Genomic DNA, 57671 nt, shown 5'->3' with positions numbered 1-57671 from the left:
ATGTCGGATGCCGCCAGCGCGTTCCAGTCCACCACGCTGAGGTTGACCGTGGTGCCGGGCAGCAGCGCCTGGAACAGCACGTTGAGCACGGGCCCCTGCGAGCTGTCCACGGACACCAGACGCGGTCCTGCGGACAGGCAGGCGCCGGTACTGCAGCCGGTCTGTGCGAAGGAGGGCTGCCCCCAGGACAAGGCGAGCACGCTCATGCCCGCCAGCATCCACGCACGCCACCTTGCTGCCCGCTCCGCTCTTCCTAGCATCCACCTACCCCTGAGTAGTCGATGTGCGGTCGTTTGCCGTTACGTTTTCAGATCCCGCGGTCCCGTTACGTAAATCGAGATACCTCGATGGGGGTTGCGTGATGCTGGAGAGCTTACTAATGTGATTCGACAGGGGGCTGCAATGACGCAATGCGGCGAAACGCGTTAGTAGTCCTGACACCAGCGAAGGCGGCATCGAAGAAGCATCGATGCCTGATCCACCCGTTAGAGATAGCGGACAAGCTGGGGTTAGATTCGCTTCGTCGTAAGAAGCGCTTACGCCAAGGGATGGAAGAAGGCCGGATGACGACGATTGCCATGCGTATTCGACGGGCGCGCGTGCTCGCCAAGCTCTCGCAGAGCCAACTTGCGAAGGAAGTGGGCGTCAACCGCAGTGCCGTGGCGCAGTGGGAGCGGGATGGCGGAACGCATCCCAGCGTCGAGCACCTGGCGACCGTCTCGGTCGCCACGCGCGTGCCCTTCGAGTGGCTCGCGACCGGTCGCGGCAACGCGGCCGAATGTCCCCAGATCGAAGTGCCCGCGGTCGCGATCGAGTACGCCGTCGACGACATCGAGGTCCGCGTGCTGGAGGCCGTCCGCAACCTGCCCGCGAAGAAGCGCGCGACGGTCTGCAAGCTGATCGAGGAACTGGCATCGCGGAACTGAGGCGACGTATCGTCGGCAGCGGGGCGGCGAACCCACGCCATCGTCCGGATCTTGTCACCGCGATGGGAGTTCCGCGACGAGCCCATCCAGGCATGCGATGCAGCGGTCTCCTTCCGCCCGTCGTGCGTCCAACCCGCCGGTGAAGCGCGAGAACGCTGGCAGGATGCTCAGGCCCGACCGCAACCAGAACGCCGGCCAGCGTCCCGGCAGTCCGGGATAGCGCAGGCGCGGATGCAGGTGCCCGGCGATGACGTGCCGTGATCCCGTGCGTGGCACATGGCGCAGTTCGAATGGACCACGCTGCACGCCCTCGACCGTGAGTTCGAGATCCCAGTCCGCAGCATGGCGCTGCAGCTGCCGGTCGTGATTGCCCGCCACCACGGCAATGCGCGTATCCGCATGGTGCATCCGCCACGCACGCCATTCCTCCTGCCACGCGCCGTTGGTCACGGCACCGTGGAGGAAGTCGCCCAGCACGTACAGCTCGTGAGCCCGTGTCTGCTCAAGCAGTGCCTGCAGCCGTTGCAGGTCGTCCCGGGTGCCGCCGCGTGGCACCGCGATGCCGCCGCGACGCAGTGCTTCGCCTTTGCCCAGATGCAGGTCGGCGATCAGCAGCAGCGACTGCGCCGGCCAGAACAGGGCGCGCTCCGCCAGCAACTGCACCCGCTCTCCCGCCAGCTCGATCGCCTGGCTAGCGTGCATGTCGTCGTTCCAGTTGCTCGGCGGCGCGGCGCACACGCACGTGCCACGCCTCGGTACTGAGCTGCGCGCGCATGCCGTCGGCCCATAACGGGAAGGCCAGCGGCGTCAGGCTCTCGGGTCGTTCCAATGCCGCGGTGCCTGCGCGCAGCCGGCTCAGCAGCGCGTCCATCCCGGCCACCTGCAGGTCGTCCTCCAGTGCTTCGCGACGGGCAAGGGCGAGCAGCAGGTGATCGGGATCGTGCTGCGACAGTACATCGAACAACAGACCGCTCGATGCCTGCAGTTGCCGCAGGCTGCGCGGCATCCGGCCAGGCAAGGACGGCGGCAGCAATCCAGCCACGCGTGCGATACCGCGGAACTGCCGGCGCGCCAGTTCGCCCAGGTTGGCGCCCCGGGCGAGATCGTCGATCAGGCCGTCGGGTGTCAGCAGCCCATGCAGCAGGTCCGCATCCACCGTCAGCGGCACCTGCGGCGACAGCATGAAGCCGAGATCGTTGGCGGACAGCGAAAACGTATTCGCTTCGCGTTGCCCCAGGCGCCAGGCGAGCAACGCGGCAAGTCCTTCGTGCGCACGACGGCCCGCGAACGGGAAGACGAAGAGGTGTTGGCCGTCGCGACGGCGGACCAGTTCCATCAGCAGCAGGCCCGGCGAAGGAACACGACTCAGGCGTTCCTGCACGGCCAGCAGTGGCTGCAAGGCCTGCATCTCCGGCGAATGGCGATCGTTTGCCAGTGTCTCCTGCACCTGTGCCGCCAGGCGCGACGACAGCGGCATACGTCCGCCCATCCAGCGCGGCACGATGCCGTCCCCCTGCTTGACCAGGCGGACGTAGGCGGTCATGTCCTGCAACTTGACCAGTTCGAGCAGTCGACCCGCGAAGCGGAAGCGATCCCTGGGACGAAGGCGGCTGAGGAAGGCTTCTTCCACCGAGCCGAGTCCGCCGCCGCGGAGGAACTTGACCGCGACATTGCCGTCGCTGGCGATGGTGCCGATCGACAGGCGATGACGGAGCGCCACCGTGCGGTCATGCACGCGATGCACGCCATCGGCGTCGCGTACCACGCGCCGGTATTCGGGATAGTGCTCCAGCGCATCGCCGCCGCGCACGATGAAGTCGATCACGCGCTGCCACGTGGCAGCGTCGAGGGAGGCGAACGCGTCGGTGGTACGCACCTCCTCGAACAGCGCATCCGCCTCGAAGCCACCGCCCAGCGCGACGGTGACGCAGTGCTGCGCCAGCACGTCCAGCGGCAGCCGGGGCGGCCGCCGTGTCTCGACCACGCCGTCCGCGATCGCCGTGCGCGTTGCGGCGTACTCCGCCAGTTCCAGCGCATGCGTCGGCACGCAGAGGACGTGCCCGGTCTCCCCCGGACGATGGCGCGCGCGTCCGGCACGCTGCAGCAGTCGCGCCACGCCTTTCGGGCTGCCGATCTGGACCACCTGGTCGACCGACGGGAAGTCGACGCCGAGATCCAGGCTGGAGGTGGCGACCACGCAGCGCAGGCTCGCATCGCGCAAACCGGCTTCCGCCTGGTGGCGCACCGCGGGATCGAGCGAGCCGTGATGCAGCGCCAGGGTGGAGGCATCTTCCGGCCACACCGACGCCAATGCCTGGTGCCACAGCTCGGCATGGGCTCGGGTGTTGGTGAACAGCAGGCTGGTGCGCACGGTGAACAGCCGTTCCAGCACGCCCGCAAGCTGGCTCAACCCGAGGTGTCCGCTCCACGGGAACCGCACGACATCCGCAGGCAGCAGGGTTTCCAGCGTCATGGTCCGCGGGCGTGCGCCTGACAGGACGTGCGGCGCAACGCCGGGCGGCAGCAACGCACGGCAGGCCTCATCCAGATTGCCCAGCGTCGCCGACAGTCCCCAGGTGCGCAGCGAGGGCGACCAGCGGCGCAGGCGTGACAGCGCCAACTGCGTCTGCACGCCACGCTTGCTGCCCATCAATTCGTGCCACTCGTCGACCACGACACAGCGCAGGTCGGCGAACATCGGCGCCGTCTCCGGATAGCTCAGCAGCAGCGACAGTGATTCCGGCGTGGTGACCAGCACGTCCAGCTCGCCGCCGCGTGCCAGCCGCTTGTCGCGTGCGCTGGCGTCGCCGGTGCGTTGCGCGACGGCCCACGGCAAGCCCAGTGCGTCGGCGGTCTCGGATAGTGCACGCGTCGTGTCCGCAGCGAGCGCGCGCAGCGGCGTGATCCACAGCACACGCAGCGGACGTGGCGCGCGTGCGCGACGGCTGGTGGGGAGTGCGGTCTTGGCGTTCTCCACCAGCGCCTCCAGCAGGGGGCCGCCAAACGCCGCCAGTGTCTTGCCGCTGCCGGTCGGCGTATGGATCAACCCCGAGTCGCCGGCCAGATAGTGACGCCATGCCTGCCGCTGGAAAGGCAGCGGCGTCCATCCCCGCGCGGTAAACCACTGATCCAGACGCGCGCGCGGTGTCATCGCGCCAGCGCCTGGAGCGTCTGCAATCGATCCGCATCGGCAGCGCGTTTGTCATGGCGCCAGCGCAGGATGCGGGGGAAGCGGACCGCGATGCCCGACTTGTGCCGGCTGCTGATGTTGACGCCCTCGAAGCCCAGTTCGAACACCAGCTCCGCGGCGACCGAGCGTACCGGGCCGAACCGTTCGCGCGTGTGCGTGCGGATCCACTGGTCGAGCGCGAGGATGTCCTTGTCGCCGAGGCCGGAATAGGCCTTGGCCACCGGCACCAGTTCATCGGCATCGTTCCACACGCCGAACGTGTAGTCGGTATACAGCGTGCTGCGGCGGCCGTGGCCCGCTTGGGCATAGAGCAGCACCGCATCGATGGTCAGTGGATCGACCTTCCACTTCCACCAGTCGCCGCGTCGCCGGCCACTGCGGTAAGGCGATGCGAGGCGTTTCAGCATCAGTCCTTCCACCCCACGGTCGCGCGACGTCTCACGCAAGGCGGCTGCTTCATTCCACGTCCCGACGTGTATGCCAGGCGACAGCATCAGGCGGGGGTCAGCGGTCGCATCGAGGAGATCGCGCAGGCGCTGTCGGCGGATCTCCAGTGGCGATTCACGCAGGTCTTCGCCATCCAGTTCCAGCAGGTCGTACGCCAGCACGCGCGCCGGGGCGGCCGCCAGATGCTTGGCGCCGGGGCGCAGGCGCTGGATACGCGTCTGCAACGCGGAGAAGGGGAGGGGTGCATCGCCTTCGTCCCAGGCCAGCAGTTCGCCGTCGATCACCGCATCCTGCGGCAGGGCCTGCGCCGCCATTTCGATCTCGGGAAAGCGGCCATCCAGCCGTTCCTCACCGCGCGACCACAGCGCGACTTCGTCCCGCCGACGGATGATCTGCAGGCGGATGCCGTCCCATTTCCATTCCAGCAGCCATTCGTCGACATCGCCCAGTTGCTCGACCGCGACGTCCACGGGCGAGGCCAGGAAGAAGGGATAAGGCTGCTCCCGGTCGCTCTGCTGCACCTCCGGGGACAGCAACGAAGCGAGGAAGTCCGGCGTCGGCGGCCAGTCGCCCAGCATGCGCTGGGCGAGCAGGGCGATGGGAACCCCGGAGAGATCGGCCAGCGCCTGTTGCACCAGCCGCAGCGATACGCCGACGCGCAGCGCGCCCGTCAGCAGCTTGTTGAACACCAGGCGTTCGTCCTCGGGCAGCTGTGCCCACGCATCCATCACCGTGCGCTGCCGCGTCTCCGCATCCGCACCGGTGACCGGCAGCAGCCGCTGTTCGATCCACACATGCAACGGCAGATTCGCGTCAGGCGACGACGTGGGAGGAAGCAGCAGCGCCAGCGTCTCCGCCAGGTCGCCCACGTGCGAATAGCTGTCGTCGACCAGCCATGCGGGTAGCCCGGCAACCTCGCCGCACCAGGTACGCAGCTCACCGCTTGCGGCGACGCGGCGCAGCTTGTTGCCCGCCAGCAGCCACAGCCCCCAAGCGGCGTCGGCGCGTGGCACCTGGCGTACGTAGTCGGCGATGGCCGCCCGCTTGTCGAGCGTGCCAGTGCTGTGTTCCAGCACCTGGTACAGGGCGGCGAACGCCTTCATTCCCCGGCACCGAAGCCGGTGGAGAACGCCTGCGCGTCGCAACCGCGCTCGCGAAGATGCCGGATCAGCGCATCGGTGCTGCCGTGGGTGGCGATGATGCGCTTCGCGCCCGTCTGCTCGATGGTGTCCAGCAACGCTGGCCAGTCGGCGTGATCGGATACGACAAAGCCACGATCGTAGTTGCGGCGACGACGGTTGCCGCGCAAGCGCATCCAACCGGAGGCGAAGCCGTGCTCGGCGTCGCGGAAGCGGCGCGTCCACGTCGATCCTGCGGCCGACGGTGGCGCGATCACCAGCCGACCGGCGTAGTCCTTGCCCTTGGGCTGTTCGCCGACCGGCTCGGTGGCAATCAGCTCGATGCCGGCCTGGCGATACACCTGCACGCCGGTATCGACCGCGCCATGCAGGAAGACCGGCGGTTCGTCGAAGCGCGCCAGTTCAGCCAGGATGCGCTGCGCTTTTCCCAGCGCATAGGCGTACAGCACGACGGTACGCCCGCGTGCCGCGCAGGCGCGTCGCCACTCGACGATGCGCCCGACCTCGTCATGGGTGTCGGGCCAGCGGTAGACGGGCAGGGCGAAGGTCGCTTCGGTGATGAATACGTTGCAGGGCACGACCTCGAAGGCGGGGCAGGTGGGGTCGTGTTGTCGCTTGTAGTCGCCCGATGCCACCCACACCTCGCCTTCCACGTCTATCCGCACCTGTGCCGAGCCCAGCACGTGCCCGGCGGAATGCAGCGACACCCGCGCGCTCCCCAACTGGAACGATTCGCCGTAGGCATGCGGGTGGAATTCCTGTTCGCCCAGGCGCCAGCGCAGTATCGGCATGCCGTCGCTGGCGGCGTGGTAGCGCGCCATGCCGATGCGCGCGTGGTCGCCATGGCCATGCGTGATGACCGCAGTCTCGACGGGACGCCAGGGATCGATGTAGAAATCGCCCGCCGGGCAGTACATGCCCTCGGGGCGCAGCACGATGAGGTCGCCTCGGGTCGCCGTCATGCCAGCAGACTGCGCAATGTCGCGTACAGGGGCGGTGAAGCAGTGCGAAGGTCATCGCGTCGGGTGATCGGTCCGTATCGGTTGTGCGGCGAAGGTCACAGCGGCGTGAGGCGCGTCTCTGCGACGATGCCGCGTCCTGCCATCGGATGGCGCGTGTTCGCTTCGGGGAAAGAAGCGAACGTGCTGCCGACGTTCCCCACGCGTCCCCCACGGAGTCGGTGCCCGATGTATTCCCACGCGTTTGTCCGGTGCCGTCGCGCGCCGGTGCTGTCCTTGCTGGTCGCCATGTTGCTGGCGGCGTGCTCCGCGCCGTCCGACGAAGCGCGTGATGCACCGTTCTGGAGCAGTGCGCGTTCCGTGTCCGCCTCCGGACAGATGATGGCCAGCGGCGCGACGGCGGCCGCCGCCGAACCGCAGGCGGCGCCACCGCAGAACATCAACGTCGATCCGGTGCCGCCGGGGCGCTACCGCATCGCCAGCGTACCGAGCGGGCTGTGCATCGAGATCCGCGACGGCAGTACCGCCAACGGCACGCCGCTGGTGCAATCGGCCTGCGATCCCACGCTGCACCGGCAGTTCTTCGATATCAGCGAGCCTGCGGCTGGCCAGTACCGCCTGCGCAACCTGCACTCGCAGAAATCGGCCGACATTCCCGCCGCGTCCGTCGCCGACAACGTCATCGTGCAGCAGTGGGACGACAACGGCAGCGGCGCGCAGCGTTTCCGCCTGCAACGGATCGATGCCAGCGACCGCTACCGCATCGTCAACGTCAACAGCGGCAAGTGCCTGGGCATTGCCGGCGCCACGACGACGGCAGGCGCTGCCGTCGAGCAGATCGCCTGTGCGGCGGTACCGGCCCAGCAGTTCCACCTGGGTGCGGGTGAACCGTTGCCGGTGCGCGAGAACGGCTCGCAGCCGTTGATCCCGCCGCCGCGCCCGGTGCCTCCCTCCGCTACCTATCAGCCGCTGCTGTGGCCGGACGATGCGGCGCCGGTCCAGTACACCCAGGACGACGGCACGCTGGTGACCCATGTCGGCGGTCGCGTCCGCGATCGCCACGCGCGCGAGCCCATCGTCGACGACAGCTACCAGGTGTTCCCACCGCAGTACTTCGAACGGCGCACGCACGAGATCCTCGTCTACGACGATGCCGTGCCCGGCACCTCCGGCGAACAGCGCGTGCTGACCCTGGTGGTGAAGCCGCAGCACTACTGGTACGGCACCAATTTCCGCCACGGCTACATCGGCCGGCGCAGCGAGGACCCGCTGGAGCCGACCTCGGTGGCGCTGTACGCTGACAACGGCGGCATGAAGGTGCTGCCGGGTGGCGTGGCGGCACAGACGCCGCTCGCCAACTACGCGCAACTTGGCCAGGACCCCAACAGCAATTACACACCGCCGGCGGGTGCGCCGGGCAACGCCTTCGTGCTGGTGAAGGAGATCCGCACCGCCGCCAACGAGGCCCATCGCCCGCTGCGAAAAGGCGACCTGGTGGAGTTCGAGCTGGGCATCTTCCTGGCGGGCAACCCGGACCTCATCGGCCGCTTCAACTACTACGCCGAGGCGCTGGTCTACCGCGCCGGATCGCATGGCATCGTGTCGTGGTACCGCGGTCCGGGTTACGGCGTGCAGCGCCCGCTGGATTCGCTGGCGATGCCGTCGGAGGCACTGTCGGCCGGCCCATCGATGACGCTGCACGAAGACACGTCCAGCGAGCCGTTCCGCATGTTGCAGCAGGCCTCGCACAACATCGCCGGCTACAACATGCAGCCGTGGGCGGAAGGGCGCCGGTTGATCCATACTTCCTTCGTCAGTGGCCGCCACTCGGAAGAAAGCAACACGGTCTTCGCCGCGCATGCCGGCAAGAGCGCGCCGGCCTTTTCGCAGACGCGCTGCGTGGACTGCCACACGGGCAATGGCCGCAGCTCGCCAGTGGTCGGTACACCGCTGAACCGGCTGGGTGTGTTCGTCGGCGCGGCGGGCGTGGGCATGCAGGCGCCGGATACACGCTTTGGCCTGAGGTTGCAGCAGGGCACGTACCGCGAGGCGGGCGCCAATGTCGATGGCCGCGAAGCCGAACTGGTCCTCACCGGCTATACCGAAGTGCCGGGTCGTTATGCCGACGGCACGGGCTACACGCTGCGTCGGCCGAACTATGCCCTGCGTGATCGCGCCGGCCAGCCGCTGGCTTTGCCGACCGCGCTGTCGGTGCGCGTGGCGCCTTCCCTCGTTGGCCTGGGTCTGCTGGAGGCGGTGCCCGAGCAGCAACTGGAACGGCTGGCGCTTTCGCAACAGGGCGATCCAGACGGTGTCGCGGGCCGGTTGCAGATCGTCGCCGACGCGCGCGATGCCGGCGTCAGTCGCGTGGGCCGGTTCGGCTGGAAGGCGGCGGCTGCAACGCTCGAACAGCAGGCCTCGCTGGCGTTCAACACCGACATGGGCGTGACGTCGCCACTGATGTCGTCGCTGGAATGCGCGCGCGGCAGCCAGGGTACGGCCTGCGCGCAGGTCGACACCGGCAGTGCGAAGCTGACCGCCGCCGACATCCACCAGACCACGCTCTACCTGAGCCTGCTGGGCGTGCCGCCGCGGCGCGATTTCGATAATCCGTTGGAGCAGGATGCGCAGGCGCGTGCGCGCCAGTTGCGTGTCAAGCGCGGTGCGCAGCTGTTCGAGGCGGCGCGCTGCAGCACGTGCCATGTGCCCGAGTTGCGCACCGGCCACCACCGGTTCGTCGAACTGCGCTACCAGACCATCCGTCCCTATAGCGATCTGCTGCTGCACGACATGGGTCCGGAGCTGGCCGACACCTACATCGAAGGCCGCGCCACCGCACGCGAATGGCGCACGCCACCGCTGTGGGGCCTGGGCCTGGCCGCGACGATCGATCCCAACGTGCGCTATCTGCACGATGGCCGCGCAGCCACGCTGGAAGAGGCCGTGCTGTGGCACGGCGGGCAGGGGACTGCGGCGAAGCAGCGTTTCGAGGCCATGAGTGCCGAGGAACGCCGAGCACTGGTCGATTTCCTCAAGTCCCTCTAGGGGCGTTCTGGACAACACGGCCCCGGGGGCGATGGAGGCCTCATCCGCTACACCGGCATGCGCGGCTCCTCGCCCATCTGCCGTTTCCGGCGCATTTCCGGGCAGCGCCGGATCACAGGCGGTCCATCCGCTCGGCGACCGGTATGGCCGCTGTCGCCGCACGTCATGTCTTCCATGCCGCGCAGCGGTTCGTGCGTCCGGGTGATATCGGCCACGTTGGCTGCGGTGCATTCCGCATGGAGCATCGGACTGGATTGCTCGTCCACACCGATGCGCGCTTTCATCCCGACGCGATACGGATGGATCTTCTTCGCCTGGCGCATGCCAGGATCCCGTCCACCGCCCTGGCCGCCAGGCGGAACCGGACGCGGCAACGATCGCGGCATCCACGATCGTGCCGTACACGGCCGCGTCGTCGGCTGGTTCATCGGGCGCGCACCACCGCTGCAGAATGGGAACGCGCAGCATCGCCCCCAGCCGATCGCGTTGCCTACGCTTGCGCTCGCCGGTGTACTGCACGTCGCCGACACTGCGTTGCGTCTAGATCGATCTGACAGGGCAGGGGGATTCTCGCAACCCAGCCTTGTTTTTCGGACCGTCCTTGGCCGAACGTCGATCAGACCCCTTCTTCAAAAACAAGCCGGTTGGCAAGCGTCCTGCGGACCGGGCAGCTATCGGCCACGGCGTGCAGTTCATCCCGCTGCCCCTGAGTTAGGTCGCCTTCCAGAACGATTGCGTAGGAGAAGCGTGTGGTTGTGTCGTCGGGCCAGTCCAGGCTGACTTGTGTCGAGACATGGCGAAGCGCGTAGCCTTGCGCATCGGCATGCATGCGCACCGCCATGTTCATGCAACTTGCCAAGGATGCTTCCAGCAGCTGATGGGCTCCGAAACCCGCACCGCCGCCACCTTTTCCGACAGGAGCATCAGAGAGCAGGGTGTGCGAAGGGCTGTTGAGTTCGGATTGGTAGGGTGTTGGGCGACTTGTGGCGTTGATCATGTCTGTTCTTCAGGCTTGAGTTGAAACCGCGAGTCCCGCTGCTTTCCATTCGGCGAAGCCTTCCTCCAAACGACGCACGCGATACCCCTTTCTTCTCAATGTCGCTACCGCTTCGAAGGACATGACGCAGTAAGGTCCCCGGCAGTACGCGATGATGTCCTTGTCCTTGGGAAGCTCGGCCAGCCGACGCTCCAGCTCTTCCATGGGAATGCTGAGCGCCCCCGGCACATGCCCGAGCGCGAACTCCTCGCCAGGACGCACATCGAGTACGGACACCGTTCCATCCTCGATGCGCTTGAGAAGTTCGTTTCGAGATACTGGCTCCAGGCTGTCGCGCTGATTGAAGTAGTCGCGAATCACCTGGTCCACCTCCGCGACATTCCGCTCGCCAAGCCTGCCAAGCGCGCTGATCACGGACACGACTTCCGTGTCGCCGGCCAGTCTGTACAACACATGCTTGCCCTGGCGTTCGGTATCCACCAGGCGCGCGCGACGCAGCAGCTGCAGATGACGGCTCGTATTGGCAAAGCTCAATCCCGTCAGACCTGACAGCGTCTCGACACTACGCCGGCCTTGCGCCAGATGTTCGAGCAGTTCCAGGCGATTGGCATGGCCCAGCGCTTGCGCGATTTCAGCCAGGTGAGCGTAGATCGTTTGCTTGGGGGTGCTTGACATGGGCCGCCCTCACGAGAATCATTCAATCGAAGCGTTGAATGATTGTATCACTCGCAGGGACGCCACGGATCGCGCTGCACGTGCCCTTCGTCCCGCTCAAATTCTGATTCCAAGCATTCGCGGTACCCAGCAAGGACAACGAGCACATGTTCAAGGCCATGCATCGACAGGTCGTCATCCTTGCGAGCGCACAAGCACTGTTCCAGATCGTTTCCGTCATCGTCATGACGGTGGGTGGTCTTGCGGGTGCCCAGCTGGCTGACTCGCCGCGATGGTCGACCCTGCCGATCGCCACCATGTTCCTGGGAACGGCCAGCATTACCTTCCCGGGCGCCATGTGGATGGCGCGCGTAGGGCGGAGAGCGGGATTTCTCTGCGGAACCTTCTTCGGGCTTCTTGGTGGACTGATCGCTGCGTTCGGCATACACGAACGCTCGCTTGGCCTGCTGGCAACGGGTACGTTCTTTGTCGGTGCCTACCAGGCATTCGCCCAGTTCTATCGGTTTGCGGCAGGTGAGGTAGCGGACGAGGCCTTCAAGGCCAGAGCGATCTCCTTGGTACTTGCTGGCGGCATCGTGGCTGCCCTGGTGGGTCCGATGCTGGCTCGACTGGGAGGATCGCTGTTGTCCCCCGAGTACATGGGATCGTTCCTGATCCTGAGCGTGGTGTCCCTTGTCGCATCGGGAGTACTTCTCGGATTGCGCATTCCTGCGGCCAGCGATCAAGCCGCAGCGCAAGGCCCTGCCAGGCCCTGGCATGAGATCGTGATCCAGCCGGCGTACCTCGTCGCACTGTTCGGCGCAGCAACCGGCTACGGCATCATGATCCTGGCGATGACCGCCACGCCGATTGCGATGGTGCACCATCACCACGAACTCAGCAGCGCAGCCACCGTCATTCAGCTGCATACGCTGGGCATGTTCCTGCCGTCCTTCTTTACCGGATCGCTCATCGCCCGATTCGGCGCTATCCGGGTGATGCTGGCAGGTGCAGCGATCTTCCTGGCTCACATCCTGACAACGCTGGGCGGGACCGGCTTCAATTCGTTCGCTGTGTCGTTGGTCCTGCTGGGAGTAGGCTGGAACTTCATGTACATCGGTGGCACCACACTGGTGACGACCACATACAGGCCATCGGAGAAGGCGAAAGCGCAGGCCGTCAACGACATGACCATATTCTTTGTGGGCTTGGCCTGTTCGCTCGGTGCGGGCGGTCTTCTGGACACGTTGGGGTGGCAGCGGATGAACTTCGCGCTGGTGCCGTGGATTCTCGTAGCGGTCGTTGCATTGGTGTGGCTGCACAGGCGGCGATCGACCGCCTGACGCACCCGCGATCTGGCGCGGGAAGTCCGCCAGGACGATTTCAGTTGGCCGCGCCGGATTGAATCGCGGGGCTCAGTGCTTCCAGAATCCGGCATTGCGCCACGCGCCCGCCCTGGCAGGCGCTCAGCAGCGACTGCAGTTCCTGCTTCAACGCATGCAGGTCCGCGACCTTCTGTTCGATCGCCACGATGTGACCGCGCGTCAGATCATCCACGGTGCAGCAGTCATGGTCGTGCTGTTCCGAGAGCTGCATCAGTTCGCGGATCTGTTCGATGGAGAAACCGAGCTCGCGCGCGCGCCGGACGAATCCCAGACGCGAAACCTCCCTGGCGCTGTACCCCCGGTAGTTGCCGGCCGACCGCGGTGGGGCGGGCAGCAGGCCGATCTTTTCGTAGTAGCGGATCGTCTCGGGGCGGGTATCGGTGACCCTGGCGGCCTCGCCGATGGTCATCAGGTCCTTCATGGGTTGACCTTATAGCTACTTCAACCTTTACAAGGATAGCCCGATCCCGACCGGAACGCCGACTGATGGGCCGCCTCTTGCCCCCCAACATCCCCGGATTCGCCACGGCGACCTTGCTGCTGGCCATTCCCGCCGCGCAGGCGCTGGACGGTGTGCGGCCATCCGCGCAAGTGCATGGCCGCGTGGATCAGCGCAGTCGCATCCCGCGCATGACGCAGGGTGCAGCCATGCACCGCCTGCTGATGACCGCCCTGGTGGCCGCGCCGGGTTTCGTCCTCATGGCATTGGCGACGGGTACGGGCGCCGAGGCGCAACGGCTGCCGGCGACGTTCGTCATTGATGGGCTGGCGACCGCGACCGCGACGTCGCTGACGATGGTCGTGCTGCCAATGCTTCATCTCAACGTCGCGCGCCTCGCCGAGGATGCGCTTTTGCCGGGAGGCTCTGGAAATGGATGAGTGCTGTTCGAAGAAAGGCGATGAGATCGCACAACTCGCGCTGAAGAAGGACCAGCGACGGGTCCTGCTGATCGTCCTGGCGATCAATGCGCTGATGTTCTTCATCGAGTTCGGTGCCGGCATCATCGCCCACTCCTCGGCGCTGCAGGCCGATGCCGTGGACATGCTGGGCGACGCGCTGGTCTACGCGCTCAGTCTGTACGTCATCAACCGGGGAGCCAAATGGGAGGCGGGTGCCGCACTGGCAAAAGGTGGCCTGATCCTGTTCCTCTTTGCGGTGATCGTGGTCGAGATCATCCTCAAGCTGATCCATGGCGTTCCGCCGTCCAGCAAGCTGATGCTAATCTTCGGCAGTCTGGCCTTGCTGGCGAATCTGACCTGCCTCGCGTTGCTGTGGCGCTTCCGCAAACTCAACGTCAACATGAGCAGCACGTTCGAGTGCTCGCGCAATGACGTGGCCGCCAATTTCGGCGTGCTGTTGGCAGCCGCGTGGCTGAATTCCCCGTGGCCCGATATCGTGGTCGGGTCGATCATCGCCTTGATCTTCCTTCGCTCTGCCATCCGCGTCATCCGCGGGGCATGGCCGCAGTTCAAAGCTTCACGCTAACCCTGGAGACGATAATGAGTACTCGAACGACGTCTGGCCTGACGATCCTGCTGGCCGCCGCACTTGCTTTTGGCACTTCGTATGCTGACGGGGCCTCTGCCCAGTCACCAACGGCCGCCAATGCCCTGGCGCCGGCAAACGCTCCTTCCATGGGGCCTGTTACCGCTCCGGTCACCATCGTGGAATTTTTCGACCCTGCCTGTGAATCGTGCAGGGCGATGTACCCGCACGTTAAGCAGTTGCTGGCGGCCAATCCGAAAGACGTGCGCCTGGTGATCCGTTACGTCCCGTTCCATGGAGCGGTGTCGAGGCAGGCCATCAACGTGCTGGAAGCCGCCCGCCAGCAGAAGCGTCTCGTGCCCGTGATGGATGCGCTTATGCAGCACCAGCCGGTCTGGGCCAGTCATCGAGGCTCCGACCCCGAGAAGGTGTGGGATTTCGCCGTTCAAGCCGGACTGGACCGCAAGCTCGCGCAGCAGTACATCGCGACTGGCGCCGTGGAAACCCTGATGAAGCGTGAAGTGGCCGCTGTTGAAGCGGCGAAGATCCAGGGCACGCCGACGTTCTATGTCAATGGAAAGCAGCTTGCCGAACTTGGGCCCGAGCAGCTCGAGGCGCTGGTGAACGCCGAATTGTCGCGGGCAAGAAAGAAGTAACCGCCTGCAGTCTGCAAGCGATCACCAGGGCCGGCGCTGCAGATGCCCTAGCGGCTGCCTTCCGACTGCTTCGCATCGCGCTGGTGCCGGACGTCCAGGTACAGGCTGTAGCCCGCCGTAAAGGCGGGCAACAGGTTCTGAAGTACGCCGACGGCATCCTGTTTGGAGGAAAACAGGAAGTAGCTCAGCGCCATCAAGCTGCCGCACAGGCTCATGTACCAGAACAGGCGCGGAATCACCGGGCGTCCCGCGCGACGGGACGCCACGAACTGCACAAGCCAACGTGCACCGAACAGTGAAGCGCCCGTCAGGCCGATGAGCTTCCACGGCGTGGCACGCATGCCGGTCCAGCTGAGCCAGACGATTTCCTGATCCATCATGTTCACGGCCTTGGACCCTTGGTCATTTCGGTGACGCCACTGACATGACTGCGCTGGATCAGCCACGCCACGCCCATCAGGTCGCGTATGCCGACCCAGGCCCGATGCAGGTTGGTGTATTTGGACTGACCTGCGTTGCGCGGGCGATGCGACACGGGCACGCTGATCGTCTTCCAGCCGGCGCGCTGCATCAGCGCCGGAAGATAGCGATGCATATGGTCGAAGTAGGGCAGATCCAGGAACGCGATCCGCTCGAACAGCTTGATGCCGCATCCCGTGTCGGGCGTGTCGTCGCGAAGGAAGTACTGGCGGATGCGGTTGGCCCACCGAGACGCCAGGCGTTTGCTCGCGGTGTCCTTCCGTTGCGTTCGCCAGCCGGCGAACAGCCGCACGACGGGAGCCGCGCCCTCGCGAGCGGACAACAGCGTGAGGATGTCGGCAGGGTCGTTCTGTCCGTCCCCATCCAGCGTGGCGATCCAGGGCGAGGTCGACTGCTTCACGCCGGTGCGGATGGCAGCGCTCTGGCCGCTCCGTGTCTGGTGAACGATCACGCGTAGCTCCGGAATGTCGGCATTGAGCGATGCCAGCACGTCGCGCGTGTCGTCTTCGGAGTCGTCATCCACGCAGATGATGTCGAAGGCGACGCGGTCCCGCAGGCGGCCCACGACCTCATGGACGAGTGGACCGATATTGTCCCGCTCGTTGAAGACGGGAATGACGACGGAAAGACTGGTCATGGCGGCAACTGTGTGTGGTGGCATGAGAGTTCGATGACGTTGCGGGGCGGGCGATCAATGTTCAATCTTCGCCCGCACGCAGCATGTACCGAGGCGGGGGCGCTTCAGACGCCCCCTTTTCGGCAGGCCATTCTATGCGGTCATGGGATTCGGCGAGTTCGTCGCGCGGTGCCCATCAGCCACTGGAGGGTCTTTGCAGACGCCCGGATGCGCGTGCCCTGCGTCTTCAGCGAGCTGCGGAGCGGGCGAGGATGCTGCCGGAAGGCGGTGGCACCGGGCTCTTCCGCGCCATGTAGAGCAGCGCCGGGACGGTCCAGCAGATGAGTACCGTAACGACATCATGAGATAGAAAGTGCGCGCCTCTCAGCTGCTGGCCTACGCCGAAGATGAGCCCCAAGCCAAGCCCCGCGGCGAATCCTGCCCAGCGAAGCCTTGGGTATGCCTCCAGGCAGAAGAAGTACAGGGCAAGCCATGCGTATCCCCCGCTGGCATGACCGGATGGAAAGCAGCCGGACGCCATGGGCCGGAGGTCGAACAGGGTGATGTAGGGACGGGTGCCGCCCAGCCCGGAAATGCTCCACGGGCAGTCAAGGCCGGAATATCGCTTCACGATGGACACGATTCCAGTGGACAGCACGACCGCGATCAGGAGCCAGATCAATGACCTGCGCCGAGGGCGCACCCCTGGCACGAAGTAACCGAGCGACACCAGCGTGATCAGGAAGAGGACACCCGCATAGGTAACGAGACGTCCAGCCTTGTGAATGACGCTCTCTGTCCAGAAGCCATTCCTGTGGATCCATTCGTTGCCCCCCGCCGAGTAGAGCCAGGACGCAATCTTCATGTCCAGCTCGCCGGTCAGGATGACGGCGATCGCAACGAGCGTCATGCAGGGAAGAAGGAGCCCCCGACGCCAGTCGAAGGGTGGGAATGCAGGACGCGAGGCATCGGTAGCGGCGGTGGCCCCGTCCGGCAGGCGTGCGCTGGAGGTGCGGGCAGGGGAGGGGATGTCAGCCATTGGAGTGTTCGCGAGATCCGGTGTGGAGTGAATGGTTCATTCGCCACATGACATGCGCAGCATCGCTGCTTGCAGGGCGTCGCTTCCTGGTCCTGCCGGCATCGCCTGAGTGCACGCTGCAAGCAGAAAGGCGGTGGACATTCGGCTCGGCCAAGCGTCAGTCTTCACTGACATCGGCAGACCACGTCGCAGGCACTTCGCACCCGGGGAGCCATGCGGTGCCGGGCGCCAGGATCCAGTCGCGCCGATTGGATGCGCCGATGTCGATGACCCGCGCAGGATCAAGGCACGGGCCGATCGCCTCCTTGCGCAGGAACAGCCATCGCCGCTCGGGGGCTTGCAGCAGCCAGGCGTGGGCCTGTTGCCATTGTTCAACCCAGGGCCGTTTGAAGCCGAACTCCGTGACGGGGCGATCGGCTTGCAACAGGTGCTGCTCACGCCAGCCGAGCATGGCCAGTTCGGCGTCCAGATCGATGCTTTGACCCACGCGATCCATCAGCACCTTGGCCGAACTGCCCGGACTGAGCGCCGGCATCAGCCCCACGCCATAGACGGTCCACAGCGCCGCCGTTACCGCGATCAACGCGAGTGCGACGCGCCGGCGCAAGGCGATCATCACGATCAGCGCCATCAGCGAGAATCCGAGCAGCCACCAGCTCAGTCGAGCTACCGTCGCCATGTCCATGCTGCGGCCTTCGACCAATCCCTGCAGTCGCTCGGGCGGGGCGAACATCAGCCACAGCGCGAGCATGCCGGCGACCGACACCAGCACGGCCAAGTAGGACCACACCACGGCCCGGACAGCGCGGCGGCCCAGCAGGCCGGCCAGCAACGGTGAAGCGGCCACCGCCAGGGCCGGCAGCATCGGGAAGATATAGACCTCGCGCTTGCCGGGGCTGGCGGTGAAGAAGACCAGCACCAGCAGCGCCCATCCCAGCAGGAGCGCATAGCGCGGATCGACACGTCGCAGGCGCCGCCACCACGCCGGAAGCAGCCAGGGCGCGAGCAGGATGCCAGGCAGCCACAGCGTGAGCATCGACTGCAGGTAGTACCAGGCGGGCTTCACGTGATGCCAGGCATTGGCATAGCGCGTGCCGGTTTGCTTGAACAGCATTTCGCGCGCATAGGCGTGCAGGGTCGAATCCGACGACATGAGCACGGTGGTGAGCATGGGCGCCAGCCAGACACCGACGCCCAGCAGGAATCCCGTCAGGCCAGCCGCGATGTGTACTGCTCGATGAGGGGGCAGGGCGTAGTGCGACTTCCACCGCACCCATAGCCAGGGAATGAACACGAGCACCGGCAGGAAGCCGACCCCTTTGGTCACCGTTCCCAGGCCGGCGGCGAAAGTGCCCAGCATCAGCAGCCATGGACTGGGCTTCTCCAGCAAGTAGCGCGTCAGCGCCCACAGGGAGAGCGTGGTCATTCCCACCAACACCATGTCGATCTGCGCACGCTTGGCTTGCAGGACGAACTGAAGGCAGACAAACAGACCCAGCACCGCATACGCGGCCGCCCGTTTACCCCACAACCGGCGTGCGAGGTCGCCACTCAACCAGAGCGTCAGCAAGGCGGCCAGCAAGGACGGCAGCAGGAATGCGACATTCCAACTGCGCACCAGCAGATAGCTCGCTGCCTGCAGCCACATGAACGTTGGTGGTTTCTCGGCATAGAGCTCGATCCCGCGATAGGGAAAAAGCCACTGCCCCGTTTCCACCATTGTTTTGGCGGCCAGCACGAAGCGCGGTTCGTCCGCCGGCATCGGCTCGCGCAGGCCAAGGCCGGCCAGCAGGGAGGCGATGACCAGAAAGATCAACCATCGCATCCGACCTGCAGAGGTATTGCGAAAGGAGTAATACATGCATGCTGCCCGCAAGAGCCGAAATGGAGGAGAGCGTCAATGCGCGACTAGGTGCGCCGACGAGGCTTGGGCCGCCGATGCCGGGGCTTGGGTGATCCAGCGGATCGTCCTGCAGGACCGTCAGGCTGGCGATCGTCCGTGCCGTCTGCCGTTGTTGGCGTGCCTTCCAGTGCCGGAAGCCGGCCGCCCAGTTCATCCAGCACGGGCGATCCGAGGGCGCGTCCCCGTTCGATCGAGGAGCGAAACTTGGAGGCCGACACGAAGGCCACCATCGCGACGATGACGGACGTGACCCCGAGCCAAGCTTCTGCCGCGGCCGTGGCAGGGTGCGTGACCACCCACGTGTGCAAGCCCGTGCCGATGCACAGCAAGACGATGTAGACGGCATTGAGTATCAGGCCCATGCGCCATCGCGGGAACGTCTTGCCTTCCGACGGACTCGCACTGATGGCTGCCGCCATTGCCAGCGCATAGAACGGCACACTCAATGCGACGACGCAGGTGTCCGCTGCACCCACCGATCGGTAGATGACCAGCAAGCCCACCATCGCGAGGGGAATGGCGATCAGCAGTTCTCGCGGGCGTGGCCGGATCGCGGAGACGAAATCGGACACGAATGCGCGATTGGAGCGCCGAAGTGCCACGGCCAAGTCCAATCCGTGCAAGGTAAGCACCACCCAGAACAGTGAGCCGCCCAGCACCACGATGCTGCTGACGATGACCGTCAGCAGATCCGGATGCGGAATCGCCACGGCGGACTTCAATCCCCAGCCCACCGCCACCAGAAGCGATGCAAGAAGTAGGTAAGCCATTGCGCCTCTAGATGTGGTGCATGCCTAGCCGGCGAGAATCGCGAACCAGACCAGTGCAGCGCTGCCCAGGGTCAGAAACACTGCGGCCGAGCCCATGTCCTTCGCACGGCCGGCCAGTTCGTGGTGCTCGGGACCATAGCGCTCGATGACCGCCTCGACGGCCGAGTTCAGCAGTTCGACGGGCAGGACGAGCAACACCGACGCCGCCAGCAACGCGCGCTCCACGCCGCTCTCACCCAGTAGCAGGCCGAGGGGGGCCATGACGACGGCCACCACGACTTCCAGCCGGAAGGAGGACTCGTGCAGCCACGCCGCGCGAAGGCCTTGCATGGACCAGCGGGTGGCCATCATCAGACGCTTGGGTCCGCGCGGACGGTGTCCGTAACCATCAGCCATGGGAACCTCCAGAGGCGTGCATGTCCACACGATTGCCTGCGTTTCGTGTGAAAGGAGAATGACCCGGCGGAACCGCTCCTGCCGCAAGAACAAGACCAGGTCCGCGATTCATGGCGACGCTCCGACGGGTGTCTGGCAGCGCGAGAACAAGTCCAGACCGGGTTCGTATGCCTTCGTACTGACCCGCATGAGACCGAGCACGGAATGGAACAGATTGTCGTGGCTGATCGGTTGGCTGGATCGCTGGCTGACGCACTTGGCATCCACGCCTGCGCTGGCTTTCATGCCCTCCGACAGCCACGCGACCATCGGCACCTTGATCTGTGCCTGCGGTGCGATCGCGTACGGAAAGCCATGCAGGTAAACATTGCTCTCGCCGAGCGATTCGCCGTGGTCGGACACATAGATCATCGCAGTGTCGTGCGAGGTGTCCTGCTGCAGCATCTTGATCGTCTTGGCCAGGAAGTCGTCTGTTTCCAGGATCGCGTTGTCGTAGGCGTTGACGATCTCGTCGCGGGTGCACTTGCCGAAGTCCGAGGAGCGGCAATCCGGACGGAACTGGCGCAGTTCTTCCGGGTACCGCTTGAAGTAGGCGGGACCGTGGTTGCCCAGTTGATGCAGCACGACCACCACGTCGCCGGGGTTGTCGTCGATGGTGTCGTGCAATCCTTTGAGCATCACCGCATCACGACAGGCCTGGTCGTCGCACAATGGATCGACGGGGGGCTTTCGATACGACTCGAACGCCAGTCCGTCGCACACGCCCTTGCAACCGGTCTGGTTGTCCCGCCACAGCGTCTTGATGCCCGCACGTTCCAGCACGTGCAGGAGCGACTCGGATCCCACGATGCGATCCCGGTCGTAATCCCTGCGTCCGGACAACGAGAACATGCACGGGACAGACACCTCGGTGTTCGAGCCGCAGGCGGTAACGTCGCTGAAGTTGATGACATCCAACTTGGATAGCTGAGGCGTCGTCTGCCGCTGATAGCCGTTCAAGCCCCAGTTCTGGGCGCGGACGGTCTCACCGACCACGATGATCAGCAGGTGGGGCTTCGCCCCCTGGGCATGTCCCGCCAGCCTTGCATCCCCGGCCACAACCGCCTTGGGCCCCTTGTCCTGCTTGGCTTCCTCGGTGAGTACCTTGGGGACGGAGACCAGGTAGTTGCCGGGACCGATGAGGTAGCGCAACGACTTGTTGTTGCGCATCAGCGAAGACGCATCGTGGAACGACAGCATCAGGCCGAAGTAGGTAACGGCCAGCATTCCCAGCAGATACACAAGCCGGCGCACGAACGCCGCACGCACGCCAACGCGTTGTATCCGCGTCAGCCAGAGCGCCACCGTGGGCAACACGCCCATCATCAGGACCGTCAACCACAGGTCCGCGGTCATGAGTTCCCGGGCCTCGGTCACGTCGGTACGCAGCGCGTTCCGGATCATGCTGGGGTCGATGTACACCGCGTACTTGCTTGAGAAGTACGCCGTCGCCGCAGTGGCTATCAGCAGGAAGGAAAGCGCCGGCTTGACGATCCAGCGATTGAGCAGCAGTCCGAATAGCAGTCCATGGAGCCCGATGAGCGCCAGGGTGATGCCGATGTAGAGCTTGATGCCGCGCGTGCCGTCGACGATGCCCGTCTGCCTGACTTCCGCCCAGAAGGCGCCATTTGCGGTAAGCGCAAAATAGATGGCAACCAACAGGAGGACGACCTCCGTCCGCACGACCGGCCGCCACCAGGGGCGGCGTGCGGCCTGGGCGTGATCGGGGTCATGGGTTCGGTAGTCAAGGAATCGCGCAATGACGTTACGGCTCGCTCGATCCCGGTTAGGCATGACGTAGCTCGCTTTCGCAGGATGTGCGTTCTAGCTGGAGGGTGATGTCGTGGATGTCGAACTGCTCGCCGATCAGGCGTGAGATCTCGACACGCGCGCCTTCGGCATCCAACGCCTCGGGTCGCATGACAAGGTGCGCAGTCAGCACGGCTTGGCGCGTACCCAGCGCCCAGATATGCAGGTCATGCACGCTTTGAACCGCGGGATGGCCAATCAATGCCCTCCGCAGCGCGGCCAGGTCCAGGCCCTCGGGCACGCCCTGCATCAACACATGGCCGGCTTGGCGGAGCAGCATCCAGGTCCGTGGCAGGACCCACAGGCCTATCAGGACCGCCACGATCGGATCGACGAGCGTCCAGCCGGTAACCTTGATGACGATCGCGCCGATGATGACGCCCACCGACCCGAGCATGTCGCTCCAGACTTCAAGGTAGGCGCCCTTGACGTTCAGGCTGGTGCCGCTACCGGCACGCAACAGGCGCATGGAAATCAGGTTGACGATCAGGCCCAGCACGGCAATGACCAGCATGCCGGTGGAGGCCACGTCCGGCGGCTGTCGGAATCGGCCGACGGCTTCCCACAGGATGTAGCCGGCCACCACGAACAGCAGCCCGCCATTGATGATCGCGCCGATGGCTTCCATGCGTGCGTAGCCGTAGGTCCGCTTGGTATCGGCGGGCCGCTGGCTCATCCTCACGGCAATCAGGGAAACCGTGAGTGCGATGACGTCCGTCATCATGTGCGCTGCATCCGATAGCAGCGCCAAACTGTTTGTTACCAGGCCGCCGATGATTTCGGCGACCAGAAAGGTCGAGGTCAGACCCAACGCCCACCATAGTGGTTTGGCGTGCTTGACCTCTCCTGTTCCGTGATCGTGTCCTGCGCTCATGCGCGTTCTCCAGGAACTGATGCAACAGAGCTGTCGGGAATGAGAGGAGGGCGGCGATGCAGGCGCATCGCCGCCTTTGGCCCATCAGGAATTGAGGTGGGCAGGGGTACGCGACAGTCGCGTGTGGACCCAGCGGTAGAACACCGGCAGTACAACCAGCGTCAGCAACGTGGAGGAGATGATTCCCCCGATCACCACAGTGGCCAGCGGCCGCTGCACTTCCGAGCCGGCGCCCACGTTAAGGGCCATCGGCACGAAGCCCAGGGAGGCCACCAACGCGGTCATCAGGACGGGGCGCAATCGGGTCAGGGCACCATCGCGGACCGCGTGGTCCAGGGGGTCCCCGGCCTCGCGAAGGCTGCGGATGAAGCTGATCATGACCAGACCGTTGAGCACGGCCACACCCGACAGCGCGATGAAGCCGACGCCGGCGGAAATCGAGAGCGGAATTCCTCTCAAGGCCAGCGCCAGTACACCACCGGTCAGCGCCAGCGGCACACCGCTGAACACGATCATCGCGTCCTTGGCCGATCCGAACGCCATGAACAGCAGCGCGAAGATCAGGACCAGGGTCACCGGCACCACGATCGACAAACGCTTGCTGGCCGAGATCAACTGCTCGAAGCTGCCGCCGTACTCGATCCAGTACCCCGTGGGGATCGTGACCTGGCCGTCGATCGCGGACTGCAGTTCGGCAACGAAGCTGCCCAGATCGCGGTCGCGGACGTTGGCGGTCACCACGATCCGTCGCTTGCCGTTTTCGCGGTTGATCTGATTGGCACCCTCGGATACCTGGACCTTGGCCACCGCGCTGAGCGGGACCACCTGCGCTTGCGCCGCATTGCTCTGGACGCCACTGGACTCGTCGCCCTCATTGGTGGCGATGGCAGCCGACAGCGAGATCGGCAGGCCCGTGAGCGCAACAGGATCCAGACGCTGCTGTTCGGGCAGGCGAACCACGATATCGAACCGGCGATCGCCTTCGAACAACTGGCCTGCGACCTCACCACCGATGGCGGTGGCCACATTCCGCTGCACGTCCGCAGGGTTGAGCCCATAGCTGGCCAGGGCATCGCGGTCCGGGATCACCGAGAGCATGGGCAAGCCGGCGGCCTGCTCCAGCCGCACGTCCGCCGCACCGGGCACCTTCTTGGCCACTGCCTCGAGCTTCTTGCCTACCTCCAGCAAGGTGTCCAGATTATCGCCATAGAGATTGATCGCCACGTCCGCACGGACGCCGGAGATCAGCTCGTTGGTGCGCATCTGGATGGGCTGGGTGAACTCGTAGTTGTTGCCAGGGATCTTCCTGAGTTCTTCCTCGACCTCGGCGACCAGATCGGCCTTGAGCTTGCGCGGGTTGGGCCACTGGTCGCGTGGCTTGAGCATGACGAAGGAGTCGGCGACCGACGGCGGCATCGGATCGGACGCCACTTCGGCGGTACCGATCTTGGAGAACACCTTGTCCACCTCGGGGAACTGGAGCAGCCGCTCTTCCACAACGCGCTGCATGCCCAATGATTGCGTCATGCTGGTGCCGGGGATGCGCATGGCCTGCACGGCGAAGTCGCCCTCGTCCAGGCTGGGGACGAACTCGCTGCCCATGCGTGACGCCAGAAAGCCCGTGCTCACCACGAGCACGATGGCACCGAGGGCCACGAGTTTGCCGCTGCGCAGGCTCAGATCCAGCAGGGGCTCGTAGATTTTGCGGAACCACCGCATGAGCCGGTTTTCCTTCTCCTCGACCTTGCCACCCAACAACATGGCCACGGCAGCAGGCACAAAGGTCAGCGACAGGATCATGGCGCCGGTCAGGGCCAGGACGACCGTGATGGCCATGGGGTGGAACATTTTTCCTTCGACGCCCGTCAGGGCGAAGATCGGCAGGTACACGGCCGTGATGATGCCAAGGCCGAACAGACTGGGACGAATGACTTCCGCCGAGGCACTGGAGGCCTCTTCGAAACGCTCCTCCAGCGTCATTTCCCGGTTGAGTTCGTGCTGGCGCTCACCAAAACGGCGTAGGCAGTTCTCGATGATGATGACCGCACCGTCCACGATCAGGCCGAAGTCCAGTGCGCCCAGGCTCATCAGGTTGGCCGACACGCCGCCACGTGCCATGCCCGTCAGGGTGAACAGCATCGACAACGGAATGACGGCGGCGGTGATCAAGGCGGCACGGAAATTGCCCAGCAGCAGGAACAGGATGACGATGACCAGCAGGGCACCTTCGATCAGGTTCTTGGCCACCGTGGAGATCGTCCGGTCGACCAGCGACGTCCGGTCGTAGACCGGCGAGGCGGTCACGCCCTTGGGCAGGCTCTTGGACGCTTCCTGCAGCTTGGTGGCCGCAGCCTGCGACACATCGCGGCTGTTGGAGCCGACCAGCATGACGACCGAGCCCAGCACGACTTCATGGCCATTCTGGGTCGCCGCGCCCGTGCGCAGTTCCTTGCCGTCGGCCACCGAGGCCACATCGCGGACGCGGATCGGCACACCGTCGCGACGGGTTACCACGATCTTCTGGATCTGCGGGATATCCGAGACCTGGGCCGGAACACGGACCAGGAACTGCTGCCCGCTGCGTTCGATGTAACCGGCGCCCACGTTCTGGTTGTTGGCCTGCAAGGCCTGCACGACGTCTTCGAAGGTCAGGTCCAGCGAACGCAGCTTGCCCGGATCCGGCGTGACGTGGACCTCACGCTTGTAACCACCCATCGTGTTGACTTCGGTCACGCCCGGTACGTTGCGCAGCTGCGGTCGGATGACCCAGTCCTGCAGCGTGCGCAGGTCCGTCGCCGTGTACGGTGTGCCGTCGGGTTTGCGTGCCTTGGGGTCGGCGTCGATGGTGTAGGAGAAGATCTCGCCCATGCCGGTGGCGATCGGACCCAATGTGGGTTCGACGCCTGCGGGCATCTGCGCCTTCACCTGGGCCACGCGTTCGGAGACCTGCTGGCGGGCAAAGTAGATGTCGGTGCCATCCTTGAAGACGACGGTGACTTGCGACAGGCCATACCGCGAGATGGAGCGGAAGTACTCCATCTTCGGCAGGCCGGCCATGGCCGTTTCAATCGGGAAGGTGACGCGCTGCTCTGCCTCCAGCGGGGAATATCCCGCCGCTTCGGTATTGATCTGTACCTGGACATTGGTGATGTCCGGGGTCACATCGATCGGGATCTGACGGAAGCTCCATACGCCGACGGCGATCAGGGCAAGGGTCAGCGTCATGACCAACCAGCGATGGTTGATCGCTAATTTTATGATTCTCTCGAGCATGATCGTGTCCTTTAGTGCGCGTGGGTCGCGCCGGACTTTTCGATGTCCGCTTTGACGAGGTAGCTCTGCTCCACGACGATCTCATCGCCGGCCTGAAGTCCTTCGGTCACGGCGACCTGGATCGAGTCTCGCTCAGCCAGCGTGACCGGGTGCGCGGTGTAGACATCGCCCTTGCGCACGAACACCACGTCCTTTCCATCCATGCTCTGGACGGCGGATTGCGGAATCACCAGGCCGGCTTCGCGCGTTGCCGTGGTGATGCGCGCCTTGACGGCCGTGCCCGGACGCCACAGTCCGTCCTGATTCGGCAGGGACGCGCGCGCGATCACGCTCTGGCTGGCAGTCGAGGCGCTGGGCAATACACGTTCGATGGTGGTGGAGGCCGTTTGCTCGTCGTACATACGGCTGACGGTGACCGGAACACCCGGCTTCAGATACTGCGCGTCACCCCCGAAGACGTGAAGGTCGACCCAGATATTGGACAGGTTGCCGATCTCGAACAGCGGCTGGCCCTCGGCAGCGACGCCACCGACGCTGCCTTGGCGGCTGAGCACGACGCCGCTGATCGGCGCGGTGATCGTGTAGGTGGTCAGGCTCAGGTTGCTGTGCACGACGGCCAATGCCTGGCCCTGTCGGACCTGGTCGCCTACGTTGGCACGCAGCGAGCGGACCACGCCGGGGTAGCGCGCCGTGACTTGCGCCACGCCGCCTTCCATCGGGGTCAGGATGCCCTGGACCTCCAGTTCGGTGCGAATCTGCCCTTCAGTGACCTTGGCGACTTTCACGCCGCTCTTGTCGGCTTCCTCGCGCGTGATGGTCGCCGATTCGGCTTCTTCGCCGCCGGCTTCTTCACCGGCATGATCATCACCTTCTTCGCCGTGGCCTGCCTCTTCGCCTTCCTGCTTGTCGCCTTTCGCACCAGCCGCTTCACTGCTGGCTTCTTTCGCCGGTTGCGGGGCGCCTTCTTCTTCGGCCGGCTTGGAACCACCGCAGGCGGTCATCAACATGATAGCGCCCAGCAGCAACGTGGGGGCCGCAATCTTTGCAACGTTATTCATGGGGAGTCCTTAGGGGGTGGGGGAGTCGCTGGCGACGATCGGCTGCCCGGTCAGGCGCTGGATCTCGATCAGGGCGCTCTGCGCATCGATGGCGACTTGCAGCTGGCGAACGCTGGCTTCCACGCGTTGGGCTTGCAGCTGAGACCACTCCAGATAGCTGATGGCGCCGTTCTTCCAGGCATACTCGGCGGCCTTTTCAGCCTTCTCCAGACGAGGAATGACGTCCGTCCGCAGGCGGGAGACCTCCAACTGGGAAGTCGTGTAATCGCCGTAGGCATTGGTCAGTGTCGAGTAGAGATCGATCTGCAGCGATTCGCGCTCCAAAGCGGTCATCGCCAATTCGGCTTCTGCGGCCCTGATCCCCGGCGCTGCACGACGGGCCGAAGCCAACGGAATGCTGAATCCGGCCGTGAACCCGGTATCGTTCGTGGCACGACTGTTGCGCGCGCCGACCTGCCAGTTGAGGTCGGGCGTGGCCGCGGTCCGGGCCAGACGCAACTGGGCTTCACGCACGCGTTCAACGCCGGCCAATTCCGCCAATTCCGGTGTGTTCTGCAGGTAGGCGCTCAGGTCTTCGAAAGACTGCAGATCGGGCAGGACGAGCGGATTGCCCGCTGCGATCGTGAAGCCGGGTGAGCGATCGTTCCACAGGGCTGCCAGGTTCTGGCGTGTGGCCTTTTCGTCGGCAATGGCGCGGTCCCGATCCAACTCCGCATTCGCCAGTGAAGCCTGTGCGGTCAGCACCACGGACTCGGGAGAGGCACCTGCGTTCAGGCGCACACGAGCCGCTTCCAGAGCGCGCTTGCGCTGCGTGATATCGAGGTCCGCGATGCCCTTGCGACGGGTCGCTGCCGTGACCGCGAGGTATCGCCGGGCGGTTTCGGCCAGCAGATCCAGGCGTGCGACTTCGCGTTGCGGCGCCAGGGTGTCGATGTTGGCCAGGGCCAATGTCCGACGCGCTTCCAGCTTGCCGCCACGTTCGAACACGCCTGCCAGCGTGACCGTCAGTTCTGTTTCGTCGAATCCACGATAGTTGCCGGTTCCCATCGTGTTCTCGATGGTTCCCCCCAGGCTGAGGCCGGGTTTGAGGCTGGCAGCGGCGAGGTTCGCATCCAGGACCTGACGTCGGCCCTCGAAGATGCGCAGGTCAGGATGGGTAGTGGCGACGCGCGCGATGGCATCGTCCAGGGTAAGGGTGGAAGTAGGCGCTGTGCCCGTCTGCGCATAAGCAACGGGCAAGACCATAAAGGCGGCCAAAGCCGCCAGTCGCAACCGCATGGTGTATCTCCAAATTAGGTGAATGAACGTTGCGCCGACAGCATCGGCGTACAGTGTCAGATCGTAATCGGAGGACGGGTGATGGCCAGCGGCTGGAAGGAGCCCAGGGGCTTAACGGCGTGATCTGGCGCGGCAAGATTGACGAAAAGCGGCTCGATCACAACGATGGGCGTGGCAAGGCCAACGAGATGGCCGCAGGTATGAGCCCCATGGACCAGGGCATGCAGCAGATCACCGGCCTGACCATCCTCCTGGATCCCGTCTTGGTCCGCCTGGTCACAGTGACCAAGGTAGGCGTGGGCCGAAGATGTCTGGATCGCCTCAACAGCGTCGCCAACGGCCGCAAGCACGGGATTGCTCACCACTGCGAACAACAGCACGACCATCGCCGGAAGGCGCAGGTAACGGCTGAGATGGCGCAGGACGGATCGCATGGGGCGCAATCATAAGGAATGCCAAGACCGTTAGACAATTACGCCCGTTCATAATTCGTGCAGGGCCTCACACCTCCATGCGCGGCGCGTCGCGCCAAGTTGGCCCCCAAGCCGCCATATCGGCTATGGTCCGCTTTCCGGTATACCTCTCGGACATGCCAGTGCACAGGTTGGCCACGAGCACGAAGGTCCTCCTGATGATTGCCATCCTGTGGCTGTCAGGGGTTTCGGTGGCGCTACATCCGGCTTTGAACAAGGCGGTGCAGCTTCATGGCGTCCAGCACGCTGCGGCGCGTGGCGAACTGGATCACGTCCGTATGGCTGCGTTCGCCCGCGAGGCCAAGGAGGACCAGCAAGGTCTTCCCAGCCTCTTTCACAATGCTGACACCTGCTCACTGGCCTCTCTTGCGCCGCAGGTTTCCCACGCCGAGACAGTGCAAGCCGTGCATGCATACGTGCATTTGACTGAAGTGCTTTCGCTGGTCCAGCGCTTCACCCATCCCTTGCGACCACCCATCGCACGCGTCTGACGGGATTCGACGACACCGGGACAATGGCCGGCGAGTACTCGACGCCGCGATCGTGCTCCCTCGTTCTTTACTTGTGCGCCGTTCTGAATGGCGCGAGACGCAAGAGTGCTTGGACGCTCCTAGAGGATTTCATGAACAAGCCTGAAGGTAAGCTGCGCCTGGACATCCCCGTTCTTCTCCCGCATGTGCGTGATGACGCCGACGCGTGCATCAAGCGGCTGCAGGACGATCTGACAGGGCGACCCGGCATAGAACGCGCGCATGTTCGGCCAGCGCAGGGCGAGGGACCGGGGCAGCTATGCCTGCACTTCGATCCCGATGTGCTCTCGCTCGCGCGTATCCGGGAGATCGCCAACGCTGCCGGCGCACGCATTACCGAGAACTTCGGGCACGTGAGCTGGAACGTGGCGGGAATCGGTCACGAACGAAGGGCACGCACCGTCGCGGCGCAGTTGAACCGTATTGCGGGCGTGCTCGAAGCTCGGGCGAGCTCGGCAGGTTCGGTGTACATCGAGTTTGATCGGCACCGCGTCGATGAGGCGTCCTTGCAGGCGGCGCTGAAGAAAATGGACGTGACGCCTGCCGCGCCTGCCTTGCCGAATGCGCAAGAGCCGCACGACCACCGGCATGAGAACGGCGACCCGGAGACGCACGAAGGCAAAGAGGACGATCACGACCATAAGCATGGCGGCTTGCTTGGGCCCAACACAGAGCTGATCTTCGCGCTGACCTGCGGTGCCTTGCTGCTGGCCGGCTTTCTCATCGGCAAGTTTTTTCCCGCGGCACCGGCATGGGCAGCGACTGGCTGCTATATGGCCGCCTACGTCTTTGGTGGGTTCTACACAGTCCGCGAGGCGTTCGAGAACCTGCGCCTGAAGCGCTTCGAGATCGACACCCTCATGCTGGTGGCCGCTGCAGGCGCTGCTGCCTTGGGTTCCTGGGCAGAAGGAGCCCTGCTGTTGTTCCTCTTCAGCCTCGGCCATGCGCTTGAGCACTACGCCATGGGGCGGGCGAAGCGTGCGATCGAAGCGCTGGCGGAACTGGCGCCGGACACGGCCACCGTCCTGCGAGACGGAAAAGCGGTCGACATTGCGGTAGGCGAACTGGTCGTCGGTGACGTCGTACTCGTGCGCCCCAACGAGCGCTTGCCGGCCGATGGCTTCGTGATCAAGGGCAACTCCAGCATCAACCAGGCGCCCGTGACGGGAGAGAGCATACCGGTCGACAAACGACCGGTGGCGGACGCGGCAGTCGCACGCCAGCGGCCTGATGGCGTGGAAGCGGCCAGTCGGGTTTTCGCAGGCACCATCAACGGTGCCAGCGCCATTGAAGTCGAGGTCACCAAGCGCTCGCAGGACTCGGCCCTGGCCAGGGTCGTGAAGATGGTCAGTGAGGCCGAGACCCGAAAGTCGGCCACGCAACGCTTCACGGATCGTTTCGAACGCATCTTCGTTCCCGCCGTGCTGGCATTGGCCTTCGTGCTGCTCTTCGCGTGGGTGGTGGTGGATGAGCCCTTCCGGGACAGCTTCTACCGCGCGATGGCGGTCTTGGTGGCGGCAAGCCCCTGTGCATTGGCCATCGCCACGCCCAGTGCCGTGCTGTCGGGTATCGCACGCGCTGCGCGAGGGGGTGTCCTGATCAAGGGCGGCGCGCCGCTGGAGGATCTGGGCTCACTCAAGGCGATCGCCTTCGACAAGACGGGCACCCTGACCGAAGGGCGCCCCAGAATCACCGATGTAGTGACGCTGGAAGGCGTTTCCGAAGACGAGTTGCTCAAGATTGCCGTGGCCGTTGAATCATTGAGTGACCATCCCCTTGCAGCAGCCATCGCGCGCGATGGCCGGGAGCGGCTGCAGAACGTCGAGACACCGCCCGCATCGGACCTGGAGAGCCTCACCGGTCGCGGGGTCAAAGCCATGCTGAGCGGTCAGCAGGTGTGGATCGGCAAGGCCGAAATGTTCGGCGCGGACGGCTTGGCTCCGTTGAGCGCCGCCGCGGCTGCCGCGATCGCCAGCCTGAGAGAACAAGGTCGCACCACGATGGTGGTCCGCATGGGCGAGCGGGATCTGGGGGCTATCGGGCTCATGGACACGCCCCGTGAGGCAGCCAAACAGGCGCTTGCGCGCCTGAAGGCCCTGGGCATCGAACGGATGATCATGATCTCGGGCGATCACCAGAAGGTCGCACAAGCCGTCGCCAAGGAGGTCGGTCTGGACGAGGCCTGGGGCGACCTGATGCCGGAAGACAAGGTGCAGGCGATTCGCAAGCTCCGGGATGAGGACAAGGTGGCCATGGTCGGTGATGGCGTCAACGATGCGCCCGCCATGGCCAACGCGACGGTAGGTATTGCCATGGGCGCGGCAGGCTCCGATGTCGCGCTGGAGACCGCCGACGTGGCGCTCATGGCCGACGATCTGAAGCATCTGCCATTTGCCGTCGGGTTGAGCCGGCATACCCGCGGGATCATTCGCCAGAACGTGTTCGTAAGCCTGGGCATCGTGGCCTTTCTCATACCAGCGACGATCTTCGGTTTGGGCATTGGGCCGGCTGTGGCCGTCCACGAAGGATCGACCCTGCTGGTGGTCTTCAACGCACTGAGGCTGCTGGCTTACAAGGAGACTTGAACTGAGGGGGCGATGGCAGCCAGAGTGGCGGTCGCGCGTGTACGGAACGCTGGCGGCATGACGTGCTGCCTGATCCGGGAACTGCTGAGCGGTTACGACGGTTGATCCGTGACCCTTCAGCGAGCGTTGTCCGTTTTCCGACTGTGCTAGACAGCGCCATCCTTGAACCCTTAGGCTAATCCAGTGATCCGGCTGCCCGCCCGCGCGAAGAATGTCCTGCACCTCAGCATGCTGTTGCTGCTTGTGCTGGGTGTGTTCGTGCGGCCAATGCTGAATTTCGTGGGCGAGATTCACGGTACGACCCATGCGGCCGTCGCTGCGGCCGAACATGGTCACGGTCATCCCGACGACGCCCACGACGCCGATCACGATCAGGACCACGCCTCTGGCAGCCACCTGCTGCTGCACCAGGCTGATTCCGCTTCGTCCTCCGGCATCCTCATGAGCTTCCGTCTGCCACCGATCGAGGTGGCAGCGTCCCAGTCCCTGCAGTGGACGCCGGTTCCGTCGCTTCCCCAGCGACTCTCATCACCGTTCAGACCTCCGATTGCCTGATGACAGGTTCGGCCGCCGTTAGCGCGGCCTGATTGCGTCTGTCCATCAATCCAATCGGAGATTTTCCGTGAACTTGCGTTATGCATGGGTTCTGGCCTTGGCCGGAACCTGTGGCGTCGTGCCATGGGCACACGCCACTGAACCTCTGCGCCTGCAGGAGGCGGTTGCCCGCGCCTTCGGCGCTAATCCGGCCCTGGTGGCCGACGCCGCACAACTGGACGCCGTACGAGCCCGCGCCGAGCGCGAGGGCCTGGCTCCCCAATATTTCGTCACTGGTGAGTTGGAGAATCTGGGCGGCACGGGTTCGCTCAGCGGCGTGGGCTCGGCCGAAAGCACCCTGCGGGTCGGCCGGCTGATCGAACTGGGCGGCAAGCGTGCTGCACGCCAAGCCTTGGGTGCGGCGGAGATCGAACAGCAGCAGACCGCCATACGTACCACGCGCATCGACCTGGCCAGTCGCACGGCGGCCCGCTTCATCGAGGTGGCGGTCGATCAGCAACGCCTGGCGTTCGCCCACGAGCGCGTGCGCCAAGCCGAGCGTACGCGCCGCGAGGTGGCCGGCTGGGTGTCCGTCGCACGCAATCCCGAGTCCGATCTTCACGCCGCCGAGATCGTCGTGGCCAATGCCGAGTTGGATCGTGAGCATGCCGAGCACGAACTCACCAGTGCACGTACCACCTTGGCAGCGATCTGGGGCGATGCGACACCGGATTTCGACACGGTGGCCGCCGATCTGACCGATCTGCCCGAGGCCGAACCACTGGGCACGCTGCTGGCCCGCTTGCCCGACACCATCGACCAGCAAGCGTTCGCGCGCGAGGCACGTCTGGCCCAAGCCCGTCGTCGCATCGCCGAAGCGTCCCGAAAACCCGACCTGAACGTCAACGTCGGGGTACGTCGCATGGAAGGCCCCAGCGACCAGGGCCTGGTGATGTCCGTTTCGATGCCCTTGGGCAGCCGCACGCGTGCGGGCTATTTCATTGCCGAAGCGGATGCGCAACTGGTTGCCATCGAAGCCCGTCGCAAGGCCGAGCAGTTCGAACGCCATCAATTGGTGTTCGAGAAGTATCAGGAACTGGGCCACGCCCGCACGGAAGTCGAATCGCTGCGCTCACGCGTGGTGCCCAAGGCCGAGCAGGCCCTGGCATTTGCACGGCGCGGTTTCGAAGCAGGGCGTTTCTCGTTCCTCTCGCTCGCCCAGGCGCAGACCACGCTCTTTGACCTGCGCGAGCGCCTCGTCGAGGCCTATGCGCGTTACCACATCTTGCGGGTGGAGCTCGACCGGCTCACCGCAACCACCCAGGACACCCTTCCATGAGTCGTCATCTCAGCTTCTTGTTGTTGCCTGTGCTGTTGGTGGCATGCGGCGGCGAACCTGCCACGAAGACCGGTGAAGCCGCCACGGCCAGCGGTGACTATGAGCGTGGCCCCCATCGCGGCCGCATGCTCCGCGACGGGAACTTCGCCATCGAGGTCACCATCTTCGAAACCAATGTTCCGCCCCAGTTTCGCCTGTACGCCTACAAGGACGGAAAGCCGGTCAAGGCCGACGAGGTGGTGCCCACCGTCACGCTCAAACGGCTGGATGGGGAAACCAACGTATTCACCTTCAAGTCTGAAGGCGACTACCTGACCGGTAGCGGCGAGGTGACCGAGCCTCATTCCTTCGATGTGGACGTCAAAGCCGAGTACGCAGGCAGGACGCACGCCTGGACCTATGACTCCTACGAGGGACGCACGACGATTCCGGCCGGGACGGCCAAGGATGCCGGCGTGGTCGTGGAAACCGCAGGGCCGGCCGTCATCCGCGAGACCGTACAGGTGATGGGCAACGTGGCGGTGGACGACAACCGTCGCGCGCAGGTCAAAGCGCGTTTCCCGGGCATCGTGCGTTCGGTCCATGTCCAGCAGGGGGATCGCGTCACGCGTGGCCAGACGCTCGTCACGATCGAAGGCAACGACAGCATGCGCACGTACCCCGTCACCGCGCCGTTCGATGGTGTCGTGCTGCAGCGTCCAACCAACGTGGGCGATGTGGCCAACACCAACACGCTGGTGGAAGTCGCCAACATGGCCGATGTATGGGTCGACCTGCGCGCCATCGGGCCGGATGCAGAGAAGATCATGCCGGGCCAACAGGTCAAGGTGTCTTCGGCGACCGGCGGCAACAGCGCCGAGGGCACGATCGATACGCTGCTGCCGCTGGCATCAGGGCAGACGATGGTGGCCCGCGTGACCCTGCCCAACACGGAGGGCCGCTGGCGGCCTGGCATGGCCGTTTCGGCGGACGTGACCGTCGCCTCGCGCGACGTGCCGCTTGCGGTCAAAGAGTCCGGACTTCAACGCTTTCGCGACTTCACGGTGGTCTTTGCCCAGGTAGGGGAGACCTACGAGGTACGCATGCTCGAACTGGGCGCGCGCGATGGCGAATTCGTCGAAGTACTGGGCGGCCTGAAACCCAACACGCCCTACGTCAGCGAACAGAGCTTCCTGATCAAGGCCGACGTCGACAAGTCTGGCGCCAGCCACGACCACTGAGGACAGGACAATGCTAGAACGCGTCATAAGAGCCGCGATCGCGCATCGCTGGCTGGTCCTGTTGTTGGTGTTGGCTGTCAGCGCACTTGGCGTCTGGAACTATGGGCGCCTGCCCATCGACGCCGTGCCTGACATCACCAACGTGCAGGTCCAGGTCAACAGCGAGGCGCCAGGCTACTCACCCCTGGAGGCCGAACAACGGGTGACCTTCCCTGTTGAAACCGCCTTGGCGGGCATGGCCGGCATGCAGTACACGCGCTCGATCTCGCGCTACGGCCTGTCCCAGGTCACGGTGGTGTTCGAGGACGGTACCAACATCTACTTCGCGCGGCAGCAGGTCAGTGAACGGCTCCAACAGGCCGTCTCTCAGTTGCCCGCGGACGTCAGACCCACCCTTGGCCCCGTCGCAACGGGCCTGGGTGAGATCTTCATGTACACCGTGGAGGCCGAAGCAGGTGCAAGGAAGGAAGACGGCACCGAATGGACACTTACGGATCTGCGTACGTTGCAGGATTGGGTCATCCGCCCCCAGTTGCGCAATCTGAAGGGTGTCACCGAGGTCAACACCATCGGCGGCAACGTCCAACAGTTCCACATCACGCCTGATCCCGCCAAGTTGCTGGCCTTCGATCTGACGATCAATGACCTGACCACGGCAGTGGAGCGCAACAACGCCAGTACCGGCGCCGGCTATATCGAGCGGGGCGGCGAGCAGAACCTGATTCGTATCCCCGGCCAGATCCGCGATGAGGACGGCCTGCGCCAGGTCGTGGTCGCCAACCGGGAGGGCGTGCCGTTGCGGGTGCAGGATGTGGCCGATGTGCGCATCGGCTCGGAACTGCGCACCGGTGCGGCCACCAAGGACGGCCATGAGGTCGTGCTTGGTACGGTGTTCATGCTGGTCGGCGAGAACAGCCGTGAGGTCGCCCAGCGTGCCGGTGAGAAGCTCAAGCAGATCGAAGCCGGCTTGCCGAAGGGCGTAACCGCCAAGGCGATCTACGACCGCACCAACCTGGTCGATCGCAGTATCGCTACCGTGCAGAAGAACCTGATCGAGGGTGCGCTGCTGGTCATTGCGGTGCTGTTCCTGCTGCTGGGCAACATCCGTGCCGCGCTGATCACCGCGGCCGTGATTCCGGTGGCCATGCTGCTGACGATCACCGGCATGGTGCAGAACCGTGTCTCGGCCAACCTGATGAGCCTGGGTGCGCTGGACTTCGGCCTGATCGTGGACGGCGCGGTCATCATCGTGGAGAACTGCTTGCGCCGGCTCGGCGAGCGACAACACCAGTTGGGGCGTCTGCTCACCCGCGAGGAGCGGTTCGATCTGGCGGCTTCGGCCAGTGCCGAGGTGATCAAACCCAGCCTGTTCGGCTTGTTCATCATTGCGGCGGTGTATCTGCCCATCTTCGCCTTGACGGGGGTGGAAGGTAAGACGTTCCATCCGATGGCGATCACCGTGGTGATGGCGTTGACCGCCGCCATGGCCCTGTCCCTGACCTTCGTGCCGGCGGCGGTGGCCCAGTTCGTCACCGGCAAGGTCGAGGAAAAGGAAACGAAGATCATGCAGGGCATGTCGCGTCTCTATGGCCCCTTGCTGGAGAAGGCGCTGGCGATGCGGGTTGCGGTGGTCTCGGCGGCGGCGTTGCTGGTGGTGCTGTGTGGTGTGCTTGCCACGCGACTGGGCACGGAGTTCATTCCAAATCTGGACGAGGGCGACATCGCGCTGCATGCGCTGCGTATTCCGGGCACCAGCCTGACCCAGGCCATCGGCATGCAGGAGCAGCTGGAAACGGTGATCAACACCTTCCCGGAGGTAGACAGGGTGGTGGCCAAGCTCGGCACGCCCGAGGTGGCGACCGATCCGATGCCACCCTCCGTAGCCGACACCTTCATCATGCTCAAGGATCGGGACGAGTGGCCCAATCCACGCAAGCCGAAAGCCGAGCTCGTGGCCGAGCTGGAGAAGGCCGTCCGCGCCGTCCCCGGCAACAACTACGAGTTCACCCAGCCGGTCCAGATGCGCATGAACGAGCTCATCGCGGGCGTCCGCGCGGAAGTGGCCATCAAGGTCTTCGGCGATGACATGGAGCAACTGGAAGCCATCGGCGCCCAGGTCGAAGCGCTGGCTGGCCAGACCGAGGGCAACGCCGACGTGAAGCTGGAACAGGTAACCGGTCTGCCGTTGCTGGTCATCGATCCGGATCGTGCCGCGCTGGCGCGCTACGGATTGGCGGTGGCCGACATCCAGGGCACGGTCGCGGCGGCCCTGGGTGGTGCCAACGCGGGCCAGCTGTTCCAGGGTGATCGTCGCTTCGACATTGTCGTACGGCTGCCGGAAGGCAAGCGTCAGGATCTGAAGGTGCTGGCTGCGTTGCCGATCATGGTACCCGCGCAGCGCGATGCGACCACGGACGGTTTGACGCTGCCGACGTCGGTGCCATTGGGCGCGGTCGCCAGGATCGCCATCGAGCTGGGTCCCAACCAGGTCAGCCGCGAGAACGGCAAGCGGCGGGTGGTCGTCACCTCCAATGTGCGCGGTCGCGATCTGGGCTCCTTTGTCGAGGAACTGCGCGAGCGGGTGGCGATTGAGGTGCAGCTGCCCGAAGGCTACTGGATCGAGTATGGCGGCACCTTCCAGCAGCTGATCTCCGCCAGTGAGCGCCTGACGGTGGTGGTCCCTGTTGTCCTGATCTTGATTTTCGGTCTGCTGTTCATGGCCTTCGGATCGGGCAAGGACTCGGCGATCGTCTTCAGCGGTGTGCCGCTGGCGCTGACCGGGGGTGTGCTGGCGTTGATGCTGCGTGGCATTCCGTTCTCCATCTCGGCAGGCGTGGGCTTTATCGCCCTGTCGGGTGTGGCGGTGCTCAACGGACTGGTGATGATCACCTTCATCCGGAAGCTGCGTGAGGATGGCAAGTCGCTGCACGACGCCGTGGTGGAAGGCGCGTTGACGCGCTTGCGTCCGGTGCTGATGACCGCGCTGGTGGCGAGCCTGGGCTTCGTGCCGATGGCACTGAACGTCGGTACCGGTGCCGAGGTGCAGCGTCCACTGGCCACGGTGGTCATCGGCGGCATCATCTCCTCCACCTTGCTCACGCTGCTGGTCTTGCCGGCGCTGTACCGCATGGTCCATCGCAAGGAAGAGTCACGCGCCGAGGATCGGCCGAAGGTCGAGCCCATTCCGGCGGCTCCGTAATCCAGTGGGGTGGGGCACGCTCGTGCTCCACCCCCTCCTGATCCCTTTCACAAATCAAATGAAGCGAATGAACTCATTTCCATATAAGCCCTCTGGTTGGGGCGGCGCCAATCCCGCCTCCATGACACGTACGCTTCTCCTGCTGGCAGGCCTGCTTCTGTTGCTGTTTACCGCCAACGGTGCATTGGCTCATGCCGTCGCCGAAGGCGACAAGGGGTATATCCAGGAAATCAGCGGCGTCCATCTGCTGTCCTTCGCCTATCTGGGCGCCAAGCACATGGCCACCGGGTATGACCACATCCTGTTTTTGCTTGGGGTGATCTTCTTCCTGTACCGCATGAAGCAGATCGCGTTGTACGTCACGCTGTTTGCGGTGGGTCACTCCACCACGATGCTGCTGGGCGTGTACTTCAATGTCGGCATCAACAGCTTCCTGATCGACGCCATCATCGGTCTGTCGGTGGTCTACAAGGCATTGGACAACATGGGGGCCTATCAACGCTGGTTGGGGTTCCAGCCCAACACCAAGGCGGCCACGCTGATCTTCGGTCTGTTCCACGGCTTTGGCTTGTCCACCAAGATCATCGAGTACGACATCTCTCCCGATGGTCTGGTGCCCAATCTGCTGGCCTTCAACGTGGGCGTGGAGATCGGACAGTTGCTGGCGCTGGGCGCGATCCTGATCGTCATGGGCTACTGGCGCCGCTCACGCGGCTTTTGGAAGCACGCCTATACCGCCAACGTCGCGATGATGTGCGCCGGTTTCATCCTGATCGGCATGCAGCTCACTGGCTACTTCGTTTCCTAATCCAAGACATTGCGAGAACACACCATGTACAACAGCAAGCCCCTGAACACCGATCTTCCTTCTTCGCGCCAGTTGCTGCGCTCGACCATCATCGCCTTCATCGTCGCCGTCGTTCTGCTGGTCACGGTCGTGCTGCCGTCCGAGTACGCGATCGACCCCACCGGCATCGGTCGCGTGCTCGGGCTGACCGAAATGGGCGAGATCAAAGGGCAGTTGGCTGAAGAGGCCGCCGCCGATGCCGCGCGTGATGCAGCAGCCACCGGCACAGCGCCGGCCGACTCGGCCGCCGCCGCTGCTGCGGCACCACAGGCCGACAGCGCCCTGGCCGCCGCGGATCCCGAAGCCTGGCGCGACCAGATGCAGGTCGAGCTGGCGGCTGGGCAGGGCGCGGAGGTCAAGCTGGTGATGACGGCCGGTCAGAAAGCGAGCTTCTCCTGGGACGCGCAGGGCGGTGTCGTGAACTTCGACATGCACGGCGATGGCGGGGCAGGTGGCGAATCCACCAGCTACGAGAAAGGGCGCGGCGCAGCCTCGGGCGAGGGTGTGCTGGAAGCCACTTTCAATGGCAGCCATGGCTGGTTCTGGCGCAACCGCGGTGATGCCACGGTGACGATCACCCTGCGCACGGCCGGTGATTACGCCCAGATCAAGCGCGTGATGTAACCCCGTGGCGGCCAGGCGCTTGAACCGGGTCGCGGCACGACCCCGCCTCACCGTCGCGGGCCTGGATCCTCGCGACACCCACCCATCCCCGGCCGACGGCCGATCACGAAGGAACTGAAGATGAAAGCTCGTTCACTGTCCATTGCCGGCCTGGTAGCCCTGTCGCTGGTTTCGCTCTCCGCCGTGGCCCACCCGGGCGCGCACGACGAAGAGAAGCAGATCCCCAAGACCTGTGAGGATCTGAAGGACACCAAGCGTTTCACCGACGACTCGGCCTACCCGGAAGTCAAGGCGCTCAAGCAGAAGTGCGGTGTGCCGAACAAGCCGGCCAAGGCCGATGACGCCAAGAAGCCGGCACCGGAAGCCAAGAAGACCAACTGATGCAATCCTGTCCCTGGCGATCTTCAGCGATCGCCAGGGACGGGCGGCTGCGCCATGCGAGGTGGCACATGGGCGGAACAGACGACCCGGCCAGCGAGAGCGATCAGCGTCTCACGCGTGCGTTGAAGACCGTGGGGCGTGAAGGAGTAGAGTTGCCGGTCATCGATCGCATTGCGCGCCGTCGCTATTCCGGTAAGCCGTAGCGGAATGGCCGCATCGATCGTGGCGTCTGCTCGGTCCACGACCATGTGTTGCGTGATGCTGAGAAGCTGTCATCGGAAACGTTGCCCACCAGCGATGATGTCGACCATGCCACGACTGCGGAATGCCCTTCGAAAAGCGGGGCGATCGGTGGCGGCGTCATTCTTCTCGCGGAGTGTTTGCCATGCTTGAAATCCTCTCCCATACAGGGTTCCGAAAGCTCTTCGCGGCCCAGGTCATCGCCTTGCTCGGCACTGGCCTGGCAACGGTGGCGCTGGCCCTGTTGGCCTTCGATCTGGCGGGCGCTCAGGCGGGGCAGGTGCTGGGTCTGGCCCTGACCATCAAGATGATCGTGTATGTACTGCTCTCCCCGGTCTCCGGTGCGATAGTGCCGGCACACCGTCGCAAGATCGTCCTGGTCGGACTGGATGTGATCCGGGCCCTGGTCGTGCTGGTGCTGCCATTCGTCACCGAGATCTGGCAGATCTATGTACTGATCGCCGTGCTGCAATCGGCCTCGGCATGCTTTACGCCGTTGTTCCAGGCGCTCATACCGCAAATCCTGCCCGACGAGGCCAGGTATACCCGGGCGTTGTCGCTTTCGCGTCTGGCCTATGACCTGGAGAGCCTGCTCAGTCCCGCGCTGGCCGCTGCGTTGCTGACGGTGGTGGCCTTCCAGGGATTGTTCGTTGGCACCTCCGTGGGCTTCCTGCTGTCGGCGATGCTGATCCTGTCGACGACTTTTCCCGCAGGCATGCGCAGTGCCGCGTCGGGCAGGCCGTACGACAGGGCCATCCGCGGCATGAAGATCTACCTGCGCACCCCCCGGTTGCGTGGTCTGCTGCTGCTCAATCTCTGTGCTGCAGCGGGCGGGGCGATGGTGTTCGTCAATACGGTCGTGGTTGCGCGAACAGTGCTGCAGGGCGGCGAGCGAGAGGTGGCCTGGCTACTGGCGGCCTTTGGCGTGGGCTCAATGCTGGTTGCATTGAGTCTGCCACCCCTACTGGAACGCATCACCGATCGACGGATCATGCTTTCGGCCGCCACCACGATGACATTGGTGCTGATCATGGCCACCGTGTACTGGTTTGGCGTAGGTGGTACACCTGCCTGGGGCGCGGTCGTCGCCATCTGGTTGCTTCTAGGCATGTGCTACGCGGGCTTGGTCACGCCCGGTGGCCGTCTGATTCGCCGATCCGGCGCCGAAGAGGATTTGCCATTCCTGTTCGCGGCACAGTTTTCCCTCTCGCATGCATGCTGGCTGCTGGCATATCCGATCGCAGGTTTCCTGGGCGCCGAGTTTGGACTGGCAGCGGCGCTGGGGATCTTGTCCATCGTGGCGCTGTTGAGCGCCGTGCTGGCCCGCGCGGCATGGAGTTCCAACGATCCCGAGCAGATCGCGCATACGCATGAAGACTTGCCAGCGGACCACCCCCATCTGGGACAGGGCGGCAAGCAGCACGTCCACCGATACGTCATCGATGACCTGCATTCGCGGTGGCCGCCGTGATGCCGTGGTTGCGCGAACGTCAATGCGCCGCTTGCGTGGCGCATCAGTATCCAAGGTTACGTGGTCAGGCGAGGCCAATGTCCACGTCCCGCGAACCGCTGGAAGTATGCGGGGCTCATTACCTGGCGTGGGTCACGACGAATTCCCGCGCACCATTTATCGCCTTGTCGCCTAGCTTCAGATCCTATTCGCTGCACCGATGCCGAGTTGTGCGCCGGCGTGCTGATAGGACAGTAGCGTCTTTATGAGGAACTCGACCTGGATGGTCACCCGCGCGTCCACTTTCATCACTGGCACTTGATAGCCGCTTGCATTGAGTTCGTCGCGGAACGAGGTGAGCTGGAAATCCGGTGCCAGATCGCTCTTGGTCACGCCGACCACGAAACTGGCGTCGGGAGCGAGCGAGGCGAAGTCCTTCAGCAACCCGGCCGTGCTGTCGACCGCATCATCCTGGCACGCATTGACCAGCACGATGATGCCGATGGCCCCCGTGCATACCATCGGCCACATGAAGTTCAGGTACTTCTGGCCGGGAACGCCGTAGACATGCAGCAGTTCGCCCTCATCAAGATCGATACTGCTGTAATCCAGCGCCACGGTGGTGAAGGACTTTTCCTCGGTGGCATCGATGCTCAGTGGCATGTCGGTGCTCACGGGTTCCACATCCGAGATCGCACGAATCGCGGTGGTCTTGCCCGCGCCCATGCCGCCGACGAACACGAGCTTGTTTCCGTAGTTATCCATGCGCCTTTCCTAGCAGTTTCAGGCCGAAACGCTTGGCCATTCTTAACAGGGTGCTTGCGTGGTGCGCGGCGGAACCGCGCACCTTGGCGGCGGGATAGGACAGTGAGGCTTCCAGACCGCTCAGACGCACCAGCGCCATCACTTGTTGCACGTCTTCCTCCGGTACGTCACTGGCCGCGGCCAGTGCGTCGGCATGCCAGGGCTGACTGGAACAGTAAGCCAACACCAACGGCCAGGCAGCCGGCGTGGCACCCGCATCCAGGTCCGGCCACGTTCGCAACCGCACCATCCCCGTCACGCGTGGCAACTCATCGCGGGAAAGATGGGGAAGCAGGCGCCACCATAGCGTCTCGATCGCATAGGTGCGGGTGACGTCGGGTCGATACAACGACTCCCACTCCCCATCGGATATCTCCGTCACTCGCCAATCGGGCTTGGGCGCGCGTTCCAGCAGTTCGTCCAGCGGCATCCGGCGAAGCATGTGCAACTTGCCTTCGCGGGTATCGCTGACGACCCGGAACAAACCCTGCTCCAACAGCACGCGCAGGTCGCGTCGACGATCCAGTCGCAGATGTTCGAGAAACGGTTGTGGCAAGGGCGCGTCGCTGTACGGGCTGGTTTCGGTCAAGGACGGTGGACGGTCCTGCAGACCGAACCTGAGCGCGTCAGCGAACTCTCGTACCGTCGCCAGCCGAGGCAGGACGTGCATGGTGCCCGATGAATCATTGGCGGCAATGAGGCGGATTGCGGGCAAACGCGCTTTCCGTGCCGATTGAATCGCAGTGCGGCCAGCATCGCTGGTCTCGTCCGCGACAAGCAGCGTCGCGGGCTCGGCACCCCATTCGATCAAGCGGACGGTGAGCCGGTCCGCTGCAAGCAGTGAGCACGCAACCTTCAGGCGCGTGGCGGGCAACAGTTCCAGGCCGGCCATCGCAACGGTGAAGTCGGAAGGGAGGGGGAGTGTCATTGGGGAAGAAGCGTCGGAAGACCAGGGCGAATGCCATTGACCGCGGTGGCGGCCGATGACCTGGAACGAATCAGCTGAAATCCAGCGTCTTCTCGAAGCTCTTCAATTCGTGGCGCGCCATCGCCAGGTTCGCGCGTGCACGATCCAGCACGACGTAAAGGAACAGGACGGGATTGCTCTCCAGCGGGCGGATGATGTGGTATTGCGTGCTGAGCGAGATCAGGATGTCCTCGATGGAGTCCTGAAGCGCCAGTTGTTGTGCCACGCGACGTTTGGTACGTACCACGTCGCTGTTGCCGGCCGCAGCGACTTCCAGGTCGAGGCTGCCACCACCAAGCGTTGCCATCGCCATACCACTGTCGCTGTCCACGAGCGCGACGCCCACAAAGCCGGCGACCTGACTCAAACTTTCAAGATTCAACTTCGACATCTTCTTTCTTTCCTTGGGTGTGGTGACTGAACGTCCGGCATGCCCGGATCGTGTGAATGAAACGGATTATTTCGGCAGCAGGGCCGAGAGGCGAGTGGCGCATTCGCGCGCAGCAAACAGCAGCACGGCAACATTGGTTTCGAAGGTGCCTAGCGCAGCGAGCGTCATAGGCATGGTGTGCTCCATGCGGATCAACACCATGTTCCCCTGGCGAGTCGCGATCGTGGCGTAGTCGGCCGATGCCAGTCCCAGTTCTTTGGCCACGGTTTCACCCAGGGTGAGGAAAGAGTTGGTCATCGCAGCCAGCCGGCGCGGATCGCCACCGCGCTCGTCGAGTTCGGCCAAAGCACGGCCGTCAGCGGTGGTCAGCAGCAGCATCGAAATACCAGGCGTGCGATCTTTCGCACGTTTGAACTCCTGCAGCAGCAGCGCCTTGTCGATCTGCGGGATTTCGCGGCTTCTGTCACCCATGACGCTGAGAACCTTCTCTACGGTGGCGGTATGCAAGGCGAACTCTCCTGACGGAGCCTGTTTCAGCAGGAACCGTGCCAAATGAACGGGAACAGGTGGGTAGCACGCTGACGCGCTACAACAGTGATGTGGCGAGACTACAAATGACGCTATGCGTCACATATTTTAACGTAACCAGCATTTCGCGACCATCCCGGTCACTTCACGCGTCGGCGCCGAGCGGGCTGGATTACCAGAACGAAACCAGTCGAAGTGAGGCATTCCTTTGAAAGAGGCCGAAGCGCTGGGCGGGGCAACGACAACGCATTGCGATTGCTCGGGTCTTGGTAACCAATCCCGCATCCTGATCTTTGACGAAGCCACCAGCGCCTTAGACTACGAGGCCGAGCACGCAGTCATGCAGAACATGCGCGCCATTTGCCAAGCCTAGACCGTACTTGTCATCGCGCACTGGCTATCGACCGTACGCATGGCTAACCGGATCGTTGCGGTGGATGAGGGCAAGATCGTCGAATGGGATCAGGCCGTTTGGGATGCGTGCAAGTGATTGCGGTGTAGGGGGCGTAGCCCCTACGGTGACGCTTCACGCCTCACATGCGGCCTAGATGCCGGCAGGCTGTCGCGAATGATGCTCACGCGCGGGCTCCGCTCCGAAGGCATATCCACCCCCTGCAAACACAAATGGCCTTGCTGAAAACCGAAACCGGCCCAAGGGCCGGTCAGTTCTGTGCGTTCGGTGGGGTCGATCAGGCGCATATCCTTGCCTCAAAGTCGCTCGGTGTCGGGGCAGGTTTCCCGAACAACCGGACTCGGTAAAACTGTGACTGTATTGTTATGCTTTCACTCCTTACAGAACAGCCATTTATCCATTCTTGAGGATCGGGTCTGGGCCTAAAATCACTGTAACAACGTCACCGGCAAACCTGTGACTATTCCGGCTGGAACAGCAAAGCTGTGACTTTTCCGAGCCCCTGAATTCTCAGGGAAGCCTTGCACGAGACGATCGGCTAGCCAGGCGCCTACCCGAGCTGACGCGCTCGGCGCGTCCTCGGCCTGGGGCGGCCCGCGTCATCTCACGACCGGCGGCGGGGCTGATCAGCAGAGAGTCTTCGTACTCGCGGGCGATATGGCGGTGCACGCTAAGCATGCTGCCTACCAAGACTTTCAGAGCTGCATCTACGTTTGCATAGGTAGGATAGAAGCCCTCATGCGCACCCTCGCGGTAGCACTCAGGCAGGGGCCGTCCTAGACAGCGGGCAGAACCAAAGCTAACCGCATCGAGGCATGCACATGCGTCGCGCAGGTGCTGGCTCTTTTCCATCAGGAAGGGCAAGAGCGGAATCTCCTCGAGCACAGCCGGCGTTAGGGAGGGCGCACATCGATCTCCCCACGTCGCAAGTTGAGACACTGTGTCGAGGAGCGGGGAGCGAAGGCGTTCCGAAAGCATATCCGGATCGGCAAATTCTCTTTTGGAGAACGACCCCGCGAACTCGCCCACCGCCTTCTCGGCAAGCGCCTTTGTCCAGTTGTTCTGCAGCGGCGCTCTTCGCCAGGTGAGCTCATGGAGGTAAGCGAACAAGAAAAGGAGCGTGGAGGGTGTGGCGGCTTTTTCCAGCCCGCCTATGCACTCTCGCTCAAGCTCTTGATAGAGCAGGGGGACTTGCTGTTGCAGCGAATACAAGATGTGTGGCGGAACGAAGACAAGATCACGTTGATTGATGTACGCGAGCAGCTTGGTGCGCGAATCGAGAATCGACGGTGGCTCTGACTTCATGTAGAGCATGAGGTCGCGCAGGAGCCATTCCTCGGATTTCGGCACGCGCTCACAAGCACGCCTGAAAAGATTGAACTTATCGCCGCTGTCGTTGAGCTCTTCCCAGTACTTCCCGTCTGGATTCTTGCCTTGCGTGTGGATCTCTTCGAAAAGGCGCGGGGCCAGCCGGTCAGACAGCACCCCGGACGGATCGGACGGGGGCAGCAGCAGCGTTCGGTTCAACCATCGAACGCTGCAATCCAGCGATTTCATCAAGTAGCGCGTCCACGTCATGGCGCCGGCGCGTCGGAATGCGGTAACAAAGTCTGAGTCCATCTGCAAGGCCAGGATTCAAATTGAAACCAAGCTCGGAGGTTACTACCGCGGGCCTTGCAATGGATTAGGCTAAGTTTCACTTAGCCGCTAGAGATAACAATTTTCTAACAAAAAGAGCCCGCCACTGCGAATGGCGAGCTCTGGGCCAGGTCGTAGGAGGACCTGTTAATGCCAGATCCAATATACACCCCTTCCCGCCACGCGGGTCAAGGTCGTACTCGGTTGCCTCTCGCCGGTCTGCGTAGGCAAGCCGATGGGTAAGACACCGGCTCAGAAGAAGCGCAACCAGTACTTGGCCTCCGTGCGTGCCAGAGGAGCCAGCGGCCACAACCTGTGGTTCGTCAGACCCCCGCAGGACACACAGGCGCTCCCGCTGACGCTGAGTTCGGACATCGAGCTGGAAGCCTTCTTCTATCTAGAAGGCTCGCCGGACGTGGCCTCCGTCGACTATTCCCCCTTGCGCCATGGGCAAGCGCGTTCGCAGCCGGGGCGGCGGCACTTCGCCACTGTTACGACGCTGGAGGGTACCGAACTCGACGTCGAACTGGCCCCTGAGGCCGAGAAGGCCTCGGTGGCCGGCCGGCGATTGATCAGCTTGGCGGTGCTCAATGCAGCCAAAATGCGTGTCCAAAGCTGGCGGGCCATCGTGCCTACGATCAACCGATGCCGATCGCACTCCTTGGACCCGCTGATCATTCGCTGTCGGCATCTGCTGGAAGAACATGGCGAGCTTGCCGTTCGGGATCTGTGCCAGCAGCTAACCTCGGAAAGCACCGCCCTGGTCACCGGCGCGGTGGCCACGCTGCTGCGCTCACGCGAAATCGGAAGCGACGTGGATACCCACCTGTGGGGTCCTGGCACTACGCTGCGTGCACGCCGCCATGGGTAAGCGCCTGACGCTGAAGGCGACCCCTCCGGAGCGTTTGGTGCTCGCCAATTGGGCCGTGCCTTCACTGGAAGGCCTAGACGCGGCACAGAAGAAGCGGTTCCACTCCCTTAAAAAGGCCATCACTGATTACGTGGGCGGCGCACGGATCACGCCCTTGCTGCAAGACCTGTCGATCTGGAAGGAGGTGTTCTATCGCGCCTACGACAAATGTGTCGCACTTGATGGGCGAGGCTCCCCGATCGGTTGGGTAGGGCTGCTTCCTTATTTGGAGATCCAGCCGCGGCAGCGGCGGAAGCCTCTGCCGAAGCATCAAAGCAAAGGACTGGCCGGGGCGCTTGCGCTGTTCCTACGCCAGCACAGCGACGTTGCCGCAGCACTGGAGTCGTATCTGCTACTTAATGCCAAACGGAAGCCGGGAGGAGAGGCGGGCGTTAGGCACAAGTCGGTCCATATGGAGTTCCTACGCCTATGCGAGACCAAGGATACTGACAAGCAGTCCTGGCCGTTCACCTCCCGTCGGCGCGGGGCAGGGGCCATACGGGCGTTCACCGAAACCTTCCTGAGCGAGCACTACGACGCGATCGTCGCCACCCAATATGGCGACAAGGCGGCGACCAAGGCCAAATCCGGCAACGGCCATGTCTCGCGTCTGGTGGCCTGCATGCCCATGGATATCGTCGAGATGGACGAACATGCCATGGGCTGCATCGGCACCGTCAGGATCGAGACGCCCGAGGGCTTTCGGTTCCTGGATGCTGGCCGGATGACGCTCTTGCTACTAGTCGATCGCCATAAGGGGTGGATCATGGCCTTCAAGGTGATCTTCCGCGAGGCGGCCAATGCCGGCGATGCGATGGACGTGCTGCACGCGGGCATGGTCGGCGAGCCGGACTGGGCACATCGCAAGGACAATCAGCTCGCAACAAGGCCCTTGGCCGAGCTGGACGAGCGCTTCGGCTGGTGTGGGTTCAATTGCCTTCTGTTGGACAACGCGCTCATCCATCTGGCTGATCAGCTGGTCTCCCGCGTGATGTCGGTGAGCGGATGCGCAGTTAACTTTGGACCGGTGAAGACACCGGCAAGGCGCCAGTTGGTGGAGCGCGTCTTCAACGAACTAGAGCGCGCCGGCTTTAAACGGCTTCCCCAGACCACCGGTGCCGGCCCCCAGGATCCCAAGCGGCAAAAGGCGGAAGAGGCCGCCCGCGCGTGTGTCCTGTCAGAACGCGACATCGTAGGCTTCGTAGCGAAGCTGGTACACAAGTTCAACGCGAATCAGGGCAAAGCCAATCTGGCGGCCAGTCCCGCACAGCGCATGCACGCGCTCATCTGCGGGCCCGACCGTGATCAGTACCTCTTTCCTTTCCTGCCGCCGCTAGGCGAAGGCGAGGCGGATCTGTCCAAGTCGATTCTCAAAGTGCCTATTCGGGGCAACAAGGCCACCGGGCGTCGTCCTTACTTCTCCTTCTTGGAGGTTGAGTACACGAATCCGGCCATGGCGAAGGATTGGACGCTGTTGGATGAGCAGGTCAACCTGGAACTGCACGTGACGCGTAATAACGTCCGATTCATTGATGCATTCTGTCGCCAGCGCCCCTTAGGTACCTTCCAAGCCGGTGGCCGATGGCGCTGGAGTGATCACTCGATCGATCTGCGGCGCCAGATCAATCAGCTCCTTCGTGAGGGCTACATAGAGAATGACAGAAACGACGATGTCGTGGCCGCGTTCATGAAGAAGGTTGCGGATGAATACGCCAAGGTCAAGGGCAAATCCAAGCCGGACAAGACAGCGGCGCGACATACGGGTGATCACAACGCCCGCCGTGATGTGTCCGACGACGCTCCCACCACCGCCACTCAGGTGGAAGAAGCCGAAGAAGCAGTGAACGATCTCCTGGATCGGGCCAGCGAATCAACAAGTTCCCCCTACATGCAGTGGGATGACATAGGTGCTTTCAACGGAGATCGCAATGGATATTGAAGAAATACTCCGCTTGCGTGATCAAGTATGGGATGAGCATCCGCTGATTATCGAGCGGGCCGTGTTGCCCACGCTCGCAGCCAAGGACGTCCTCGCACGTGTCTGGGCGCTTGGTCGCAAGGGGAGGGGTTCCACCGCCATCTTTGCCCAGCCGCTAGCGGGCAAGAGTTCCTGTGCCGAACTGCTATTGGTGGAGATGAAGCGAAAGAAGCCCGGCTGCGGCGTGCTGATTTTTGAGGTGGTCGAAGACACCAATCCGGCTGAAGGTCGATTGCTCTCGGAGATCCTCAACCAGATCGACTACGCGCCGAAGATTGCTAGGGACCTGGCCGGTAAGCGTACCCAGGTGCATCGCGCGCTCCTGGCCTTGTCGGGGGAAGCCCGGCACCTGTTCCTGATTTTCGACGAGGCCCAAGAACTGAGCTGTAATGAGTTCGCCTGGCTCAAGTCGGTCATCAATCGCTTAGTCCGGGACCGCGTGAAGGTCACGGTTGTCCTGTTCGGGCAGGTCGAACTGAAGGAGAAGCGGCAGCAACTAAAGGCGGCACGCTCGGATCTCGAAAAGCGTTTTATGGCCACTTTAAATGAATTCAAGGGCATACAGAACGCTGCCGAACTGGAGCCGCTGCTCGCGGCCATCGATGCCGGTTCCGAGTTTCCTGCCGGTTCGGGCCTGAGCTACCTGCAGTTGCTGCTACCCAAGTTTTATGAGGGCGGGGGACGGCTTGGCGGTAACAGCACGCTGTTCTGGCGCGAGCTCAAACAGCAGCGCTTGCCTGGCGTGGGCACGGTGGTGGCCATGTCCAGCGTGGCTGGGTTCTTGGCATCGTTCTTCATTCACGTTCGTGGCGCAGACAGTGCGGATATGAAGATAACTTCCGAATTGCTCCAGAGCGTGCATGTCTTCTGAATTGTCCCGGCCAGCGGGATTTGTCCCTCATCTTCCCGAACATTGGGACAACACTTCCCTGTTCGGGGCGTACGCAGCGATCGCGCGATTCAATCTGTGCCGTGCCTACGACATTGCTCAATTCGTCGAGCGACTAGCAAGAGATTTCGGGGAGCCATGGGTAACTTCGAGCACCTATCTGCCTTCAGTCCTGGTCCGGCTAGCACAGTTGGACATCCAGGTCGAAAGTGGAGTGCATTCGTTGCTTGAACATGCCGTGGTCAAAGCTCGACAGGACTTGAAAGACGTACCACATAAATGGATGCGCCAAGAGATACACTGGTGCCCGGAGTGCATGCGGCAGGGGCAACACCTAGCGGTCTTTCAGCACCGTGCACTTTGGTTCTGCCCTGTGCACAATGTCAGGCTCGAGCAGTTCTGTCGTTATTGTGGCCATCACAACCTATACCGCGTCTTCTCTGATCGTGAGCCCTTTTACTGCAGTTGTGGAAGTCGGATAGATGGTCTCCAATATCGCATAGAACGTCGGGAGCCGCGCAGTTCGCCGCCTTTTGATGCCGAGAAACTGTCGTGCTTGGTGGCCGAGCATGTCTGGATCGCTGGGCTGCCTTGGGAAGCAGGTCCGCTTCGCCCCTTGGGTCTATCGCCGATGGATGTTCGCATCTACTTCGCCGAGTCCCTGCGGATAACTTATCGCTCTCCCCAAAGCAGGGTTTTGGGGAGATACTTCCGGTTTCTAAGGTTTTGGGAAGTATCCAAAGGCTCGAATTGCACACACCATGAGGCTATTTCACGCATCCTCAGTCAAGTCCGCACGATCGCGATGATGTCCGGGCACGCTTGCATAAACGAGTTGGGAAGCGAGGTTCTGAAGGATGATTGTTCATGTCCCTGTGGTATTGGCTTCGGGCTCTGGCTCTCGCGAAATAAGCACCATAGACTGGATCTTGCGCCCTGGTCTAACGATGTCGATCTGATCGCGTATGAGGGGTCGCATCTTGGCGTGTGCTTGTCGGTAAGTTGGCTTGCTTACATACAAGCTCAGCTCATGGGCCAGAACTCAGCGAGGCGGATAGCGCAGGCATTTTGGGACCTGCCGGTTCGGGCGAGCGTACCCAGCGCGGGTTTCTCGAACATTCCCAACAGGAATGCATTCGTATCACACACCTTCCAGTGGACTGCCATTCGGTGCCAACACGTGAGCGGGCAGGTCGCACGCTTGAGAGAGCGCGCCAGAGCGCTGGGAGACCGATCGCTGCCCCATGTGCAGGCCGAAACGATCGAGGATGCCCGATGGATTATGGATCAACTAGGGATAGTCCCACGCGGGTAGCGTCACCGCTGGAGCATGCCATCACACATGCGACTGAGATAGATCCAGCATCCTAGTCGGCAGGCATTGAGTCAGTGCACTACATATCCACATGATCCTGGGTTTTCCGCTCGGCCCGCTGCTCATCCACATGATTCTGGGATAAAGCGTGCGCGTTATACCGCGACGCCGCGCCTTGGCCGTGGCAGGCGGAGCTTTGTTATCTGTTGTTTCACGGTGGTGATGATTTGGACCTTTCGTCATGTCGCAGAGTGCCGGTTGAGCAGATCCATCAGCTGTTTGACTCTGTAGGGCTTGGGCAGGAAGTGGGTGTTCTCGGGCAAGGGTGAGAAGTTGGACAGCGGATGACCTGAGGTCAGGATGATCCGCATGTCGGGATAGGCCTTGAGCACCTCATAGGCCACATCAATTCCGGAGAGATTGCCAGGCATGGCGATATCGGAGACCAGCACATCGAACTGATCACCGCGGCCCAACGCTTCCAGCGCCTTGCCACCGGACTCGGCTTCCGTCACCGCCACCCCGTAATGGTCCAAGGCTTCCGATACGAGCGAGAGCAGGTCGGTTTCGTCTTCTACCAGCAAGACTTTCATGGTGCGCTGGACCTTGTCAGTGGCAAGTACACGTATACGGTGGTGCCTTGACCCACCTCGCTCTTCAAGGCGGCGTGCCCGCCGGACTGGGAGGCAAATCCAAATATCTGGCTCATGCCAAGGCCGCTGCCTTTGCCGATTTCCTTGGTGGTAAAGAAGGGCTCGAACACGCGTTGCTGATGTTCGGCCGGGATCCCTTCACCATTGTCTTCAACACTGACAAACAACATCTCTTGTGCGTGTGCTGACGGGCCTGCAGGATCCGACACCACTTGTGTACCGGTTGTGATCAGAATCGAGCCGCCCTGTGGCATCGCATCGCGACTGTTGACCACCATGTTGAGCACAGCTGCTTCCAGCTGGGTCTTGTCGACTTCGATGACGGGCAATCCGTCACCCAACGCATACCCAAGCTCGATGTTCTCCGGACAACTGCGCCGCAACAGCTCGGCCATCTCCCGAATGATCTGGTTCACATCCTCGCGCCTGGGCGTGAGGTTCTGGCCGCGACCGAAGGTCAGCAGTTGCCGCGTCAGAAGGGTGCCGCGTTCTGCAGCGCGGAGTGCCGCTTCCACGTTGCGCGTTAGACGAGGGTCATCGCTCACCCGCATTGTGATCAAGTCCAAGGCATTGATCACCACGGCCAGCAGATTATTGAAATCATGGGCCAGACCCAAGGTCAGTTTGCCGATGGCTTCCATCTTCTGGGCTTGCGCCAGGGATTGTTGGGCGTCATGCAGCAAACGCTGGGTCTCCATGCGTTCGGTAATGTCGCGGGTGACCTTTGCATAGCCGATGAGCTCGCCTTCGGACCAGATGGGATCGATAACCACGCTGGCATAAAAGCGCGTGCCATCCTTGCGGACGCGCCAGCCTTCGGCCGAAAAGCGCCCTTGTTCCCGCGCGGTGTCCAATCCGCGCTGGGGCGCTCCCTTGGCGGCATCTTCAGGGGTATAGAAGCGCGAAAAGTGAGATCCCACAATTTCCTGGGGGGAATAGCCCTTGATCCGCTCGCCGCCTTGGTTCCACGTCTTGATATGCCCGTCCTTATCGAGCATGTAGATCGCGTAATCGGTGACCCCGTTGAGTAACAGCCGGAACTGCCGTACCTCATCTTCCAAAGCAGATGACAACTGCGTTTCCCCACCCACATCCGACTCATTAGTCATGGCGTTCTACGACGCTTGATGAAGTGTTTAGGCTAGAGGCGCAAACGTGAATGTTTCGTTGACCGCGCATGCTGCAACGCGGCAGGCAAACGTTATCGCCGTGGGTTGTCAGGCAGCCGTCGATGGATCGTGGTGGCGGCAATCGCGGCATGTCCGAACGCGACAGAGATCTGATTCAAGTCCGTCACGACATCCCCGATGGCATAGACCCCTGAGAGCGAAGTCTGCATGGCGTCGTCAGTGACCAACTCGCCTTTGAGACCGGCGCTTAAGCCAAGCCGCTGCGCCAAGCTCACGCGCCCGGGTGCGCCCATAGCCACATAGACCGTATCGAATCGGTGCTGGCCTCCTGCCTCATCCCGCACCTGCGCGTGGGCCTCGGCGAAGGAGAGTGCCGCCAAAGGGGGTAGGGTGGCGATATTTAGATGCTGAGAGCGCTGCCGGGCTTGCGTTGATGCCTCACCCGAGGCAGTAGGAATGACCGTCACATCCGCGGAGAAGGCGCGCAGGAAGCACGCATGGGCCAGCGCGTCTTCCAGAGGCCCGATGACCCCGATCCGGCAGTCGGTCGCCTCGTAACCGTCGCAAATTGCGCATAGCCGCAACAATCCCTTGCCTAGCGCTTCTGTACTTTCCTGGCGACTCAGCGACGGCAAGACGTCTTCCACGCCGGTGGCCAGGACAAGGGCGCGCGCGCTCCACTGGCGATCAGCAGTGCTCACCACCCAGTCCTCGCCTGCCGCGTGGATACGCTCCACCGTTGCCCGCTCCAGACAGGCCCCATACCCGGTGGCTTGAAGCCGCAAGCGCTCCAGCAGCTCATTGCCTGAGACGCCTTGGGGAAAGCCCGGACAGTTGTGCGTGGTGGGGATCCAACTGGCCCGGCTACGCCCGTCATCGATCACGACCACCGAGCGGTGGAAGCGACGTAGATAGGTCGCAGTCGTCAGCCCTGCTGGGCCGCCGCCCACGATCACACAATCCACCACAGATTCTGTTGGTTCGGTTCGTGCCATGGAGCCGCTCTTAAACAGGGGGGCAGGAAAGGTGGGGCTTACTCGTCTTCATCATAGTCATCCTCCTCACCGGACGAGAAGGACGCCTGGTCATCCGGATCCACCGGCTCCAGCAGCGTATAGCCTTCTTCTTCCACCCGCCGAATCGCACGCGACACCGGATAGCTCTCCAGCTGCGGCTGGTCGGCACGACGCAGCAGGGTGCGCGGTGAGGTGATAGACCCACGTACCCACGCCAACGCGTCAGCCATCGCAAGGAAAACGGGGCCGTCCTGCGTCAGCGGTGGGGGAATGACCAGGTTCGGCGCGGTGAGGATGGCAAAGCTGTGCAGGAAACTTCCATCCTCGCCCTCCCAGGTTTCCCACAGACCGGCGGCTAGCAAGGCATTGCCATCGCGCCGCTGGATGAAATGCGGCCAGGCCGGTTTCCGCTGCCGATCCCACTTGTAGTAGCCGGTCATCGGGACCAGACAGGGCCGCTCCTTCCATGCCTGGCTGAAAATCCGGCTCTTGGGCGCCCGCTCCAGCCGTGCCGTCACAGTGGTGTAGGGCGTGGAGGCCTGCTTGGACCACCGCGGTACCAGCCCCCACGTCATCGGGGCTACGCACAGCTTCTTGTCGGCGTTGATGGCCAACACCAGGGCGGTCTTGCCCTTGGCAATGTTGTAGTGGTCGGCACCGTGAACCAGCGCATCAGCGAGCACGTCGGGAAGGCTCGCCGGTAGGGCGTCCCGCGTCGCAATGGCCTGGACGAATCGTCGCATGGTGTCACCCTAGACCAGACAGTGTGGATACGGTGTGGCAACCGGTTTGTGCTCAATTCCATCACGGGCGCTCCACAGTCTGGCGTGTACCAAATAGGGCACTCAACCCGAGGGCAATGCGATGGCTGATGACAAGAGCAAGACCGGTTCCCCTGACCGCGATCGGATCAACCTCAACGAAGACTATGAGGTCCAGTACTGGACCAAGGCCCTGCAGATCACGCCCGCAAAACTCCGGTCCGTGGTCGAGGCCGTCGGCAATAGCGCGCAGGCCGTTCGCGAGCACCTGGGCAGGAAGTGACCCGCGCCCCCAGCTAGCGAGCCCCCTTCTTTCGTCCTTAGCGTCCCGCCGTATGGCCACTGCCAAAGATCTCGCCGCCTTAGCGGCCAAACTGCCCAATGCCCGGAAAGCACCTGCGCCCAACAGCGCGTTCGAGCCCCAGCTGGCCAAGCTGGGAGAGGCAGCGCCCGAAGGCGAGCAGTGGGTCCATGAAATCAAGTGGGATGGCTACCGCATTCTGGCCACGGTCAAGGCCGGAAAGGTACGCTTGTGGTCGCGTAATGCCATTGAATGGACCGGGAAACTGCCCGGCATCGTGAAGGCGGTCCAGGCGCTAGGCCTTCGCTCGGCATGCCTTGATGGTGAGCTCATCGCCGGCAAGGGCACCAAGCAGGACTTCAACCTGCTGCAGTCCACACTCTCGGGCGATAGTGCCGTGCCGCTTATCTACACGTTGTTCGATCTGCTGCACGTGGACGGTATCGACGTGGCTGATGCGCCGTTGCTTGAGCGCAAGCAGTTGCTTCAACGCATCCTGGGCAAGCCCAAACCGCCACTGGCCTACAGCAGCCACGTGGTGGGGCCGGGGGCGCAGGCCTACCAGATGGCGTCCGAGCAGCACTTTGAGGGCATCATCTCCAAGCGAGCCGATCGCGGTTATCAGCCTGGCCGCAGCGATGACTGGCGCAAGACCAAGCATCTGGCCAGCGATGAATTCGCCGTGGTGGGTTACACCCAACCCAAGGGCTCGCGCACTGGCTTTGGCTCGCTGTTGCTGGCCAAGCCGGATCCGGAACACGGCTGGCGTTACGTGGGCCGGGTGGGATCGGGGTTCTCCGACACCCTGATGCGCGAAGTCACTCGGCAGCTGGGAAAGGCAGGTAGCACCACCCCTACGGCCTACGTGGGCACGACTGACACCGATCTGCGCACCGCGACGTGGTTTGCGCCCCGCTTTGTGGTGGAGGTGTTCTACCGCGGTATTGGGCGTCAACAACTGCTGCGACAGCCCTCCCTCAAAGCCGTGCGCCAGGACAAGGAGATCTCCGACTTGAACGATTCAGACCGCACGTCCACTCCCCGCAAACGCGCCGGCACCGCAAAGGCTTCGAGACCGACCAAAGTGGTCGCAAAAACAGCTGCCAGCGCCAAGGTGGCAACGACCACGGCTAAGACGAGCGCGACAGCCAAGCCGAAGACTAAAACAAAAACAAAGGCCTCCAAGGCATCGATGCCGGAGTTGACCAGTCCGGACAAGGTGCTGTTCCCCGACAGTGGCATCACCAAGCAGCAGGTCTGGAACTATTATCAAGCCGTGGCAGATCTGCTGTTGCCACAGATCAAGGGCAGGCCGCTGTCGCTCATCCGGTGCCCGTCCGGCGTCACCGAGCAGTGCTTCTTCCAGCGCCACCACACCGCTGGTTTGACGCGCGTGTCCACGGTCAAACTCAAAGAAGAGTCGGGCGAAAAAGCCGACTATCTGGTGGTGGACGATGTCCCCGGCCTGATGGAAGTGGTCCAGTTCAATACGCTGGAGTTCCATCCGTGGGGATCACACGCCAAAAAACCTGAGCGCGCAGACCGTGTGATTTTCGATCTGGACCCGGGTCCTAAAGTGCCCTTTGCCGAGGTGAAGCAGGCAGCCAGCGACATCCGCAAGCTGCTCTCCCAGCTCTCGCTTGAATCCTTTCTGCGCGCTTCAGGCGGCAAGGGATTGCATGTGGTCGTCCCGCTCAATCCCGGATGCGATTGGGACCTGACCAAACGCTTTGCTCGTGGCTTTGCCGAGGCCCTGGCCCAGTCCGAGCCTGCGCGGTTTGTGGCCACGGCCAGCAAAAAGTTGCGGGACAAGCGCATCTTCATCGACTACCTACGCAATGGTCGAAGTGCCACCGCGGTGGCCTCCTATTCGCTTCGTGCGCGGGCTGGCGCGCCGGTAGCCATGCCCCTGGCCTGGAGCGAGCTGGGCAAATTGCAGGCGGCCAATGCGTTCACCATGGACGTAGCCCTGGACAAACTGCGTCGGCGCCGTGCCGATCCGTGGGCAGACATCGATCAGATCAAGCAAAACCTGGCGCGATGGGCCAAGACGCAAGACACCTAGCCCTCGAGGCGGCCACTGCTTGTCAGGCAGGCTTACGGCCACGCTTTCGCCACATGACCCATTGGCCAATCA

At 63.4% G+C, this 57671-nt stretch carries 51 protein-coding genes and 2 pseudogenes (2 of these 53 only partly in view); 22 read left to right on the top strand and 31 right to left on the bottom strand.

Going from position 1 to position 57671, the window contains the following annotated elements; genetic code table 11:
* On the bottom strand, nt 1-206 hold the 5' end (the start) of the coding sequence (locus tag AX730_RS03485) for a Tad domain-containing protein (RefSeq protein ID WP_198147008.1). 1873 nt of this gene lie to the left of the window's left edge; 206 of the gene's 2079 nt are visible here — the first part of the coding sequence; it begins with the start codon at nt 204-206; the stop codon falls past the left edge of the window.
* 357 nt (nt 207-563) lie between these two features.
* Between AX730_RS03485 and AX730_RS03480 the strand changes: the two genes are divergently transcribed.
* The gene (locus AX730_RS03480) at nt 564-926 is read left to right on the top strand and encodes a helix-turn-helix domain-containing protein (protein WP_198147006.1); all 363 of its coding nucleotides are present in this window, start codon (nt 564-566) and stop codon (nt 924-926) included.
* Nucleotides 927-980: 54 nt separating this feature from the next.
* Here the strand turns inward: AX730_RS03480 and pdeM are convergent, their stop codons facing one another.
* The 4 genes from pdeM to AX730_RS03460 are packed head-to-tail and all read right to left on the bottom strand — an operon-like array spanning nt 981 to nt 6664.
* Entirely contained in the window at nt 981-1628 is a 648-nt protein-coding gene (gene pdeM, locus AX730_RS03475) for a ligase-associated DNA damage response endonuclease PdeM (RefSeq protein ID WP_062352029.1), read from the bottom strand.
* Nucleotides 1618-4077 carry a ligase-associated DNA damage response DEXH box helicase gene (locus tag AX730_RS03470; RefSeq protein WP_062352003.1) on the bottom strand — a complete coding sequence of 820 codons (2460 nt, stop codon included), beginning with the start codon at nt 4075-4077 and terminating at the stop codon, nt 1618-1620. The genes pdeM and AX730_RS03470 overlap by 11 nt, the downstream gene beginning before the upstream one ends.
* Entirely contained in the window at nt 4074-5666 is a 1593-nt protein-coding gene (locus AX730_RS03465) for an ATP-dependent DNA ligase (RefSeq protein WP_062352000.1), read from the bottom strand. Before AX730_RS03465 ends, AX730_RS03470 begins: the two co-directional genes overlap by 4 nt.
* Nucleotides 5663-6664 carry a ligase-associated DNA damage response exonuclease gene (locus AX730_RS03460; protein ID WP_062351997.1) on the bottom strand — a complete coding sequence of 334 codons (1002 nt, stop codon included), beginning with the start codon at nt 6662-6664 and terminating at the stop codon, nt 5663-5665. The genes AX730_RS03465 and AX730_RS03460 overlap by 4 nt, the downstream gene beginning before the upstream one ends.
* 225 nt (nt 6665-6889) lie before the next feature.
* Between AX730_RS03460 and AX730_RS03450 the strand changes: the two genes are divergently transcribed.
* The gene (locus AX730_RS03450; protein ID WP_198147004.1) at nt 6890-9706 is read left to right on the top strand and encodes a di-heme oxidoredictase family protein; all 2817 of its coding nucleotides are present in this window, start codon (nt 6890-6892) and stop codon (nt 9704-9706) included.
* A gap of 47 nt (nt 9707-9753) precedes the next feature.
* Here AX730_RS03450 and AX730_RS03445 read toward each other — a convergent pair whose 3' ends face one another.
* The 3 genes from AX730_RS03445 to AX730_RS03435 form a co-directional block, all read right to left on the bottom strand.
* A complete protein-coding gene (locus tag AX730_RS03445; RefSeq protein WP_062351986.1) occupies nt 9754-10029 on the bottom strand; it encodes a transposase in 276 nt (91 codons plus the stop codon).
* A gap of 293 nt (nt 10030-10322) precedes the next feature.
* Complete coding sequence (locus AX730_RS18350; protein WP_083537695.1) at nt 10323-10703, bottom strand: OsmC family protein; 381 nt, start codon at nt 10701-10703, stop codon at nt 10323-10325.
* Between the two features lie 9 nt (nt 10704-10712).
* Complete coding sequence (locus tag AX730_RS03435; RefSeq protein WP_062351979.1) at nt 10713-11378, bottom strand: ArsR/SmtB family transcription factor; 666 nt, start codon at nt 11376-11378, stop codon at nt 10713-10715.
* Between the two features lie 146 nt (nt 11379-11524).
* Between AX730_RS03435 and AX730_RS03430 the strand changes: the two genes are divergently transcribed.
* The gene (locus tag AX730_RS03430) at nt 11525-12700 is read left to right on the top strand and encodes an MFS transporter (RefSeq protein ID WP_062351976.1); all 1176 of its coding nucleotides are present in this window, start codon (nt 11525-11527) and stop codon (nt 12698-12700) included.
* 40 nt (nt 12701-12740) lie between these two features.
* Here the strand turns inward: AX730_RS03430 and AX730_RS03425 are convergent, their stop codons facing one another.
* A complete protein-coding gene (locus AX730_RS03425) occupies nt 12741-13163 on the bottom strand; it encodes a MerR family transcriptional regulator (RefSeq protein ID WP_062351973.1) in 423 nt (140 codons plus the stop codon).
* A gap of 113 nt (nt 13164-13276) precedes the next feature.
* Between AX730_RS03425 and AX730_RS19335 the strand changes: the two genes are divergently transcribed.
* From AX730_RS19335 to AX730_RS03410, 3 genes are read left to right on the top strand one after another with little or no spacing between them, the layout of a single operon-like run.
* Nucleotides 13277-13621: an efflux RND transporter permease subunit gene (locus AX730_RS19335; RefSeq protein WP_407071468.1), complete on the top strand. Its 345-nt coding sequence runs from the start codon at nt 13277-13279 to the stop codon at nt 13619-13621.
* Complete coding sequence (locus AX730_RS03415; RefSeq protein ID WP_062351967.1) at nt 13614-14228, top strand: cation efflux transmembrane domain-containing protein; 615 nt, start codon at nt 13614-13616, stop codon at nt 14226-14228. The genes AX730_RS19335 and AX730_RS03415 overlap by 8 nt, the downstream gene beginning before the upstream one ends.
* A 14-nt stretch (nt 14229-14242) precedes the next feature.
* Nucleotides 14243-14884: a DsbA family protein gene (locus tag AX730_RS03410; RefSeq protein WP_198147002.1), complete on the top strand. Its 642-nt coding sequence runs from the start codon at nt 14243-14245 to the stop codon at nt 14882-14884.
* Between the two features lie 47 nt (nt 14885-14931).
* Here AX730_RS03410 and AX730_RS03405 read toward each other — a convergent pair whose 3' ends face one another.
* The 12 genes from AX730_RS03405 to AX730_RS03350 form a co-directional block, all read right to left on the bottom strand.
* Nucleotides 14932-15264, bottom strand: coding sequence for a lipid-A-disaccharide synthase N-terminal domain-containing protein (locus tag AX730_RS03405; protein WP_062351961.1), 333 nt, complete (start codon nt 15262-15264; stop codon nt 14932-14934).
* Between the two features lie 2 nt (nt 15265-15266).
* Nucleotides 15267-16001, bottom strand: a complete 735-nt coding sequence (locus tag AX730_RS03400; protein ID WP_062351958.1) for a glycosyltransferase family 2 protein — start codon at nt 15999-16001, stop codon at nt 15267-15269.
* Nucleotides 16002-16227: 226 nt separating this feature from the next.
* Nucleotides 16228-17019, bottom strand: coding sequence for a phosphatase PAP2 family protein (locus AX730_RS03395; protein WP_083537693.1), 792 nt, complete (start codon nt 17017-17019; stop codon nt 16228-16230).
* Nucleotides 17020-17176: 157 nt separating this feature from the next.
* Entirely contained in the window at nt 17177-18880 is a 1704-nt protein-coding gene (locus AX730_RS03390) for an ArnT family glycosyltransferase (RefSeq protein ID WP_062351953.1), read from the bottom strand.
* Nucleotides 18881-18927: 47 nt separating this feature from the next.
* Nucleotides 18928-19662, bottom strand: coding sequence for a hypothetical protein (locus AX730_RS03385; protein ID WP_157074082.1), 735 nt, complete (start codon nt 19660-19662; stop codon nt 18928-18930).
* A gap of 54 nt (nt 19663-19716) precedes the next feature.
* Complete coding sequence (locus AX730_RS03380; protein ID WP_062351947.1) at nt 19717-20088, bottom strand: diacylglycerol kinase; 372 nt, start codon at nt 20086-20088, stop codon at nt 19717-19719.
* Between the two features lie 108 nt (nt 20089-20196).
* Nucleotides 20197-21921, bottom strand: a complete 1725-nt coding sequence (locus AX730_RS03375; protein ID WP_083537692.1) for a phosphoethanolamine transferase — start codon at nt 21919-21921, stop codon at nt 20197-20199.
* Nucleotides 21914-22810 (bottom strand): cation diffusion facilitator family transporter, encoded by an 897-nt coding sequence (locus AX730_RS03370; RefSeq protein WP_062351941.1) that lies wholly within the window; start codon nt 22808-22810, stop codon nt 21914-21916. The genes AX730_RS03375 and AX730_RS03370 overlap by 8 nt, the downstream gene beginning before the upstream one ends.
* An 84-nt stretch (nt 22811-22894) precedes the next feature.
* Nucleotides 22895-26083: an efflux RND transporter permease subunit gene (locus AX730_RS03365; protein ID WP_062351938.1), complete on the bottom strand. Its 3189-nt coding sequence runs from the start codon at nt 26081-26083 to the stop codon at nt 22895-22897.
* An 11-nt stretch (nt 26084-26094) separates the two neighbouring features.
* Nucleotides 26095-27141 (bottom strand): efflux RND transporter periplasmic adaptor subunit, encoded by a 1047-nt coding sequence (locus AX730_RS03360; protein WP_083537691.1) that lies wholly within the window; start codon nt 27139-27141, stop codon nt 26095-26097.
* A gap of 9 nt (nt 27142-27150) precedes the next feature.
* Entirely contained in the window at nt 27151-28419 is a 1269-nt protein-coding gene (locus AX730_RS03355; protein WP_062351933.1) for a TolC family protein, read from the bottom strand.
* 56 nt (nt 28420-28475) lie between these two features.
* Nucleotides 28476-28853 carry a hypothetical protein gene (locus AX730_RS03350; RefSeq protein ID WP_062351930.1) on the bottom strand — a complete coding sequence of 126 codons (378 nt, stop codon included), beginning with the start codon at nt 28851-28853 and terminating at the stop codon, nt 28476-28478.
* A gap of 197 nt (nt 28854-29050) precedes the next feature.
* Here AX730_RS03350 and AX730_RS03345 point away from each other — a divergent pair, with 197 nt between their 5' ends.
* The 10 genes from AX730_RS03345 to AX730_RS03300 all read left to right on the top strand — a co-directional run bounded on the left by AX730_RS03345 (nt 29051) and on the right by AX730_RS03300 (nt 41862).
* Nucleotides 29051-29383 (top strand): hypothetical protein, encoded by a 333-nt coding sequence (locus tag AX730_RS03345; protein ID WP_157074081.1) that lies wholly within the window; start codon nt 29051-29053, stop codon nt 29381-29383.
* Between the two features lie 131 nt (nt 29384-29514).
* Complete coding sequence (locus AX730_RS03340) at nt 29515-32007, top strand: heavy metal translocating P-type ATPase (protein WP_062351924.1); 2493 nt, start codon at nt 29515-29517, stop codon at nt 32005-32007.
* 183 nt (nt 32008-32190) lie between these two features.
* Nucleotides 32191-32562, top strand: a complete 372-nt coding sequence (locus AX730_RS03335) for a hypothetical protein (RefSeq protein ID WP_062351921.1) — start codon at nt 32191-32193, stop codon at nt 32560-32562.
* 67 nt (nt 32563-32629) lie between these two features.
* Nucleotides 32630-33880 carry a TolC family protein gene (locus AX730_RS03330; protein WP_062351917.1) on the top strand — a complete coding sequence of 417 codons (1251 nt, stop codon included), beginning with the start codon at nt 32630-32632 and terminating at the stop codon, nt 33878-33880.
* Nucleotides 33877-35100, top strand: coding sequence for an efflux RND transporter periplasmic adaptor subunit (locus tag AX730_RS03325; RefSeq protein ID WP_062351914.1), 1224 nt, complete (start codon nt 33877-33879; stop codon nt 35098-35100). Before AX730_RS03330 ends, AX730_RS03325 begins: the two co-directional genes overlap by 4 nt.
* 10 nt (nt 35101-35110) lie before the next feature.
* On the top strand, nt 35111-38299 hold the full coding sequence (locus tag AX730_RS03320; RefSeq protein WP_062351911.1) for an efflux RND transporter permease subunit: 3189 nt from the start codon (nt 35111-35113) through the stop codon (nt 38297-38299).
* Nucleotides 38300-38420: 121 nt separating this feature from the next.
* On the top strand, nt 38421-39107 hold the full coding sequence (locus tag AX730_RS03315) for a HupE/UreJ family protein (RefSeq protein ID WP_062351908.1): 687 nt from the start codon (nt 38421-38423) through the stop codon (nt 39105-39107).
* Nucleotides 39108-39131: 24 nt separating this feature from the next.
* Nucleotides 39132-39770: a hypothetical protein gene (locus AX730_RS03310; protein WP_062351905.1), complete on the top strand. Its 639-nt coding sequence runs from the start codon at nt 39132-39134 to the stop codon at nt 39768-39770.
* Nucleotides 39771-39890: 120 nt separating this feature from the next.
* On the top strand, nt 39891-40151 hold the full coding sequence (locus tag AX730_RS03305; protein WP_062351902.1) for a hypothetical protein: 261 nt from the start codon (nt 39891-39893) through the stop codon (nt 40149-40151).
* Nucleotides 40152-40536: 385 nt separating this feature from the next.
* A complete protein-coding gene (locus AX730_RS03300; protein ID WP_062351900.1) occupies nt 40537-41862 on the top strand; it encodes an MFS transporter in 1326 nt (441 codons plus the stop codon).
* Nucleotides 41863-42039: 177 nt separating this feature from the next.
* Here AX730_RS03300 and AX730_RS03295 read toward each other — a convergent pair whose 3' ends face one another.
* From AX730_RS03295 to AX730_RS03280, 4 genes are all read right to left on the bottom strand, one after another.
* Nucleotides 42040-42606: a GTP-binding protein gene (locus tag AX730_RS03295; protein ID WP_062351898.1), complete on the bottom strand. Its 567-nt coding sequence runs from the start codon at nt 42604-42606 to the stop codon at nt 42040-42042.
* A complete protein-coding gene (locus AX730_RS03290) occupies nt 42599-43573 on the bottom strand; it encodes a hypothetical protein (protein WP_157074080.1) in 975 nt (324 codons plus the stop codon). Before AX730_RS03290 ends, AX730_RS03295 begins: the two co-directional genes overlap by 8 nt.
* A gap of 70 nt (nt 43574-43643) precedes the next feature.
* On the bottom strand, nt 43644-44003 hold the full coding sequence (locus AX730_RS03285; protein WP_062351892.1) for a roadblock/LC7 domain-containing protein: 360 nt from the start codon (nt 44001-44003) through the stop codon (nt 43644-43646).
* A gap of 66 nt (nt 44004-44069) precedes the next feature.
* Nucleotides 44070-44510 (bottom strand): roadblock/LC7 domain-containing protein, encoded by a 441-nt coding sequence (locus tag AX730_RS03280; protein WP_157074079.1) that lies wholly within the window; start codon nt 44508-44510, stop codon nt 44070-44072.
* A 254-nt stretch (nt 44511-44764) separates the two neighbouring features.
* Between AX730_RS03280 and AX730_RS19330 the strand changes: the two are divergent.
* Nucleotides 44765-44988 (top strand): annotated as a pseudogene (locus AX730_RS19330) (ATP-binding cassette domain-containing protein); the annotation flags it as partial.
* A 465-nt stretch (nt 44989-45453) separates the two neighbouring features.
* On the opposite strand, the gene AX730_RS03275 reads toward AX730_RS19330, so the two are convergent.
* Nucleotides 45454-46500: a hypothetical protein gene (locus tag AX730_RS03275; protein WP_157074078.1), complete on the bottom strand. Its 1047-nt coding sequence runs from the start codon at nt 46498-46500 to the stop codon at nt 45454-45456.
* A gap of 316 nt (nt 46501-46816) precedes the next feature.
* On the opposite strand from AX730_RS03275, the gene AX730_RS03270 reads away from it, so the two are divergent.
* From AX730_RS03270 to AX730_RS03260, 3 genes are read left to right on the top strand one after another with little or no spacing between them, the layout of a single operon-like run.
* A complete protein-coding gene (locus AX730_RS03270) occupies nt 46817-47452 on the top strand; it encodes a hypothetical protein (protein ID WP_062351881.1) in 636 nt (211 codons plus the stop codon).
* On the top strand, nt 47445-49430 hold the full coding sequence (locus tag AX730_RS03265) for a hypothetical protein (RefSeq protein ID WP_157074077.1): 1986 nt from the start codon (nt 47445-47447) through the stop codon (nt 49428-49430). The genes AX730_RS03270 and AX730_RS03265 overlap by 8 nt, the downstream gene beginning before the upstream one ends.
* On the top strand, nt 49420-50340 hold the full coding sequence (locus AX730_RS03260; protein WP_062351875.1) for an ATP-binding protein: 921 nt from the start codon (nt 49420-49422) through the stop codon (nt 50338-50340). The genes AX730_RS03265 and AX730_RS03260 overlap by 11 nt, the downstream gene beginning before the upstream one ends.
* 1572 nt (nt 50341-51912) lie before the next feature.
* Here AX730_RS03260 and AX730_RS03255 read toward each other — a convergent pair.
* The 4 genes from AX730_RS03255 to AX730_RS03240 all read right to left on the bottom strand — a co-directional run bounded on the left by AX730_RS03255 (nt 51913) and on the right by AX730_RS03240 (nt 55215).
* Entirely contained in the window at nt 51913-52266 is a 354-nt protein-coding gene (locus AX730_RS03255; RefSeq protein ID WP_062351867.1) for a response regulator, read from the bottom strand.
* Nucleotides 52263-53417 carry an ATP-binding protein gene (locus AX730_RS03250; protein WP_198147012.1) on the bottom strand — a complete coding sequence of 385 codons (1155 nt, stop codon included), beginning with the start codon at nt 53415-53417 and terminating at the stop codon, nt 52263-52265. Before AX730_RS03250 ends, AX730_RS03255 begins: the two co-directional genes overlap by 4 nt.
* A 110-nt stretch (nt 53418-53527) precedes the next feature.
* Nucleotides 53528-54451 carry an NAD(P)/FAD-dependent oxidoreductase gene (locus tag AX730_RS03245; RefSeq protein WP_062351861.1) on the bottom strand — a complete coding sequence of 308 codons (924 nt, stop codon included), beginning with the start codon at nt 54449-54451 and terminating at the stop codon, nt 53528-53530.
* A 38-nt stretch (nt 54452-54489) separates the two neighbouring features.
* Nucleotides 54490-55215 (bottom strand): SOS response-associated peptidase, encoded by a 726-nt coding sequence (locus AX730_RS03240; RefSeq protein ID WP_083537689.1) that lies wholly within the window; start codon nt 55213-55215, stop codon nt 54490-54492.
* Nucleotides 55216-55336: 121 nt separating this feature from the next.
* Between AX730_RS03240 and AX730_RS19325 the strand changes: the two genes are divergently transcribed.
* Together AX730_RS19325 and ligD are read left to right on the top strand one after the other, a co-directional pair.
* Complete coding sequence (locus AX730_RS19325) at nt 55337-55516, top strand: DUF3606 domain-containing protein (RefSeq protein WP_062351855.1); 180 nt, start codon at nt 55337-55339, stop codon at nt 55514-55516.
* Nucleotides 55506-57599 (top strand): annotated as a pseudogene (gene ligD / locus AX730_RS03230) (DNA ligase D); the annotation flags it as partial. The gene AX730_RS19325 and the pseudogene ligD, both read left to right, overlap by 11 nt.
* A 22-nt stretch (nt 57600-57621) precedes the next feature.
* Here ligD and AX730_RS03225 read toward each other — a convergent pair.
* A protein-coding gene (locus AX730_RS03225; protein WP_062351849.1) for a hypothetical protein crosses the window boundary here: on the bottom strand, nt 57622-57671 show its final stretch. It continues 217 nt past the right edge of the window; 50 of the gene's 267 nt are visible here — the last part of the coding sequence; the start codon falls outside the window, past its right edge; it ends in the stop codon at nt 57622-57624.

It is taken from the genome of Pseudoxanthomonas mexicana, assembly GCF_001556105.1.
GTDB lineage: Bacteria > Pseudomonadota > Gammaproteobacteria > Xanthomonadales > Xanthomonadaceae > Pseudoxanthomonas_A > Pseudoxanthomonas_A mexicana_A.
This window is presented reverse-complemented; position numbering and strand designations above follow the sequence as displayed.

Coding starts and splice junctions, on each gene's coding strand:
- pdeM (WP_062352029.1), bottom strand. CDS start 1,628: ATGCACGCTAGCCAGGCGATCGAGCTGGCGGGAGAGCGGGTGCAGTTG.
- AX730_RS03270 (WP_062351881.1), top strand. CDS start 46,817: ATGGGTAAGACACCGGCTCAGAAGAAGCGCAACCAGTACTTGGCCTCC.
- AX730_RS03305 (WP_062351902.1), top strand. CDS start 39,891: ATGAAAGCTCGTTCACTGTCCATTGCCGGCCTGGTAGCCCTGTCGCTG.
- AX730_RS03400 (WP_062351958.1), bottom strand. CDS start 16,001: ATGACCAGTCTTTCCGTCGTCATTCCCGTCTTCAACGAGCGGGACAAT.
- AX730_RS03380 (WP_062351947.1), bottom strand. CDS start 20,088: ATGGCTGATGGTTACGGACACCGTCCGCGCGGACCCAAGCGTCTGATG.
- AX730_RS03295 (WP_062351898.1), bottom strand. CDS start 42,606: ATGGATAACTACGGAAACAAGCTCGTGTTCGTCGGCGGCATGGGCGCG.
- AX730_RS03260 (WP_062351875.1), top strand. CDS start 49,420: ATGGATATTGAAGAAATACTCCGCTTGCGTGATCAAGTATGGGATGAG.
- AX730_RS03435 (WP_062351979.1), bottom strand. CDS start 11,378: ATGTCAAGCACCCCCAAGCAAACGATCTACGCTCACCTGGCTGAAATC.
- AX730_RS03360 (WP_083537691.1), bottom strand. CDS start 27,141: ATGAATAACGTTGCAAAGATTGCGGCCCCCACGTTGCTGCTGGGCGCT.
- AX730_RS03275 (WP_157074078.1), bottom strand. CDS start 46,500: ATGAAATCGCTGGATTGCAGCGTTCGATGGTTGAACCGAACGCTGCTG.
- AX730_RS03340 (WP_062351924.1), top strand. CDS start 29,515: ATGAACAAGCCTGAAGGTAAGCTGCGCCTGGACATCCCCGTTCTTCTC.
- AX730_RS03325 (WP_062351914.1), top strand. CDS start 33,877: ATGAGTCGTCATCTCAGCTTCTTGTTGTTGCCTGTGCTGTTGGTGGCA.
- AX730_RS03255 (WP_062351867.1), bottom strand. CDS start 52,266: ATGAAAGTCTTGCTGGTAGAAGACGAAACCGACCTGCTCTCGCTCGTA.
- AX730_RS03310 (WP_062351905.1), top strand. CDS start 39,132: ATGTACAACAGCAAGCCCCTGAACACCGATCTTCCTTCTTCGCGCCAG.
- AX730_RS03320 (WP_062351911.1), top strand. CDS start 35,111: ATGCTAGAACGCGTCATAAGAGCCGCGATCGCGCATCGCTGGCTGGTC.
- AX730_RS03375 (WP_083537692.1), bottom strand. CDS start 21,921: ATGCCTAACCGGGATCGAGCGAGCCGTAACGTCATTGCGCGATTCCTT.
- AX730_RS03480 (WP_198147006.1), top strand. CDS start 564: ATGACGACGATTGCCATGCGTATTCGACGGGCGCGCGTGCTCGCCAAG.
- AX730_RS03265 (WP_157074077.1), top strand. CDS start 47,445: ATGGGTAAGCGCCTGACGCTGAAGGCGACCCCTCCGGAGCGTTTGGTG.
- AX730_RS03470 (WP_062352003.1), bottom strand. CDS start 4,077: ATGACACCGCGCGCGCGTCTGGATCAGTGGTTTACCGCGCGGGGATGG.
- AX730_RS03240 (WP_083537689.1), bottom strand. CDS start 55,215: ATGCGACGATTCGTCCAGGCCATTGCGACGCGGGACGCCCTACCGGCG.
- AX730_RS03290 (WP_157074080.1), bottom strand. CDS start 43,573: ATGACACTCCCCCTCCCTTCCGACTTCACCGTTGCGATGGCCGGCCTG.
- AX730_RS03450 (WP_198147004.1), top strand. CDS start 6,890: ATGTATTCCCACGCGTTTGTCCGGTGCCGTCGCGCGCCGGTGCTGTCC.
- AX730_RS03465 (WP_062352000.1), bottom strand. CDS start 5,666: ATGAAGGCGTTCGCCGCCCTGTACCAGGTGCTGGAACACAGCACTGGC.
- AX730_RS03425 (WP_062351973.1), bottom strand. CDS start 13,163: ATGAAGGACCTGATGACCATCGGCGAGGCCGCCAGGGTCACCGATACC.
- AX730_RS03350 (WP_062351930.1), bottom strand. CDS start 28,853: ATGCGATCCGTCCTGCGCCATCTCAGCCGTTACCTGCGCCTTCCGGCG.
- AX730_RS03410 (WP_198147002.1), top strand. CDS start 14,243: ATGAGTACTCGAACGACGTCTGGCCTGACGATCCTGCTGGCCGCCGCA.
- AX730_RS03415 (WP_062351967.1), top strand. CDS start 13,614: ATGGATGAGTGCTGTTCGAAGAAAGGCGATGAGATCGCACAACTCGCG.
- AX730_RS03315 (WP_062351908.1), top strand. CDS start 38,421: ATGACACGTACGCTTCTCCTGCTGGCAGGCCTGCTTCTGTTGCTGTTT.
- AX730_RS03300 (WP_062351900.1), top strand. CDS start 40,537: ATGCTTGAAATCCTCTCCCATACAGGGTTCCGAAAGCTCTTCGCGGCC.
- AX730_RS03355 (WP_062351933.1), bottom strand. CDS start 28,419: ATGCGGTTGCGACTGGCGGCTTTGGCCGCCTTTATGGTCTTGCCCGTT.
- AX730_RS03445 (WP_062351986.1), bottom strand. CDS start 10,029: ATGCGCCAGGCGAAGAAGATCCATCCGTATCGCGTCGGGATGAAAGCG.
- AX730_RS03365 (WP_062351938.1), bottom strand. CDS start 26,083: ATGCTCGAGAGAATCATAAAATTAGCGATCAACCATCGCTGGTTGGTC.
- AX730_RS03390 (WP_062351953.1), bottom strand. CDS start 18,880: ATGTATTACTCCTTTCGCAATACCTCTGCAGGTCGGATGCGATGGTTG.
- AX730_RS03370 (WP_062351941.1), bottom strand. CDS start 22,810: ATGAGCGCAGGACACGATCACGGAACAGGAGAGGTCAAGCACGCCAAA.
- AX730_RS03285 (WP_062351892.1), bottom strand. CDS start 44,003: ATGTCGAAGTTGAATCTTGAAAGTTTGAGTCAGGTCGCCGGCTTTGTG.
- AX730_RS18350 (WP_083537695.1), bottom strand. CDS start 10,703: ATGATCAACGCCACAAGTCGCCCAACACCCTACCAATCCGAACTCAAC.
- AX730_RS03405 (WP_062351961.1), bottom strand. CDS start 15,264: ATGATGGATCAGGAAATCGTCTGGCTCAGCTGGACCGGCATGCGTGCC.
- AX730_RS03430 (WP_062351976.1), top strand. CDS start 11,525: ATGTTCAAGGCCATGCATCGACAGGTCGTCATCCTTGCGAGCGCACAA.
- AX730_RS19325 (WP_062351855.1), top strand. CDS start 55,337: ATGGCTGATGACAAGAGCAAGACCGGTTCCCCTGACCGCGATCGGATC.
- AX730_RS03460 (WP_062351997.1), bottom strand. CDS start 6,664: ATGACGGCGACCCGAGGCGACCTCATCGTGCTGCGCCCCGAGGGCATG.
- AX730_RS03245 (WP_062351861.1), bottom strand. CDS start 54,451: ATGGCACGAACCGAACCAACAGAATCTGTGGTGGATTGTGTGATCGTG.
- AX730_RS03345 (WP_157074081.1), top strand. CDS start 29,051: ATGATTGCCATCCTGTGGCTGTCAGGGGTTTCGGTGGCGCTACATCCG.
- AX730_RS03395 (WP_083537693.1), bottom strand. CDS start 17,019: ATGGCTGACATCCCCTCCCCTGCCCGCACCTCCAGCGCACGCCTGCCG.